The sequence below is a fragment of the Acidobacteriota bacterium genome (assembly GCA_040752915.1).
GTDB lineage: Bacteria > Acidobacteriota > UBA4820 > UBA4820 > DSQY01 > JBFLVU01.
In genome coordinates this window covers 1-57,044 of record JBFMHB010000010.1, presented here as the reverse complement: position 1 = coordinate 57,044, position 57,044 = coordinate 1, and the positions used below count along the sequence as shown (strand labels likewise).

Here is a 57,044-nt window from a genome sequence, read left to right as displayed (position 1 = left end):
TTTCCTTCGGAACGGGGGGACGGTGTGGACCTGCGGATACGGAGGGAGCGGCTCCCTGGGGAACGGCGCCTGGGAGAACCACGGCACGCCGGTGCAAGTCTCCGGCCTGACCTCCGCGGCGTCGGTGGCCGCCGGCTCCAGCCACGCCCTCGCCCTGCTTTCCGACGGAACCCTTCGGGCCTGGGGATCCAACTACTACGGCCAGGTGGGCGACGGAACGACGGATAACCGGAGCCAGCCTGTCGCCGTAATGGCCTCCGGGGTCTTCATCTCCATTGCGGCGGGGACCTCCCACTCCCTCGCCGTTCGGCAGGATGGAACCGTGTGGGCCTGGGGCCACAACGGCTTCGGCCAGCTGGGGGACGGCACCACGACCCACCGGTCCGCTCCCGTGCAAGTCCCCGGCGTGACGGGTGCCGTTTCCGTCGCCGCCGGCAACTTCCACAGCCTGTGCCGCCTGACGGACGGGACGGTTCTGGCGTGGGGATACAACGCCTATGGGCAGTTGGGAGACGGGACCACGGAGGACCGCCATTCGCCCGTGGCCGTCACCGGCCTCTCGAGCGTGGTGGGAATCGAAGGCGGCGGCTATTTCAGCCTCGCCCTCCGCTCCGACGGGACCGTGCGGGGGTGGGGGACCAACTCCTCGGGCCAGCTCGGGGACGGCTCCTACACCGCGCGGAAGACACCCGTTCAGACTGCTGGCCTGGGCGGAATCACGGCCCTGGCGGCGGGCACGTACAGCTCCTACGCATTGAAATCGGACGGGACCCTCTGGGCCTGGGGCGGCTCCAACGCGGGGCAACTCGGGTACGGGGGTTACGAAGGGAGAAACACGCCCGCCCAGATCCCGGCCCTGTCAGGGGTGGTCGCCGTAGGGGCGGGGGCGAACCACGTCTTGGCGGCCGCCGCCTGCGGGGTGATCTGCGAAGCCTCGGGTCCGGTTCACGTCCAACCCGCCGAGGCCGCCGCATTCACCGCGGACGCTTCCCTGGCCGGCGGCTGCACGGGGGCCCTCCTGTACGAGTGGGACTTTGGGGATGGGTCGGCGCACTCCTCCTTGCAGAACCCGACCCACGCCTATTCCGCCCCCGGCTCCTACGAGTGGTCCGTGGCGGCGAGCGGGGCCGGGGTCTCCACCACCCGGCGAGGGAGCCTCTCGGTCTGCGGACCGGTCTGCGACGCCGTGGCGAACGTCAGTGAGGGCTCCGCGCCGCTGCAGGTTCTCTTCTCGACCCAGAACCCCTTCCCAGGAGGGTGTGCGGGCGCCCATTCCATCGACTGGGACTTCGGCGACGGAAGCCCCCATTCCGACGCGCTGAACCCGACCCACACCTACACGACGGGCGGCACCTTCACGTGGACCTGCACGGTGACCCTGGGGACGCAGACCTGCACCCGCTCGGGCCAGGTCACGGTCTGCGCGGTTTCCTGTTCGGTCACGCCCTCGACCACGACGGGCTTCGCGCCCCTTCCGGTCACGTTTGCGGGGGCGGCCACCGCCACGGGTTGCACGTACGAGCCTTACTTCGTGTGGGACTTCGGGGACGGTTCGGGGACCAACTGGGAGACGAGTCCCACGCACGTCTACGCCCAGGCCGGGACGTACACGTGGACCCTCACGGTCTACGCGGACAACGCCACCTGCACGCAGACGGGAACCATCACCGTCTGTTCCCTCGATGTCACGGCGACGGCGTCCGCCGAATCGGGAGCGGCGCCCCTCACCGTTTCCTTCGCGGGAAGCGCCACACTTTCGGGAGGGTGTTCCGGAGGGGTCTCCTACGAGTGGGACTTCGGAGACGGCTCCGCCCGCACCCCCGTGCAAAATCCTTCGCACACCTACGCTCAGACAGGGGAGTACCGATGGGTGTTGCGAGTTTCCGCGGCCGGACGCACGGCCGTTCGATTAGGGTCCGTGCGGGTTTGCGCGGGCGCCTGCTCGGCCGCGGGCCAGGTCTTCGCGTGGGGGATCGACGATTACGGCGAGCTGGGGCGGGGAAGCGTTATTGAGCGTGCGACCCCGACGGCCCTGTCGGGCGTCCCCGCATTCGCCACGATCTCCTCGGGAGGCAACTTCACGGTCGCCGTGGAGCCCGACGGCACCGTGTGGACCTGGGGGGACAACGGAAACGGCCAGCTGGGCGACGGCACAAACCTCAGCCGCTCCACGCCCGCCGAGGTGGCCGGCGTCTGGCACATTCGCGCGGTGGCCTGCGGGTACAGCCATGTTCTCGCGCTGAGAAGCGACGGCACCCTCTGGGCCTGGGGACGGAACTCGCGCGGTCAGCTGGGGGACGGCACCACGACCGCCCGAAGGACGCCGGTGCAGGTTTCGGGGCTCACCGGAGTGGTGGCGGTCGGCGCGGGGGGGTACAGCAGCTTCGCCGTCACCGCCGATGGCTCCCTCTGGTCCTGGGGGTACAACTCATACGGCCAGCTTGGGGACGGAACGACCACCAGCCGTTCCACACCGGCCCAGGTGGCGGGACTTTCGGGCATGGTCGCCGTGGCGCCCGGCTTCTATTCCGTCCAGGCCCTCCGGTCCGACGGGACGGTCTGGACCTGGGGGTACAACTTTTACGGCCAACTAGGGGACGGAACCAACACGGACCGGGGAACTCCCGCCCAGGTGGCGGGGCTATCGGGAGTGGCGGCCATCGCCTCGGGGTATTTCCATTGCCTGGCGAGCCGCACCGATGGGACCCTCTGGGCCTGGGGCTACGGTGGATCTGGCCAGCTCGGGCTCGGCAGCTCCGCGTCCAAGAATACTCCTCAGCAGGTTCCTTCTCTGGCCTCCGTTTCCAGGCCCGCCGCCAGCCATTATGCGAGTTTCGCCCTTCAGAGTGACGGGTCTCTCTGGGTGTGCGGGGACAACTACAGCGGAGAACTGGGAGACGGCACGACCACCGATCGCTGGACATTCCAGGCCTACACCGTTCCCGGGCCTTTCGCGGCGGTAGCGGGCGGCGGCGATCACGTTCACGCGCTCCGGGCGGATGGTGCTCTCTACGCCACGGGGGCCGATGATTACGGCCAATCGGGTACGGGCCGGGCCCTGCTCGCGCCCCTGCCCGCCGCCGTCGCCGGGATGGCCGATGCGCGGCGCGTCGATGGAGGCTCCGGCCATTCTGCTTTTATCCGGACGGCGGGAGAATTGAAGACCACGGGATACAACGGCGATGGACAATTGGGAGACGGGTCCCACCGGCACCGCTCCACGCCCACAAGCGTCTCGGGCCTTGGACCCGTGGCGGCGGTATCCTTGGGGGCTTCGCATACCCTTGCGCTGGGCGTGGACGGAGCCGTCTGGGCCTGGGGCGGGGGATGGGCGGGCCAGATCGGCGACGGGACCAATTATGGCCATTCGAGTCCGGTTCGGACCAACCTTCCCCTGGCCGCCGTGGCCGTCGCGGCGGGAGGAGCGCACAGCCTGGCCATAGCGCAGGACGGGACCGTGTGGGCCTGGGGAGGCAACGATTACGGCCAGCTCGGGGACGGGACCGTGAACGCGCGGCTCAATCCGGTGCAGGTGCCCGGGCTCGCTGGGGCCGTGCAAGTGGCCGCCGGAGAGTCCTTCAGCGCGGCGCTCCTGGCCGGCGGCACGGTGTGGACCTGGGGGGCCAACTGGGCGGGGCAGCTGGGCGACGGAACGCAGACCAACCGCCACTCCCCGGTTCTCGCATCCATCACCGGCGTGACCTCCCTGGCGTGTGGGGGGGCCCACGTTCTGGCTCGGAAATCCGACGGAACGGTCTGGGCGTGGGGGTACAACGGCAACGGCCAGCTGGGCGACGGGACGTACACCTGGCGCGCCACGCCGGTGCAGGTGCCCGCCCTCACTTCCGTGGCAGATGTGGCGGCCGGACTGTACCACAGCGCGGTCCTGCGCTCCGACGGAACCCTGTGGACCTGGGGCTACAACTACTACGGTCAATTGGGGGACGGCGGCGCCACGGACCGCTCCACTCCAAATCGGGTCACGGCCCTGCAAGGCGTCTCGACCGTCGAGGCGGGCTACTACCACACCCTGGCGGTGGCCGAGTGCGGACTCTCCCTCGAGGCGGCCGGGCCCCGGAGGGCCGTCGTGGGCGAGACGGCCGCCTTCACCTCGACCCCCACTCTCTCGGGCTGCTCGGGGACCTTCACCTACGACTGGGACTTCGGAGACGGGACGGCCCACGGGGCGAGCCAGAACCCGACCCACGCTTACTCCGCCGCGGGTTCCTACGCCTGGAGGCTCACGGTCACATCGGGGACTTTGAGCGCGGCCTTCCAAGGGAGCGTGGCCGTCGGGGTCGTCCCTCCCCAGGTCGCCTCCCTGGCGAAAACCCCTAACCCCTTCAAAATCAAGGTGACCGGCTCCAACTTCCAGACCGGCATCCGGGTCTTCATCGAGGGAGCCGAGTGGACCACCCTCACACGGAAGTCCGACACCTCACTGGTCCTCAAGGGGTCCACCTTGAAGACTGCCGTTCCCAAAAACACTCCACGCCGGTTCCGGTTCCTCAACCCCGACGGAGGAGAGACGGTTCTCGTCTGGCAGTGGCCTTGAGGACGAAGGCGTTTGAATCGGCAGGGAATCTTCGGGACCGCCGCGTCGCTCGGTGGAGGCAATGACTCTCCCGCCGGTGTTGGCAAAGATTGCGAAGAAAGGTGAACGGACCTCTCATCGGGAATTCGTTCGCCGTATTTCCGGGTCTTCGCCCTACCCGACGGCCGGCTTGAGCCACGCGTCGTAAACGAGCTTGGCGAGGACGACGACGACCATGACGAGGAGAGCGGGGCGGACCAGCCGCGCCCCTCGGGTGAGGACCATTTTGGCCCCGAGCCGGCCCCCGATGACCTGGCCCGCCGCCATGGCGACGGCGGGGGCGACGAGGACGTGCCCTCCCAGGGCGAAGAAGAGCAGGGAGGCCGCGTTGCTGGTGAAGTTCATCACCTTCGTGGTGGCCGTGGCCTTCTTCATGTCCTGGCCCAGCCCGAGCATCAGCGCGACGACCCAGAAAGACCCCGTGCCGGGGCCGAAGAACCCGTCGTAGAAACCCAGACCGAGGCCCGCGAGGAGGTAGAAGGGCAGGCGCTCCAGGCGGGGCCGGGTGGGCGTTCGCCCGAATTCGGGGTTGACGAAGACGTACAGGGCCACGGCCGCCAGCAGGAAGGGGATGAGGCGCCTCAATAGATCCGGGTCGAGGCGCTGGACGGCGAGGGTGCCCAGGGCGGAGCCGGCGAAGGTGAGAACGACCCCGAGGGCGCACTCCCTCCAGGTGACGGCGCCGGCCCTCAGGAAGTGGAAGGTGGCGCTGCCGGAGCCGAAGGAGGCCTGGAGCTTGTTGGTCCCCAGGGCGTAGGCGGGAGGGACGCCGATGCCCAACAGAACGGGGATGGTGATGAGGCCGCCACCCCCGGCGATGGTGTCCACCAGGCCGGCGAAGAGGCCGGTGGCGAACAGGACGGGGATCAGCCAGAGGGACAGGTCCATGGGCCCGGCCATCGCGTTTCAGGGGCGGGCGGGCGGCGCATTCTCATCGGCCAGGCCCGCGGTGGCGGCCCTCCAGCGGTCGAGGGTGGCCGGCCCGTATTCTCGCAGCCACGTGGCGAGCATGTCCGCAAGCGGAATGTGCGGCAGGGCCCCACGGTCCTGTACGTATTCGATGTGGGGCCTTCCGCTCAGGTCGAGGGCGTGCAGGACGGCGTCCTTCGTGCCGTCGAACTCCACGAGGCGCCAGCCCATCTTCTCGCAGAGGGACTTTTCGAAGGAGGGCGTGGCCTTGAGCCACCGGCCGTCCAGGAAGATCTCGACGTAGGTGTGGTAGATCATGCGGTCCGATCCGAGCACCCAGCCCAGCCGCCCGGGAAGGTTGTGGTTGACGAGGTCCGCGTAGCGGAATCGCGCCGGGATGCCGGCGGCGCGGCAGAGGCCCACGAGCAGGGAGGACTTTTGCGTGCAGAAGCCGTAGCCCCGTTCGAGGGCCGCCCGCCCGTGGTAGTCCTCGATGGCCAGGAAGGGGGCGAAGGGGATGTATCGGATCCCGTCCCTCACGAACGCGAACAGGCGGACGGCGGCCTCCCCGGCGTCCCGGGCCCCGTCCGTGACCCTCGCCGCCAGGGCTTTGATCTCCGGTTCGTCGCAATCCACGCCGGGCGTCGGCCTGAGACACCCTTCGATTCCGTTCGCGTCCATCGTCAACCCCCTTCGCCATGATGCCAGAAATCGGCATTCCCGGGCCAGCGCCACCAAGAACCGGTTGACGGCCCCCGGGCCGAGACCGTCTAATGGGGCCTGGGCTCCGAAGGATGGGGAGGTCTCTCGATGCGCCGTTTCACCGCCGTTTCGATTCTTGCGCTCGCCATCGCGTGGACGAACCATCTCCCCGCTCAAGTCCTCCCCTTCGAGCGCTTCGGGACGACGGAGGGGGTGCCCCAGTCCCAGGTCTCCTGCGTCGCGCAGGACGCGGAGGGGTACCTGTGGGTGGGCACCTGGGGCGGGCTGGCCCGGTACAACGGCGGGGGCTTTACGGCCTTCTACATCGAGGACGGCCTGCCCAGCAACCGGATCCACGAGATCCTCCCGTCCCGGGGGGGAGCGCTCTTCGTGGCCACGACGAACGGCCTGGCCCGCACGGAGGGCCGCCGGATCGTCCCCGTCCCGGACCCCGCCGTGGCGAATGTTCGCTGCAGGGCCCTGGCGGAGGACGCCGCGGGGCGCGTGTGGGTGGGCACCGACCGCGGCGCGGCGGTCTGGAGCGGCGGGCGCTTCGAAATGGCGGGAGGGCAGGGGACTTTGGGTGCTCGAATCTACGACCTCCTCGCCCTGCCGGAGGGGATGCTGGCTGTCACGTCGCGGGGCCTGTTGATTTTCGGGGGCGCAGGTCCCCGGGAGGAGGAGGGCCCTCCCGTCCCCCACGAGTTGCTCCGGTGCGCGGGACGGACGGCGGACGCGCTCTGGGTGGGCACGCAGGGGCGCGGCCTTTGGAGGAAGAGCGGGGGGGCCTGGTCCAGCGTGGAGGCCACGGCCGCCATGGACGTGTGGCGGGTGAGTTCGGGAGGCTCCGGCACCCTGTACGCCTCGTGCAACAACGGGGGGCTGTTCTTCCGGCGTCCCGGAGCCGTGGATTTCCAGAGGTGGAAGAAGGAGAACGGCCTTCCCTCCGACGTGGTCAGCGACGCCTTCGAGGACCGGGAGGGCAACCTCTGGGTGGGCACGGACATCGGCGGCCTCGGCCGTCTCGGAAGCCTCGCCACGCTGAATTTCTCGGAGGCCGCGGGTTTTCCCAGCGCGTGCGTGCTGGGAATCTCCCCGGCGGGAAAGCCCGGGGAGATCTGGGCGGGAACCCTGGAGGGCGGGGTTCGCTTCCGCGGCCATCCCGATTTCGAGATCCTCGAGGTGGTCACGACGGCTCAGGGTCTGCCGAACAACTACGTCTGGGAGGTGACCGAGACTCCCGGCGGGGAGACCTGGGTCCTCACCGACTCGGGGTGGCGCGTTCGGAGCCGGCCGGGCGGCCGGTTCGAGGAGCCGAAGGGGATCGAGTTCGCCGACGGGGCCGGCGTGGACATGTGCCTGGACGGGGCGGGCCGCCTGTGGCTGACGGGAGACGACGCCCGCGGAGGGCTCTGCCTGAAGGAGCCCGCCGGGACCTGGCGACGGTGGAACCGCACCGCCGAAGGGGAGACCCTGGCCAACTGCCGGGCCCTTACCCCGCGCAGGGCGGGCGGCGTCTGGGTGGGATTCGAGGGAGGGGTCGCCGTGTGCGACGGCGCGACGGCCTCCTCCCTGCCGGGCCCGATTCCACTGAAGGGCTTCGTGAGCGCGCTGCTCGAGGACCGGCGGGGACGGCTCTGGGCCGGGAACGACGGCGGTCTCGCCGTGCGGGAAACGGACGGCCGGTGGCGGCTCCTCAACGGGGAGGCCGGATTCACCAACCATCACGTCTACTTTCTCGGCGAGGACGCCGGGGGGGCCGTGTGGGTCGGCACCGCGCGGGGCGTTTTCTGCTTCCGGGAGGGCCTGCCGGTCCAGGCGCTCACTCCCGAGGACGGGCTGGCGGGGCTGGAGGCCAACCAGGGGGCCTTTTTCGCCGAGCCTTCCGGCGCGGTCTGGATCGGGACCGTCTCGGGCCTGTCCCGCTTCGAGGCGCGGCTCCAGCCGGCGAACACCGCTCCACCCCGTCTGGTCGTCGAAGGAGCGGAACGCTCGGGCGGAAAACTGATCCCCTTCCCGGACGAGGTCCGGATGCGGTGGCCCGAGCGCGGGGTGACCTTCCGGGTGGCGGTTCTCTCCTTCAAGAGCCCCCAGCGGTGCGCCTATCGGGCGCGCATGGAGGGAATCGAGGAGGATTGGCTTCCCTTGAGGAGGGCCGGAGACCTGCGCTACACGAACCTCCCCCCGGGAAAGAGGAACCTCCTTCTTCAGGCGGTGAACGAATCGGGCGTGTGGGGCGAGGTGGTGAGGGTGCCCGTGGAGGTGGTTCCCTCCTTCTGGATGACGGGCTGGTTCCGGGTGGGACTCCTGATTCTGCTTGCGGGGACGCTCGCGGCCGGGCACCGGTGGCGCACCAGCCTCCTGAGGCGCCGCGCGGAAGAGCTGGAGAAGGTGGTCGCCGACCGGACGAGGGCGCTGGCCCGGGCCAACCTGGATCTGGAGCAACTGGCCACCTACGAGTCCCTCACGGGCCTCTTCAACCGGCGGGCCATCCTCAAGTCCCTGCGGGAGCACCTGGAAGTCCGGAGCGGGATCGTCCGCCGCTTCGGAGTCCTTCTCGTGGACCTGGACCGCTTCAAGCAGATCAACGACACCATGGGCCACGCGGCGGGCGATCAGGTCCTCCAAGTCCTCGCGAACCGGATCAAGGGCGCGCTTCGGGAGGGGGACCACATGGGGCGGTTCGGCGGCGACGAATTCCTGCTGGTCCTTCCCGGGGCCGACCTTTCCGCCGTCGAATCCGTTGCGAGGCGGGTCAGCTCCCTGTCCGAGAGCTTCACTTCCCACGGGCGCACCTTGACGGTGACCGCGTCGTGCGGCGGGGTGGCCGTGGCGGGGGGCATGCCGCCCGAGGAGGCCGTCCTTCTCGCCGAGGCGGACCGGCTCCTGTACGAAGTGAAGAAGGCGGGCGGGGGAGGATTCAAAGTGGTGGAGCGTCGCTAGCGGAGGCTTCCGACCGGGCCCGCAGGAGGGACAGGACGGAAGGCCGAACGCGCCGGAGGGTCGCGAGGAACACGAGGGCCGCGCCGAAGGTCAGAACGCCTCCCGAAAAGAGCGCCTCCCGGACGCCGAACCACGCCGAGAGCCGGCCCATGGCCAGGCTTCCCACCGGGGCCATCCCCACGAAGGTCACCACGTACAGGCTCATGAGCCGGCCGCGGAGCGCCTCGGGCACGAGGCTCTGGAGAAGCGTGTTCACGGCGGCCATCTGGCTCATGAAGCAGAAGCCCAGGACCGCCAGGAGCGCCGCGGAAAGGGCGAAGCCCTCCGAAAGGGCGAAGAGGGCGAGGGCGGTCCCGAAGAGGCCGGCCATGAGGCCCGCGTGGCGCCCGAGGCCTTTGAGCGAGGTCCGGCTCGCCATGGAGAGCGCCCCGGCCAGAGAGCCGATTCCGGCGCAGCTCATCAACAGGCCCAGGCCGCGGGCGTCGGTTCCGAGGACGCCCCCCGCGAAGGCGGGCAACAGGACCGAATAGGGGAGTCCCAGGAGGCTCGTGGCGGTCACCAGCCCCAGGAGGGCTCGCGTGTGAGGCGTCCTCCACGCGTAGGCCAGGCCCTCCCGGATCTGGCGCCAGGCCCCGGGGCCGGGGGGACGCCGCTCCCGTTCGAGGCGCATGGCCGCCAGGCCGGCGAGGACCGCGCCGAAAGAAAGCGCGTTGAGGGCGAAGCAGACCCCCTCCCCCCACAGGCCCGTGACGAGGCCCGCCACGGCGGGGCCGACGATCCGGGCGCCGTTGAAGATGGAGGAGTTGAGCGCGATGGCGTTCCCGAGGTCCTCCCGGCCCACCATGCGGACCAGGAAGGCCTGCCTCGCGGGCATGTCGAAGGCGTTCACCGCCCCGAGGAAAGCGGCCAGGACGATCACGTGCCACACCTGGACGGCCCCCGAGAGGGTCAGGGCGGCGAGGACGACGGACTGAACGAGGGAGGCCGTCTGCGTGAGCGTCACCAGCCGGCGGCGGTCGAATCGGTCCGCCGCCCACCCGCCGAGGAGTCCGAGCAAAAGAACGGGGCTGAACTGGGCGAATCCAACGAGGCCGAGGAGCCAGGGCGATCCGCTCAGGCGCCAGACGAGCCACCCCTGGGCGAGGGTCTGCATCCAGCTTCCGGCCAGGGACACCAGCTGGCCGAAAAAAAAGAGGCGGAAATTCCGGTGGCGAAGGCCCCTCAGCGTCGCCGAAAGGGAGTCCGCCAAAGCGCCCACGGAGGCGGGCCCTCCCTCACCGGGTCCACGTGGCCACCGCGATGCCCGAGAGCCCCGCGATGACGCACCAGAAGGCCCAGCGGTGGGGGCCGTGTCGGATGACGGAGCGGCGCCAGAGCCAGAGGGCGAAACAGCCCACCGAGAACGAAATCGAAGCTCCCAGGAGGTCGTCCAGGAGGTGGGGATTGGAGGAGGAGAACGCCTGCCGGGCCTCCAGCACGAAGGCCCCCCCGATGGCCGGAAGGGAGGCCAGGAACGAGTACCGGAAGGCCGACTCCCGGTCCAGGCCGAGGGCGAGGCCGGAGCTGATGGACGCGCCGGAGCGGGACACGCCGGGGATCACCGCCAGGCCCTGGGCCAGCCCCACGAGGGCCGCGTCCCGCCACCGCATGGTGTCGAAGGTCTTCTGGCCCTTCGGGAGGTACTGGGTGCACCAGAGGTAGAGGGCCGTGAAGAGAAGGACCGAGCCGGCGATTCCCGGGGACGTGAGGAGACGCTCCGTCACGGGCTTGAGCCCGAAGCCCAGGGCGCCCGTGAAGGCCGTCGTGACGGCCACGAGGCCCGCGAAGCGCCAGGCCTTCGGATCGCCGCGGAGGGCCCCGAGAAGAAGACCCCACAGGTCCTTGCGAAAGAAGACGAGGGTGGCCGCGAGGGTCCCGAAGTGCAGGACCAGGAAGAAGACCAGCGCGTCTTCTTCGCGGACGCCCGCGAGGGCTCCGAGGATGGTGAGGTGGGCGGACGAGGACACGGGGAAGAACTCGGCCAGGCCCTGGGCGATGGCGAGGAGGATCGTCCAGAAGAGACTCAAGCGCCCTCCGGGAGGGGCGGGCTGGAGCGGGAGCCCGCGTTAGATCCCCATGACCACGGGGATGATGAGGGGGATGCCCGCTTCGTTGCGCTTGAGCACGCGCTTCACGGCGGACTTGACCTTGGCCTTGAGAACGGCGTCATCCCGGATCTCCTCCTGGGAGAGCCCCCGGAACAGGCCCGCGATCTCTCTCCGGATCTCCTCCGCCCCTCCGTTCTCTCCGTCGAGGAAGGAGTAGCCGCGGCTGATGATCTCGGGGTCCGTTTCCATCCGGCAGGTCTGCCGGTTGACCACGACGATGGGGACCACGACGCCTCCCGTGGAGATGTGGCGGCGGTCGCGGACGACGAGCCGGTCCACGGGGTCCGCCGAGTCCCCGTCGATGAGCACGCTCCCCGCCGGGACCTCCTCCCGGCCCGCAAAGGCGCCCTTCTCGAACTTCAGCGCGTCCCCCGTCCCCGCCAGCAGGATTCTGTGGCGTTCGTAGCCCATCTCCTCCGCGAGCTTGGCGTTCCCCTTGAGCTGGCGGAACTCGCCGTGGACGGGGATGTAGTAGGTCGGCCTGACCCACGAGGTCATGAGCCGGATTTCCTCCTGGGCCGCGTGGCCGGAGACGTGGACCCGATCGTCGCGGGAGGTGACCACCTCGCCGCCGTTTCGGTAAACCTGGTTCACGACCCGGGCCACCCGCTTCTCGTTGCCCGGGATGATGCGCGCGGAGAGGATGAGGAGGTCCCCCTCCTCCACGAAGAGGTTCTTGTTCTCGTCGAAGGCGATGCGGCTGAGCGCCGAGAAGGGCTCCGCCTGGGAACCCGAGGTCAGGACGATGACGCTCTCCCTGGGGAGGTCCGGCACGTCCTCCGGGGATACCAGGACGCCCTCGGGAACCCGGAGGTACCCCACATCCTGGCCCACCCGGACGTTCTCGGAGAGGGACCGGCCGAAGAGGGCGACCTTCCGGCCGTACCGGGCGGCGAGATCGAGCAGAACCTGGACGCGCATGAGGTTCGTCGAGAACAGCGCCACGAAGAGCTTGGCCGTCTGGCCCGCCACGTAGCGCTCCAGGGCCTGGCGCACGCGGGTCTCGGAGCCCACCATGCCTTCCAATTCCACGTTCGTGCTGTCGATGAGCATCGCCGTGACGCCGGCCCGGCCGGCCTCCTGGAATCGGTGGTAATGGGAGAGCCGGCCGTCGAGGGGGGCCTGGTCGAACTTGAAGTCGCCCGTGTGGAGGAGCGTGGCGTCCGGAGCGTGGATCAGGAGGGAGACGGCGTCGGGAACCGAATGGGTGACGGGAATTCCCTCGAATCGAAAGGGGCCCGCCGAAAGGGGCTTTCCCGGATCGAGGAGGGTGACCCGGGGCGCTTCGGCGCCGAGTTCGCGCATCTTCCGCCCCGCGAGCCCCAGCGTGATCGCCGTTCCGAAGAGGGGAGCCGGACAGGCCCGGAGCAGGAAGCCCACGGCGCCGATGTGGTCCTCGTGTCCGTGGGTGAGAACGATGCCGCGCAGACGCTCGGCCCTTTCCGCGATGTACGAGAAGTCGGGGATGACGAGATCCACTCCCGGGAAGTCGGACTCGGGAAACTGGCTCCCGCAATCCACCACCAGCAGGTCCCCGTCCTGGTCGAGGACCGTGAGGTTCTTCCCGAAATCCCCGAGCCCCCCGAGAAACGCGATCTTGAGCATGTCAGGGGAGCCTCTGGGTGGGGGAAACGGTGACCTTGATCACCGATTCCCTCCGGCGGATGAGCCCGAGAATGTAGAGGGCGTAGAGGATCTTGGCCGTCTTGCCCGAATCCGCGGCGGCGGACCGGATCACCTCGAGGAGCGTGCGCTGGCCGTCCACGAGCCGGAAGACGTGGCGGTCCTCGGCCGTGAGCGGGAGGCTGGGAAGCAGGAGAAGGGCGTTGTCGCTGGTCTCGAACACGTCCTCCTTCCGGCCAAGCCACTTCACCACCCTCTTGGGGTCCGTGATGCCCTTGATCCCGCGGAGGATGGCCGCCCGCGTGTCGAGGCTCAACTTGATGACCTCGTCGTCCTTGAATTTGCCGACCTTGAAGGTGACCTCGCCCTCGACCCAGTCGAACAGGGACCAGACGATGGCCATGACCTGTTCCTTGACGGCCTCGAAGAGGTCCTGGGGGGTCAGGATGCCGGCCTCGACCAGCACCGTCCCCTGCCGCTTTCCCGTCGCGCGCATGCGCTCCACCGAGAGGTCGTACTGGGCCTGGGTGATCCGGGCCCTGTCCAGCAGGAACTCTCCCAGGCGGTCCGGGCTGAAGGACGACGTGGCGAAGATGATCTCCCCCCCGGAAATGAAGATCTGCTTGTGGCCATCGTCCCGGCTCACCTTGAGGACACCGGGGACCTTGTAGTAATGGATCTTCTGCAGGACCTCGGGCAGGGGATTGTCCGCCAGCGGCCCCTGGAAGATGAACTCGGCCATGCGTCTCCCTTCAAACCCTTAGTATATCTTGGAGTAAGCGGGGGTTCAACCTGCCTCCGGAGAGCGCCGGAGGCAGGCCGGAAGGCTCCGGGTGGACAGGGGAACGAACGCGGCGGCGCCCGCCTCGTCCCTCGACGGGGCAAGGCGATTGCACTACACTGGGATGGGAGGCCGTTTCCATGCCGTTGGACAAGGACTTTTTGGAGATCCTCGCCTGTCCCCTCTGCAAGGCGCCCTTCGAGTACCGGGAAAAGGGCGGGAAGGAACAGCTCGTCTGCACCGAGTGCCGGAGGGTCTATCCCATCGAGGAGGGGATCCCCATTCTCTTGCCTGATTCGGGAGTGCTGGAAGAAGGGTGAGGGGCCGGGGCGGAAGCCGCGGAACCTCTCCTCCCTTCCGTCTCCGTCCTGGATCCGTGCCCACCCGCGCTACTTCCCTCCGCCCTCACCGGTCTCGACCAGCCTGTCCTTGAAGAGTTTCTGCAACTTCGCCAGTTTGGGAGAAATGACCATCTGGCAGTAGGGCTGGAAGGGGTTCTGCCGGTAGTAGTTCTGGTGGTAGGCCTCGGCGCGGTAGAAGGCGCGGAAAGGCGCCAATTCGGTCACGATGGGGCCCGCGTAGGCCTTCCCTTCCGTCAGGTTCCGGATCGCCTTTTCGGCGGCGGCTCTCTGCCCGGGGTTCCGGTAGAAGATCGCCGACCGGTACTGGGTGCCCGTGTCCGCCCCCTGTCGGTTGAGGGTCGTGGGGTCGTGCAGGGCGAAGAAGACCTCCAGAAGGTCGTCCAGGCTCACGACGGCGGGGTCGAAGGTGATCTGGACCGCCTCGGCATGGCCCGTCGTACCCGAGCAAACGTCCTTGTACGAGGGGTTTTCCACGTGGCCTCCCGAGTATCCGGACTCCACCGAGACGACGCCCTTGAGGTCCTGAAAGACGGCCTCGAGGCACCAGAAGCACCCCCCCGCAAGGGTGACGACTTCGCGATCCATGGGTCCGCTCCTTGCCGTCCCCGGAACCCGAGCCTGCGCTCGGCAGAAGGGGAGGGCGATCGTGGCGAAGACGGCGGCTGCGATGAAAGTTCTGGATGGGCGCATCCGGTCCTCCGACAGCATAACGCTGGGTAGGGCGGGGTATATTCTCAGGAGAGGCACGAGGGCCGTGTGGGCTCGCCGGGTTTGGGAGCCCTGAAAGAAAGGGCCCGTCCGATGAAGGACGGGCCCTGCTTCAACGGGTGGAAGGTTCGTCAGGAGCAGCCGAGGCTGTTCCCGCAATTGAGGCATTTGTAACAGGAGCCGTTGCGGACGGTGATGTGGCCGCAGATGTTGCAGAAGGGGGCGTCACCCATCATGCTCGACAGGTGGGAGGAAAGGGACCCGCCCGAGGCCTTGTACACCGGAACCTGAGGAGCGGGCGCCTTGAGGGTCTTCTCGGCGGCCTGAACCTCCTGGTTGCTGGCCGTCGGGGAAGCCAGCGTCTTTTGCGCCTCGATCTTCTCCAGCTCCTCCGGCTTCACCTGGACGAAGTCCGTCCGTCCCAGATACTCCATGCCGAGCACCCGGAAGAGATAATCGATGACCGACGTGGCGTATTTGATGTTGGGGTGGTCGCTGACGGGGCCCTGGGGTTCGAAGCGCGTGAAGGTGAAGCAGTCCACGTATTCCTCCAGGGGCACGCCGTACTGGAGGCCCAGGGACACGGCGATGGCGAAGCAGTTCATGAGGGACCGGAAGGCGGCTCCCTCCTTGTGCATGTCGATGAAGAGCTCTCCCAGGCGGCCGTCTTCGTATTCGCCCGTCCTCAGGTAGACCTTCTGCCCCCCGACGCGGGCCTCCTGCGTGAATCCGTGGCGCTTCTTGGGCAGGCGCTTGCGCTGGAGGGGCGTCCACCTCAAATCCGCGGTGGTGGCGGGAGCCGACGGCTCGGCGGAGGCGCTCTTCTGGGTGGAACCGTCCGAGAGGGGCTGGGTCACCTTGGATCCGTCCCGGTACACGGCCAGGGCCTTCAATCCCCGCTTCCAGGCTTCGACGTAGATCCGCTCGATCTCCTCGGGGGTGATGGAGGCCGGGAGGTTCACCGTCTTGCTGATGGCGCCCGAGATGAAGGGCTGCGCGGCGGCCATCATCTTCACGTGGCCGAGGGGGGCGATGAACCGTCGGCCCAGCTTTCCGCAGCGGTTCGCGCAATCGAAGACGGGGAGGTGCTCGTCCTTGAGATAGGGCGCCCCCTCGATGGTCATGTGGCCGCAGGCAACCAGCGAGGCTTCCTCGATCTGGGCCTGGGTGAAGCCCAGCGCGGCCAGGAGATTGAAGGAGGGCTTGCGCGCCTCATCCGGCGAGAAACCGAGTCGCTTGAGGGTCTCCTCGCCGAGCACGTGAATGGAAAAGGCCTGGGGAAGGTCCATGATCCTGGGGATCTGGCTTTCCACCCGGGCCGTCTCCTCCTCCGTGAGCCCCTTGGCCTGCAGGGACGCGGGGTGAATGTGGGGGGTACCCTCCAGGCGGCCCGTCCCCAGGATGTAGGTCAGGATCTCCTGGACCTGCGCGGGAGGGTATCCCAGGGCGTCCAGGGCCCTCTCCACGGACTGGTTGACGATCTTGAAGTAGCCCCCCCCCGCGAGCTTCTTGAACTTCACCAGGGAGAAGTCCGGCTCGATGCCCGTCGTGTCGCAATCCATGAGGAGGCCGATGGTCCCCGTGGGGGCCAGGACGGTGGCCTGGGCGTTCCGGAAGCCGTACTGGCGGCCGAAGACGAGGGCGTCGTCCCAGACCTGCCGGCTGGCCAGGGCGAGGGGCTCCGGGAGGAGGTCCGTCTCCAGCTTGAGGCTCGCGTCCCGGTGCATGTTGATGACTTCCAGCATGTGTTCTCGGTTGGGGCCGTAGCCCGGGAAAGGCCCCTTCCGCCGCGCGAGAAGCGCCGAAACGGAGTAGGCCTGCCCCGTCATGAGGCTCGTGATGGCTCCGCACCAGGCGAACCCCTTGGGGCTGTCGTAGGGGATCCCCTTGACCATCAGGAGGGTGCCCAGGTTGGCATACCCGAGGCCCAGGGGGCGGTAATCGTGGCTGTTTTGGGCGATCCGGTCCGTGGGGTAGGAGGAGAGATCCACGAGGATCTCCTGGGCGGTGATGAAAATCCCCACGGCGTGCTTGAACCCCTCCACGTCGAAGGACCCGTTCTCGGCGAGGAATTTCATGAGGTTCAGGCTGGCCAGGTTGCAGGCCGAGTCGTCGAGGAACATGTACTCGGAGCAGGGGTTGCTGGCGTGGATCCGGTCCGTCGCCTTGCACGTGTGCCACCGGTTGATGGTGGTGTCGAACTGGAGGCCGGGATCGCCGCACTCCCAGGCGGCCTCGGCCACCTGCCTCATGATGTGGCGAGCCTTGTGGGTGTGCGCCTTCTGATCCACGGTGCGGTAGGTGGTCGTCCACTCCCCGTCTTTCTCGTAGGCCTCCATGAAGGCGTCGGTGGCGCGCACGGAGTTGTTGGCGTTCTGGCCGGCCACCGTGTGGACGGCGTCATCGATGTCCACCCCCAGCGCGGCGAGCTTCTTGGCCTTGGCCTCCTCGCGGCGCTTCCAGTTGATGAAATCGAGGATCTCGGGATGGTCCATGTCCAGGATGACCATCTTGGCGGCCCGGCGGGTGGTCCCCCCGGATTTGGTGGCGCCCGCGGCGCGGTCGAGAACCTCGAGGAAGGACATGAGCCCCGAGGAGGTCCCCCCGCCCGAGAGCTTCTCCTCCCTGGAGCGAAGGCGGGAGAAGTTGGTGCCGGTGCCCGATCCATACTTGAAGAGGCGCGCTTCGTTCTTCACGAGCTGGAAGATGCTCATGAGGTCGTCGTCCACGCTCTGGATGAAGCAGGCGGAGCATTGGGGGTGCTGGTAGGCGTTGGCGGTCTCCTCGACCTTCCCCGTGTCGGGGTTCCAGTAATAGGACCCGCCGGACCCCTCGATCCCGTACTCGTGCCAGAGGCCGAGGTTGAACCAGACGGGGGAATTGAAGGCGCCCTTCTGGGTCACCAGCAGGTGGCTCAGCTCCGCCTCAAAGGCGTCTCCCTCCTCCCGGCTCTCGAAGTAGCCGCCGAAGCGGTCTCCCTCCGCGCGAAGGGTGTGGGCGATCCGGCGGATCACCTGGCGCACGGAGGTTTCATGCCCCGCCCCCGGCACGCCCGCCTTTCGAAAATACTTGCTGATGACGATGTCCGAGGCGAGCTGGGACCAGTCCTCGGGCACCTCGGCGTTCTCCATGGAGAAGACCACCGAGCCGTCCACGTTCACGATCTTGGACGTGCGGCGGCTGTAGCGGACCTCGTCCAGCGGATCCAATTCGGGGCGCGTGAAGTGGCGGCTCAGGCGGAACGGCAAGAGGGCCTCCACGTTCAGGCCGGGCGGGGAACCGGGCTTGTCGGTCTGCGGCGGGCCTGCGGCGGGCTCGCTCGAAGGGTTCTTGCGATGGGGGGTCGGCCCGGGAGGGTTCGCCGCGGTTTTCGTCGAGTCCATTTCTCCGTTCTCCTCGTCTGCCGAAGGGGGGCCTGCCCCTAAGGTCCAGCATTGGAAGGGGTTATTCGCCGCCGAATACCCCAATATGTTCAGGCGCGGCCAAAATATAGCGCAACATCTTGTGGTTGTCAAGGGGCGATGGGCCCCAAAGCGAGGCCCCATCCGGGTCTCGGCCCGGCCGGCCATCCAAAACTCCCTTAAAATGAGAGGTGAAGGGGCCCGTTGCCTGTGAAAATCTCTATCCTGAGAGGTCCTCGCGCCCGGCCTCGGAGGCCTCCACGAGGTGGGCCAGGGCCTGGTCCCGCTCCCCGTCCATGATCACCTCGAGGCGGCAACCCGGTGCCACGTGGTCCAGGTCGATCACCCGGAGGACCTCTTCCAGATAGGTGTATTCCGGAAGGAGCACCGGGAGGACGTTGGGAGCGCCCGCCAGGAACCCTTCGTTGTAGATTACTCCCTCGTCGTCCGGGTAAAGCGCCAAGTATCGGATGCGTGACTCCACGAGGTCCTGGAAGAAGTGGGTCCCGAAGGAGAGATCGGGCACGTACGAGCCCTTCCGCCGGGCGACCTCCACGAGCATGGCGCTGTTGCTGATGTCCGAGTAAGTCACGCGGACCCCGAGGAGAATGTCTCCCCGGCTCCCCCAGCGTCCCGGACCCATGAGGATGAAAGAACGGTGCGGCAGGAGGGCGTTCAGCCGCCCCACGGCCTCGCCGACGGCCATCATGTCCGTTTCGGAAGCCATGGCCGCGTAGGCCGCCCCGTCCACGTACACGATGTACCGGATGCCCCGAACCTGGGCCGTCGTGACGTACTTGTTCGCCGTGAACAGGCGGCGCTCCGGGGGAACGTCCTCCGGCACGGGAAGGCGCCGTTCGTCGCCCGCCCGGCTCTGGGGCCTGCACTGGACCATGTACAGGTTTCGACCGTCGTGGGCGAACTCCACGTCCACCGGCCCCCCCATGGCCTGTTCGAGGAGGGTCATCATGGCCCGCATCTGCTTGAGAAAAAGGGTTCCCTCGAAGAGGCCCGCGAAGGTGATGACGAGGTCCTCCGGGCGGAAATCCAGCAGCCGGCCGGCGGGCTTGCGGAGGGTGCCGTCCTCGGAGAAGGAGACGACCTTCTCCAGAAGGGGATACGCGTCGCCCACTTCCCGGAGCAGATCCTGAAAGTCGACGGACTCGAAGCGTCCGGATTCGAGGTTGATGACGTCCACCTTTTTTTGGGCGTACCGGATGGCCTGGCTCACGTCGGCGTTTACGCGGAGGCCGGGCTGTCCGGGGCTGATCAGGGTGGGGTAGTCGTCGCCCACGCGGTCCACGGCCCGGGTTCCCAGGCCCGCCACGATGCGGAGGATGCCGTCTTCCCGCTTGAGGCGCGGGGACCATCGGAACTCGTTGTGGCTGAAGGCGACGCCCGCGAAGGCGGGAAGGTAGTACTTCCCACAGGGCACGCCGACCACCCGCTGGATCAGGATTCCCATCTCCTCCATGAAGTCCAACAGGCCGCGCTCCCGCCTGTACTGGATCGGGTCCGGGCCGAGGACCGAGGCGTACACCTCGGCGATGGCGTCCTGGAGGGCCGAGAGCCTCTGCTCGGGGCTCCCGATGTTCGCCAGGAACAGGCTCCGGTACTTCCCCGAAAACGCCGTGCCCTCGCTGTCTTCGAGGAGGCTCGAGGATCGGACGATGAGGGGGCCTTCCCCGAGTTCGTCCAACGCCACCTTGAGCTGGGTCGTGAGTTCGGGAGGAAAGAAGGAGTGCTTGAAGACCTGCTCGAGGTAGGGGTAGCTTCGGCGGACCTCGGCGGGGGGGCTGTACTTGAAGGATTGGGTATCCTCCAGGGAGTTGTGCTTGACGAACTCGAAGAGCCCGTCCGAGGCCAGGAACCAGGCCCTCGGGAACCGGATGCTCTCCACGAGCGGATCCCCCGCGCCTTTCTGGCGCAGGATCTGTTCGGCCAGCAGGAGCCCCGAGGCCTTTCCGCCCAATTTCCCCGTGCTTCGGGCCGGGCCGATCACCCTCCGGAGGAGGCGGGCGAACATGGAAATGCCCAGGTACTCCTTCGCCACCCGGATGAAGGGCAGCCTCTCCGTGAGAAAGCGCCTCGTCAGGGCCACTCGGACGTTGAGGGCGTCGGTGGCCGAGAGGGCCTCTTCGCCCTCTCGGGAGGCTTCGTCGATCCGCTCCACGATGTCCGCGATCTGGGGCAGGGTCAGGTCTTTCTGTTCCGTCGCGAGAGCGAGAAACCCGACGTGGTCCTGCCGGATCCACTTCTTGACCAAAGCCGTGATCTCGTCGTGGGACAGGATGACGCTGGCCACCGCGAGCAGGTCGTCGAAAACGCCCTCGAAGGCCGAAACGTCACGCTTCTGGAGGGGCTGGTTGGAGCCCCAGGACTCGCGGTCCCTCTCCACTCCCGAACCCGGGTCGAAGCGCGCGATGAGTTCGTTGACGGCGGGGGCTCCCACGTTGGACAGGTAGTTCAGGAATTTCCTCAGGAGCCTCTTCCAGAGGTTGGGATCCGTTTCCCGGAGGAGATCGAGGATGATCTGCCATTCGGGACGGGGCCCCGCCGCCGGCACGCTGGAAGGCGTTTCCTGCGAAAGGGTGGAGAAAGCCTTGGCGATCTTGAGCGCCGCGACGCGGACCAGCTTCTTCTCCTCCAGGTGGAAGGCCCGGTCCCGGTGGACCTCATCCGGAACGGACAGGTAGGCCACCTCCAAGGTCCCGTGGCCCACTCCCTCGATGGGAAGGGGCTCCCGGAGGACCCAGGCGGTCTGACGGAACCCGGGGGAGGAGAAGGTCTCTCCCCGGTAGGAAATTCTCACTTCCACGGACTCCGGAAAGCGGAATCCGGCCGGCAGGATCTCGTGGACGCGGGCCGCCAGGCGGGCGACGTCGAGGCCGGGCTCCCCGAGGGCCCGGGACAGGGCGAACAGGCATCGCAGTTCCTTGCTTCTCGCCACAACCTCGGGTAGGGGACCCTCGCCGTTGACATACGACCGGTCGGACATGGAACCTCCCACGGAACGATCCTCGGGTCCCATGATGCCATACCCGCGGGCCGGATCGGGCGGGACCATGAGAAAAGGCGGCCCGGCTATGCCGCCGGGCCGCCTGTCTAGCCTAACTCCGGATTCCGGAATTCGAAATCCGAAATTCGAAATTCGAAATTCGAAATCCCGTTACACCCAGCCGCGGAGCTTGCAGGCCTGGGCCACGCGCTGGATGGCGATCATGTAGGCCGCGTCGCGCATGAACTCCTTCTTGTCGCGCGCCAGCTTGGAGACGGCCTTGAAGGCCGAGGTCATCTTCTGGTCGAGCTTGGAGAGGACCTCTTCCTTTTCCCAGAAGTAGTTCATGTTGCACTGGACCTGCTCGAAATAGGAGCAGGTCACGCCGCCGGCGTTGGCCAGGAAGTCGGGGATCACGAAGATGCCCCGCTTCTTGATGACGGCGTCGGCCTCGGGGGTCGTGGGCCCGTTGGCGCCTTCGGCGATGATCTTGACCGAGTCCTTGATGCGGTTCACGTTGTCGCCGTTGATCATGTTCTCCTGGGCCGCAGGGACGAGAACGGTGACCTCCTGGTCGATCCAGGCGTCCCCGGGGAGCTGTTCCCAGCCGTAGGACTTGGCCTTGGCCTGGTCGATGGTGCCGAACTTGTCCACGGCGGCCATGAGCTTGTCAAAGGCGATCCCGTCCTTGCACTTGTAGGTGTAGGCCTTCTTCTCTTTCTGGTCCCAGCAGGAGATGGCGATGACCTTACCGCCGTACTGGCTGAAGAGGTCGAGGGTGTACTGGGCCACGTTGCCGGAGCCCTGGATGGACGCCGTGGCGCCCTTGATGTCGATTCCGAGTTCCTTCATGGCCTCGCGGATGCAGTAGACCACGCCGTATCCGGTGGCCTCGGTGCGGCCCAGGGACCCGCCCATGCCCACGGGCTTGCCGGTGATGAAGCCGGGCAGCTTCTCCCCCCGGATCTTCTCGAGTTCGTCCATCATCCAGAGCATGTGCTGGCCGTGGGTCATGACGTCCGGCGCCGGCACGTCCTGAACGGGGCCCACGTTTCGGGCGACCTGGCGGACCCATCCGCGGCAGATCCCTTCCTGCTCGCGATCGGAAAGGTCCGGCGGGTTGCAGATGACGCCGCCCTTGCCGCCGCCGAGAGGGATGTCCACCACCGCGCACTTCCACGTCATCCAGGTGGCGAGGGCCCGCACCGTGTCCACGGTCTCGTGGGGGTGAAAGCGGATGCCGCCCTTGCACGGGCCCCTCGCGTCGCTGTGCTGGACGCGGAACCCGCGGAAGACTTTGTACGATCCGTCATCCATGCGGACGGGGATCAGGAAGTGATACTCGCGGAGGGGATTCCGCAGGAGGTCGCGCGTGCCCTGGTCCAGGCCGAGTTTCTCCGCCACCGCGTCGAACTGCTGCTGGGCCATCTCAAAGGGATTGAAAGGCTTCTTTTCCATCAGAACTCACCTCGCTCGTCGAGGGCGCCGGCTCACGTCGGCCCGCCCAAAGACAGGGACTCTAGCAGGGGGGGCTGCGGAGTGTCAACGCGGGAGGGCCTGTCCGCCGGGCCTGGGGCCTTTTCCCGCACCTTATCGGCCCAGGCCTCCCGCGGGGTGTACAATGCCTCCGTCACGGAGGGCCTCATGGCGGCGGTCGTCTATTTTCTGACCTCACGCTCCGTCGGGAACCGTTCGGTTCTGGAGGGCATTCCCCGCCTGTACGCGGAAGCGGGGGAGGGGACCGTGAGGGAGGGAGACCTGGTGGCCATCAAGGTGCATGTGGGCCAACCGGGCACGACGCGCTTCCTTCGTCCCCAGTTCGTCCGGGCCGTGGTGGAGGAGGTCCGCCGGCGAGGAGGGCGGCCCTTCCTCACGGATTCGAACACCCTTTACCGGGGCCCGCGGGACAACGCCGTGGACCACGCCCTCGCCGCCCACGCCCACGGATACGACATTCATGGAACGGGGGCCCCCTTCCTGGCGGCCGACGGGCTCACGTCCAAGGAATTCGTGGAAGTTCCCGTACACCTGAAGCATTTCCGGTCCGTTCGATACGGGGCCGCGGCCCACCACGCCGACTCCCTCGTGGTCCTGACGCACTTCAAGGGGCACATGGCGTCCGGGTACGGCGGCGCCGTGAAGAACGTCGGCATGGGACTCGGCAGCCGGGCCGCCAAGCAGCAGATGCACGGAAACGTCAAGCCGTCCTACGAGGAACCCGAAAAGTGCACCTTGTGCGGGACCTGCGCGTCCGTCTGCCCCGCCGGGGCGGTGGAGGCGGAGGAGGCCCTCATGCGCTTCGACTGGCACCTTTGCCAGGGGTGCGGGGACTGCATCGTCCACTGCCCTCAGGGGGCCCTCCGAATCCAGTGGGACTCGGCTCCGGAGATCCTGGGCGAGAAGATGGCCGAGGTGGCCTTCGGCGTGCTGAGGGCCAAGACGGGCAAGGCCCTCTTCCTGAACTTCCTCCTGGAGATGACCCCCGACTGCGATTGCCTTCCGTGGTCCGACCACCCGCTGGTTCCGGACGTGGGCATCCTGGCGTCCACGGACCCCGTGGCCATCGACCAGGCCTCGGCGGATCTCGTGGAGGCGGCGCCCGGACTCCCCAACACGAGGCTGAGGAGGGCCTACGAGCCGGGGTCCGACAAGTTCCGGGATCTCCACCCGTCGGTGGACTGGCAGGCCCAGCTCGCCTACGCCGAGTCCCTCGGATTGGGCACGCGGGAGTACCGCCTCATGGATGTGCTGAGGGGATGCCCGCTGTCTCCCGAGGAGGCCCTTCTGTCTCCCGCGGGCCGGAAGGGGGAAGAGGCGTGACGCGGGACCGCCTGGACCTCCTTCGGCGCCTCTACCGCCATGCCAAGGCCACGGGCTTCGGCCAGGATTCGGAGGCGAGCCGCCGGGAATTCGAGGACCTCTTCTCCACCCTCGCTGCGTCCCTGAAAAGGGAGAACGCGGTGGGGTCCGGTTCCACGGGCGAATTGATCCTGCACACGGATGGGGGGAGCCGGGGCAATCCGGGGCCCGCCGGCGCGGGGGGCGTCCTCCTCGATGCGGAGGGAGGCCGCGTGGAGGACTTCGCCCTCCCCCTGGGCGTGGCCACCAACAACGAGGCCGAGTACCACGCCCTCATCGAAGGCCTCAAGCGGGCCAAGGCGAGGCGGCCCTCCCGCCTCGTGGTGCGCGCCGACAGCCTCCTCGTGATCCAGCAGATGCGAGGGGCATGGCGCATCAAGGACCGGAAGCTGGTGAAGCTCCACCTCGAGGCGAGGCGCCACCTCCCGAGCTGTCCCGTCGTCTTCGAGCACGTGCCCCGCGAAAAGAACGTGGAGGCCGACCGCCTCGCCAACCTCGCCATGGACCAGCAGGCCGGGAGCGAGGGGAGCGAGAGCGCCTGATCAGTCAGGGCGCGCCTGGCCCGGGTTCCGACAGCCGAATCACCACGGGAGCGCTGGGCACCTCGAAAGAAAGGGACAGGTCGTAAGTCGCCGTTCGGCCATCGGCCGTCCGCGCAGAAAGCACGATCGCGCCTTCTCCCAGCCCGGCCAATTCGAAACGCCCGGATGCATCGGTTCGGGTCGTGAAACCGGGGAAGGTGCCTTGTCCTGAGTACCCGGCGTGGATTACGGCGGAGGACACTGGGGCCCCCTCCGAATCGACCACGCTTCCCGTGACGGTTCTGCCTTGGAAATTCCACTGAGCGGCGGCCGGGGAGCCCTCGGGGACCACGACGTTTTGCAGATACCGCATTCCTCCCAGGGATAGGAGGGCTTGGGCCGGCCCCGGCCTTACTCCTTGAAGCACGAGGCGGCCGGCCTGATCCGCGTTCCCTCGGACTTGACCCGGCGGCAAACCCAGCGTAACGCTCCCCCCTTCTCCGAAAACCTGCAGGATTCCTTGAAAGGGGAAGGGACTGGATGGCCTGATTACCAGATACCCTTCCGAGGCGGGCACTCCCTCAATGCTGAGCAGAAGTTCGAGTGTGGTGCCTTCGAGGGGAATTTGGATCTCTTTTTCTTCGCCCTCCGCCAGAGAAACAGGGAGGCTCGTTTTGGGTGTCGCATGGAGAGGTTCGAAGACGGAGATCAAGAGGACGCCTGGCGTCACTTGGTCAAAGCGAAAGGTGCCATCCTCCGCGAGCCAAGCCACTTTGGGCTTTATGTCGAAGGGTCCGTCGCTGAGGGAGACCCGATAGCCCTCAAGAGGAAAGGACCCGGTCGAAAGCACAACCCCTCCCAATGCGGCGGGACGCCGAAGAACGATGTCCCCAAGGTGAATGTCCTCTCGGCCGACGGTAATCGGACCATGTCGAAGAGTCCAACCCGCCCAATGCGCCTCCAGAAAGAACGAACCCTTGCCGATGCCCGCAAAGCGGAAGATCCCCTTGTCGCCCGTGGAAGTTTGACGGGATTTCCACGGACGCTCCGCGAGCGCATCCTTGAAGTCCTGTGCGAGCCGGAGAGTCAAGGGCACCCCCGGAGGCACCGTGTCGCCCTCCGGGAAGACCAGCCGTCCCTCCAACACGGGATTTTCCCTTAAGAGGAGGGTCCCCACGTCCGCGACTTGCCGATCGAGCAAATGAACGTCCACGGCATCCGCGATCCCTTCGGAGGAAGCGAAGGTCAGCCGGTAATCCCCCCCTTCCAGTCCGGATACGCGAAATGTGCCGTCGTCCTGAGTGGAAATCGTCATGATGGGGCCTTGTGAGCTGTCCCCGGACAAGGCCTCGCAGACCCCACGAGTCCCGCCGACGGGTTGAAGATCCTCTTCCCGCGCCACTCGCCCCGAAATCTGAGCTCCCTGACTGAGCCGCACATGAACGAGAGGCGTCCTCCGGGGGTCAATGGGGGGGGTGTCCTCCTCGAGAAAACCGTCCTTGTGGACGGTGAAACGGTACGGAACGCGCGCGGGAGAAAGATCCTTCAGGGAAACCGATCCGTCGTTTTCTGCTGCCAATCGAATCCGCCTTCCGTCCTCCTTCCAGGTCAGGATCGCTCCGGGAAGGGCGCGGTCGGTCTCGTCTGTGACACGAACAAGAAGAGAGATGGCCTTTTCCAAAGCGATTTGCAGCGTCTCCGGTTCGGGATGTCGCTCCAGGTAGACGCTCTGCGTGGCGTAGCCAGGACAACGGACTTCCAGCCGGCAAGGGTAAACGGGCGGGGCGACCTCCGCGGCATGGCGAGAAAAGCGCACCTCGAATTGTTGCACTGAGGAAGGAAACCCCGGCAAAGCGAAGACACAGTCACCCTGAACTTCGACGGCTTGGGTGGAGGGGGTCCATCCCGCTAGTTTGACGGAGAACGCCTGGGTCGGAGAAAGACGGACGCGGCTTCCCGAGGGGCGAACCGCGACCGTTCCGAGAGCCAGGCCTGGCGCCCATACAAAGACCGCGTTCGGGCGTGCGCCATTGGGAAGGAGAAGAAGACCCGTGTTGTCCGTGGCCCAGCCCGAGACCTCCTTTGCGCCGGGCTTCAGAAGGGCAAAGGGGTCACTCTCCAGGGCCGAGGTGGGCACGACGACCCTTGCCCCGCTGACGTCCCTGCCCCAGGTGTCCTGGACCTTGATCCAGTACCCCTGGGTGCGGCGAGTCTTCAGGACGATTTCCCATTCGCCGGGTGAGGCGGTTCGCTTCGCGGGCAACCAAGTCGGGTCTTCAATCCACACATCAAGCGACTGTCCGGGAAGGCGCCACAGGACAGCCGACCCATCCGCGCTCGTGAACACACGTCCCATGGGCTCTGGCAGATTCGGCGAGTCGGATGGCCTGAACTCGATCAGAAGATTCGAAAGGGGCGCCAGATCCTCCCCGACCACCCGCACTTCAAGAGGGAGCGAATCCCTTGCCAGGGCTTCGGGCACCGAGCCCTTCCCGACCGACAGAAAAGGCCGGCCTTCCCTCCAGAGAAGGGCGTCGAAGGCCTGGGGCTTATGAAGATCCCCAGGTGCCGCCAGGATGGCTGGTCCTCCCCCGTTGGCGGGAGCGATCCACCAAGAAGCCGCGTCTTCGGCGTTCGCATTGATAAGAGCAAGGGGGAGAAGCAAGCCCGCAAAGATCCACAAGACAGCCTTTCTCATGCCCGACCCGTCCTCAAAAGGCGTGGAGAGAGGCCACCAGGGCCCCGGCCATCTCCTGGTCGCGAGCGACCGGGGAAATTCGGATCTGGAGCACCCGCCGCGGGGGGAACCCGCCCGCCTTGTCCCAGACGGCGAGCATCGGAAGCTGATCACGGCTAAGTTCGTGAAGTGTCGAGAAGGCGGCTTCAGGATCCTGAAACCCGCACCCGTTCAAAATACTGTGGGTCTTGAAAAACGAGCTGGCATCCGGGTGCTGTCCTTCCAGGACCACCCCCAGGAAGCACGGCAGGTTTTCCCTTCTGATGGCCGAGGATGCGGCGCGGTAGGCTCCCGTCCAGGAACACGCGCAATCGCCCGCATCCACAATGAGGAGTGCGTAGAAGCGTTGGTCCGAAGCGCCGAACACTTCACGCACCACATCTTTATCCCAAGGGGACGCCGTACTATGCCTGCACCCGATGGCGAAGGCAAATGACCACAAGATTGCGAAGGAAAGGACCGATGAGATCACGATCCCATTCGAACGTCGGACACCCATAGTTTCCATGACCTCGTTTCTCCCGCCACCCGCACCAAGAGCCACCAAATACGGCCCTGGTCGTCGCTGGCTGTCACGATCGTGTCGTCCTGGGTGATGCCCCAAGGAAGGGTAACCGGACTCTCTCCGGCGGAACGAAGATCGGTGTCCAGCCAGCGGACGACCAGCTGTGGGCCGCCGGGTCTTGGTAAGAACCAAACGATGCCCAGGTAGTCCTTCCATGGAGTCAGCCCGACAATATGAGGGGTCTTCGCGCAAAGGGCCGCCCTGGCCGCGGGGCTCATGGAAGAAAGGGCGGGCGCGGACAGATCGGGCAATTCCAAAGTGCCGACACCATGGATTCTTCGTCTCTTGAATCCTTCATCCAAGATAGAAACGCGGCCGTCCACGGCGCTGAGCACTGCATAGCCGTGTCCCTTCCAGTACGTCGAGAAACCTGAACCGAAGGGAAGAAGCGAGAGCGCACCGCGCTTGGAACCCGGAACGGCGATTCGGTCCAAGATCTCGGGGGTGGGATCGCTCCAGGTCCTGCTGAAGAGGATCAATGCCTCGACGGGCTCCTCCGCAGGGGGAGGCTGCCTCTCAAACCCATGGCCAATAAACAAAATCCTGGACTTGGAGATCTGAAAACCGAAGAAAGGGTTGCAGAGATACACGTCCGGAATGCGGGCCACAAACTTCCCCGTTTGTTCTTGAAATACTTGAACTTCTCGGTTTTGGTCGGCCACGGCCAACAGGCCGTCGCCAACGGAAATGGTCCCCGGCTGGGAGAACTTGCCGTCTCCCCTGCCAGGTCCACCGATGCGTCCCAACACCTTTCCCGAAGCGTCGATTCGAAGCGCCGAGCAGCCCAGGGCGTCCAGCATCCAAATCCCTCCACTACCGGAAGGAACCAAGGAAACGGGAAACTCTGGCGGAGGGTGTACCTCCACGGCGCGAGGGCTCGAAATCGACGGAGTCTTCGGTCTCGCGTAGCCGGGGACCAAAGCGATGCCCACCAGGAAAGTGCTCAGAGCGACCTCGCGAATCATCCTTCATCACCCCCTGAAAAAGGGAGGAGCGGAGGAGACATCGTGAATCGTTCCCCTCCGCCCCTCCTGCAACACTACGGGAAGACCTGCGCGCAATCCGATGGAACGTCGGCTGCGCACCAACCGCCGTAGATTGTGCCTTCGTACCAAGTGCCGATGTACGTGTCTCTGGGTCTCATGGCCCACAGCCAGATCGAGCAGCAGACCCACAATGCCACGCTTATGGATACCCTGCGGATCGTCTTCTTGCTCACGGCACTCACCCTCCTGGCGTCCCTGAAGGTCTTATGGAGACACACACTCCCGGTTCGCCACGCCTCCAAAGCCGGGGAGGAGGGGCCTCTCCCGAGGGCCTACCCGGCCATCCTCCTGAAGCCACGCCCCGGATGACCCCGAGGGAACCGCTTCTCCTGCCCTTTTCAGGGCAAGAATTTACCCCCCACCCCCTCCTGTCAAGAGGGTGCTGGGCGCGGCACGAGGGTGCGCCTACGGCCTGGAAAAAGAAAGGCGATCGTAGTAGCCTTGCCTCGGAGTACACCAGGTGCCGGGCGAGAGCGACTTTCCGAAGGACATGGCCCGCATGCAGCGCCTCTTCGAGGTGGTGCGGCACCAGTACGATCTGTTCTTCGCGGGCGGGGCCAAGGACCCGCCCACGGCGGAGCACCGCGAGCTCGACCGCCTGACCCGCGCCTACGCGGCATCGGGCCTGAGCAAGATCGCCCAGCAATTCCTCTTCCAGAGCTTCATGAACAAGTACATCCTCCACAACGAGCAATGGAACAAATGGCTGAGGGCCAGGGAGGACGGGCTGGTGAAGGATCCGCGGCTGGCGGGCTCCATCAGCCGGGCCAAGAAGGACTTGCAGGATCTGGAGCTGGCGCGCCCCCAACCCGCCCCACGGAAGGCCCCGCCCGCGGCGGCCCCCAAGGCGGCCCCTCCGGCCGACCCCCTCCGGAGTCTGTTCGAGGAATTCATTCGGGCCAGGATCGACGCGGGGGAGCTCCCCCAGACCGATTTCAAGGCCTTCGAGGCCCACATCCGAAAGCAGAAGGAAGCCATCGCGTCCAAGTACGGCGCCAAGGACGTGGTCTTCACGGTCTCCTCCAAGGAAGGCAAGGTCACGCTGAAGGCGAAAATCGTGAAGTGACCCCGCCGCCCCGGACCTTGACCGGCCCGCCGCCCGGGTGCTATAAAGCCCGCTGATTTTCAGCCTTTCGAAAGGGAACAGAAAGCCATGCAGCGAGAGTTCCTCTTCACCTCCGAATCGGTTACCGAGGGCCACCCCGACAAGATCGCCGACCAGATCAGCGACGGCATTCTCGACGCCATTCTCGAGAAGGACAAACAGTGCCGGGTCGCCGTGGAGACCCTCCTGAAGACCGGCTTTTGCGTGGTGGCGGGCGAGGTGACCACGTCGTGCTACGTGGAGATCCCCAAGATCGTCCGGAATACCGTGACCGGCATCGGGTACGTGGACAGCTCCATGGGCTTCGACGGCAACACGTGCGGGGTCCTGGTGGCCCTTGAGAATCAATCCCAGGACATCGCCCGGGGAGTGGACCGGAGGAGGAACCGGCGGGGCGAGCAGGGGGCCGGCGACCAGGGGATGATGTTCGGCTTCGCCTGCGACGAGACCCCCGAGCTCATGCCCGCGCCCATCACCTTCGCCCATGCGTTGACCCGCCGTTTGGCCGAGGTCCGGAAGGCGGGCGTCCTTCCGTTCCTGAGGCCCGACGGCAAGAGCCAGGTCACCGTGCGCTACGAGGGGTGGAGGCCGGTGGGCGTGGACGCCATCGTGATCTCCACGCAGCACGCCCCCGAAGCGTCCCAGAAGGACATCCGGGAGGGCGTCACGGAGGAGGTGATCCGCAAGGTCTTTCCGAAGAAACTGCTCCCGGGCGCGGACCGATTCTTCATCAACCCAACGGGGCGTTTTGTCATCGGCGGCCCCATGGGCGATTCCGGCGTGACGGGCCGCAAGATCATCGTGGACACCTACGGCGGCATGGGGCGCCACGGCGGCGGGGCCTTCTCCGGAAAGGACCCCTCCAAGGTGGACCGCTCGGCGGCCTACATGGGCCGCCACATCGCGAAGAACATCGTGGCGGCGGGCCTGGCGCGCCGGTGCGAGGTGCAGATCGCCTACGCCATCGGCATGCCGCATCCCGTCAGCGTGCTCGTGGAGACGTTCGGCACGGCCGTCGTGGCCGAGGAGCGCATCGTCGCCGCCGTGAAGGCCGTCTTCGACCTGCGTCCCGGCGAGATCATCCACTACCTCAAACTGCTCCGGCCCATCTATCGGAAGACGGCGGCTTACGGCCACTTCGGTAGGCGGGAGAAGGAATTCACCTGGGAGCGGACCGGCAAGGCCGCCGAGTTGAGGTCGCGGTGCGGCCTCCGTGGCGAGCCGAAGGGGGGAGCATGAAAGGCGACGTGAAAGACCGGGCCCTGGCGGCGAAGGGCCGCGTCCGGATCGAGTGGGCGGACCGGAACATGCCGGTGCTTGCGAAGATTCGCGAGCGGTTCGCGAAGGAAAAACCCCTGGAGGGAATCCGGGTAGGCGCCTGCCTCCATGTGACGACCGAGACCGCCAACCTGATGCGGACCCTGGCCGAGGGGGGCGCCTCCGTGGCCCTCTGCGCGAGCAACCCCCTCTCCACGCAGGACGACGTGGCCGCGAGCCTCTTGGAGGACTTCGGCGTTTCCGTCTTCGCGGTCAAGGGGGAGGACAACGCCACGTACTACCGCCACCTCGGCTCCGTCCTCGACACACGCCCCGCCATCACGATGGACGACGGAGCGGACCTCGTCTCCCTGGCCCACGGCGAGCGGCGTGAGGCCCTCGAGCACGTGGTCGCGGGCACCGAGGAGACGACCACGGGTGTCATCCGGCTGAAGAGCATGGCCAAGGCCGGGGTCCTGGGATACCCGATCATCGCGGTGAACGAGGCGATGACCAAGCACCTGTTCGACAACCGCTACGGGACGGGCCAGTCCACGATTGACGGGGTGATCCGCGCCACGAACATCCTCCTGGCGGGCTCCACCGTCGTGGTGGCGGGGTACGGGTGGTGCGGGAAGGGCGTATCCATGCGGGCCAAGGGGCTGGGCGCCCACGTGATCGTCACGGAAGTGGATCCCGTGAAGGCCCTGGAGGCCATCATGGACGGATTCACCGTGCTTCCCATGGCCGAGGCGGCGCCTCTCGGCGACCTCTTCATCACCGTGACGGGGAACAAGCACGTGATCCGGACCGAACACTTCCTCGCCATGAAGAACGGGGCCATCGTATGCAACTCGGGCCATTTCAACGTGGAGCTCCAGCTCGAGGGCGGACTCTACGAGATCGCCACGGGGCGCAGGACGCTCAGGGATTTCGTGGAGGAGTTCGACCTGCCCAACGGGCGGAGGGTCTGCGTCCTCGCCGAAGGGCGGCTCGTGAACCTGTCGGCGGCCGAGGGCCACCCCGCCGTGGTCATGGACATGTCCTTCGCCAACCAGGCCCTCTCCGCGGAGTGGATCCTCCGTCACCGCGGCGGCCTGGCCAAGGCCGTCCACGTGATCCCCGAGGAGATCGACCTGGAGATCGCCCGGATCAAACTGGGCACCCTCGGCTACCGGATGGACGTCCTCACGCCGGAGCAGGTGAAGTACCTCGCGTCCTGGCAGGAAGGGACCTAGGCCGAACGAGGGGTCCCGATGGGGGGCGCTCGGGTGCGCCCCGACCAGGACTTGCGCCGCCCGGCGGGGGACCTATACTGAGACAAAAGGGCCCGATGGGCCCGCGAGAAGGACCGCGACGGGGGGAGCGCGCACGCTCCCCCGTCCCATTTCAGGGAGGCCGGATCGAAGAGGAAGCCGGTGCGATGGGCGGGATCTTTTCGGGGTTGCGAATCGAGCGCCCGAGGAGGTGAATGCCATGGCCAGGAAAGTCGTGCACGTCGTCGGTACGGGGACCATCGGAGAGCCTCTCATCGGCCTCCTCTGCCGCATGAAAGAGCACTTCGGCTTCGAGGAGGTGACCTTCCACAAGCGGACGCCGCTTCTGGAGGACCGATCCAAGGTCACGGCCCTCCTCCAGGACGGGGCCCTGCTGGCGGCGGACCCGGAGGCCTATGAGGGCTTTCACAAGATGGGAATGGAGCCCTCCCTGACGGCCTCGGACGCCCTCCAGAGGGCCACCGTGGTCATCGATTGCACCCCGGTGGGGAACCAGAACAAGGAAAAGCTCTACCTCCCCTATGCAAAAGGCGTCAAGGGCTTTCTCGCCCAGGGCTCCGAATTCGGGTTCGGGAAGATGTACGCCCGCGGCATCAACGACAGGGCCCTGGTGCCGGGCGAGGACCGCTTCATCCAGATCGTCTCGTGCAACACCCACAACATCGCGGCGATCCTTCACGTCCTGGGCATGGAAAACGGCGAGAACCCGCAGAACCTCGGCGAGGGGAGGTTCTTGTGCATGAGGAGGGCCAACGACATCTCCCAGGAGGGTTCGTACATCCCCTCCCCCCAGGCGGGAAGGCACGAGGACGAGACCTTCGGAACCCATCACGCCCGCGACGCGTGGCACCTGTTCAAGACCCTGGGCCAGGAACTCGACATCTACTCTTCGGCCGTGAAGATCAACACCCAATACATGCACACGATCTGGTTCCAGCTCAGGGTTCGCAAACCCGTCACCCTCGAGGCTCTCATGGGGCACATCCACGCGAACCGCCGCGTCGCCGTGACCTACAAGAAATCCTCCGGGACGGTCTTCTCCTTCGGGCGGGACCACGGCTACTACGGACGGATCCTCAGCCAGACGGTCCTGCCCGTGCGATCCCTCGCCGTCTCCCGGGGGGGGACGCAGATCACGGGCTTTTGCTACACGCCGCAGGACGGGAACTCCATCCTGTCCAGCGTGGCCGCGGCCACCTGGATGATCCACCCGGAGGACGTGGAATCCCGGCTGGAGTGCCTGCGGCCGTTCATGTTCCAGGAGGTCTGAGGGGGCGCATGCCGGGTCTTTCGGAAAGCGACGAGAGGGCGTATACTGATTTCACTGGGAAGGGAGGTGGCCATGAGTGACCCCGGTATGGTCGGCGGCGCGAAGCCGTACGCGGACGAAGACAAGATCCATCTGTTCCTGGCGTATTTCGGAATCCTCGCGCTGGTTCCGTTCTTCATGTTCAAGGACAAGCGCAGCGACCCCCAGAAGGAATACGTGTACTGGCACGGCCGGGAGGGTCTGGCCTTTGCCGCGGTGGTCCTGGTTCTCTGGGTCATCGGCGTTTTCGTCTCCATCGTTCTGGGCATGGTCCTCGGGGCCGTCACCATGGGCATCGGCGGTTTCCTCACGCCCTGCATCATGTGCGGGCTCTTCATCTTCATGCTGGTCGTGAACATCATGGCCTGGATGAAGGCCTTCAAGGGCGAAAAGTGGGAGATCCCCCTGGTCCACAAGATCGCCGAGATGTTCGGTTGATCCGGGCCGCAGGGACGCGGTCCTGAGCGAGGGGCCCGCGGCGCGGGCCCCTCTTCTCGTCGGAGGACGGCATTTGTCCGGCGCGCTCGTTCTGGGTCTGGATACGTGCACGAGGTGGCTCCACGTGGCCCTCGTGGGGGGGGACGGCCGGTTGCTGGCCAGCCACGGGGAGGAGGTGCGCACCCACACGACGAGGGTCCTGGCCTCGATGGATCGGGTATTGCGCCAGGCGGGGAGGGACAGGGGCGAGCTGGCGGGCCTCGGGATCGTCACGGGGCCCGGCTCCTTCACGGGGCTCCGGGTGGGGATCTCCACGGCCCTCGGGCTCCAGTCGGCCCTGGCTTTGCCGGTTTTCGGGATGGGGAGCCTGGAGGCCCTAGCCCGCGCCGTCGCCTGGGAGGGAGACGGGCTGGCTCTCCTGGATGCGCGGCGGAGCGAGGTCTACGTTCAGGGGTTCCGGCGCGCGGGCGCCGCCGTGAGCGCCCTGGGACCCCCGCTGGCCCTATCGCCCGCCGATGCGGCGGAGAGGGCGGCCAGCGCCGCCTGGGCCGTGGGGGACGGGGTACCTCTCGTGGGGGGCTGGAAGGCCTCCTGCCGCCTCCTCGCCGAGGTTCCCAACCTGGCCGTCCCGGCCGCCGTCCATGCCTGGGAAGCCCTTCTGGAGGGTCGTAGGAGAGAGCCCCTGGCGCCCCTGTACGTGCGGGCCCCGGACGTTCGATCTCCAGGGTAGGGGATCGGAGCGGCGGGCACCGGGCCCCGTGCAAGGCTTCGGCGATTGGCCTATACTGGTGGTCCGAGGCCTGATGCGCTACGTCGAACCCGTCTTCCGCCCGCCATCCGAAGCCGAAAGCCTCATCCTCCAGGTGACCGTGGGGTGCAGCCACAACGCCTGTACCTTCTGCGCCATGTACCGGAACAAGGCGTACCGAGTCCGAGACCTGGCTGAAATCAGGGAGGAGGTTCGGGAGGCCGCCGCTGATTGGCCGGACTGTCCGAGGGTTTTCCTGGGCGACGGCGACGCCCTGGCCGCTCCGACGGAGCTCCTGGTGGAGGTCCTGGGGGAGCTGCGGACCGCCTTTCCCCGCCTTCGCCGGACCTCGCTCTACGCCACGCCCATGAACCTGCTCGACAAGGCGGGGAGCGAACTCCAGGTTCTGAGGGAAGCGGGCCTGGACCTCTTCTACCTGGGCATGGAATCGGGCTCCGACGACGTGCTCAGGACCGTGGGGAAGGGCGCCACGGCGGAGGAGATCGTGGACGCCGTGCGGAAGGGACGCGCCGCCGGCCTTGCGGCCTCGGTCATGGTCCTCCTGGGGCTCGGGGGAGTCGAGGGATCCGAAGCCCACGCCCGCGCCAGCGCCGAGGTGGTTTCCCTCATGCAGCCCGAGTACCTCTCGGCCCTCACGTGGTATCCGGTCCCGGAAGCCCCCCTTTTCAGGAAACTCGCCGCCGGCCGCTTCTCCCTTCCCGACGACCTCGGGATCCTGCGGGAACTGGAGATCCTCCTGCGGCACTCGGAGCTTCGAGACACGGTCTTTCGGGCCAATCACGCCTCCAACCCCTTGCCCATCGGAGGGCGCCTGTCCAGGGACCGGGACCGGCTCCTCGCCGCCGTGGCGGCGGCCAGGGCCGGGATCGTCCCCCTCCGTCCGTCCTTCTTGAGAGGAACTTGATGCCATACCGAGCGATCCTGCGAGCCGCCCTTCTTCTCGCCGCAATCCTTCCGGCGGGTGCCTGGGCGGATTCCTTTTCGGATCTCCAGTCCGCCTGCATCCGTTCCATGAAAGAACACCGCGCCGGTCCCCGGGCGATCTGCGCGTTGTATCGGGCCGAGTCCTTCGCCCACGCGGTGGACGGGGATCGGGAGTTGGAGGACGGGCTGAGGGCCCTGCTCTCGGCCTCCGATTCGGCCCCCGAGGTCAAGGCCCACGCCGCCTCGGTTCTTTCCGCCATGTTGCGGGCGCGCGGGGACTTCGAGGAGGCGGAAGCGCTGGACGCCTCGCTTGCCTTCGTCCGCGCCTGGAGCCTGCTGGGCCCCTTCGAGGACGAATCCAAGTCGGGCTTCGATGCCGCCTACCCCCCCGAGAACGACCTGCAAATGGACGTCGTGTACATGGGCAAGGTCCATCCCATCTCCTGGAGGGTTCTGCCCGTGCCGGCGCCGGGGGGCGTAGTCCCCCTGGACCAGGTCCTCGACCCCGCCGAGAAGGTCACCGGCTACGCGCTCTCCTTCGTGCGCGTCGCCTCGGACACCCCGTGCGTCCTCCGGGGCGGCTACAACGAGGCGCACAAGGTTTGGGTGGATGGGGAACTCGTGGGCTCCCGTCGGACCTACTCGGGCCGGGCCTTTGACCAGTACGCCTACGGCTGCACGCTCCGGAGGGGCTGGAACACGATCCTCGTGAAACTCTGCAACCAGGAGTCGGGGTGGAACTTCACCCTCCGCCTCACGGATCCCGATGGAAACCCCCTGGGCGGATGGGAGGCCGTTGGAGATCCTCGGCTGGTCAAGGAGAAACGCGAGGCCATTCTGGCGAAGAACGGCGCTCCGGCCGAGGGGTTCGTCTTTCGCGACCCCGAGAAGCTCCTGAAGGAGCAGGCCGACGCGGGGGATCCGGGAGCCCTGGGTGACTATGGGTACTATCTTCATCGTCTCCGCTGGCACGACCGCTCGGACCCGCGCCACATCGAGTACCTGAGGAAGGCCGCCGAGGCCCGTCCCGGAGATCCTTTGGCGTGGTTGGCCCTCGCGGACGCGGAGGAGGACCACAACGCGCGCCGCGCCGCCCTGGAGAAGGGGGTCGAGGCCAACCCCGAGCACCCCGCGCTCCTGGCGGGTCTCGCCGCCCACTACATGGACCGGAACATGCCTTTTCCGGCCCTGGAATGGCTGAGAAGGGCCCGATCCGCCGATCCGGCCAGCCCCTCCCTGGAGGCCGCGGAGGCCAGGGTCCGAATGCAGTTCGCCTCGGACGGCGCCGCGGCGGCCACGCTTCGCCGCCTTCTGAAGGACCACCCGAACTGCGCCGACGTGAGGTCGGCGGCGCTGGCGGCTCTGCGGAGGTTCGGGCCCAGGTCCGAGGAGGAGGCGCTCTCGGACCTCTTCCTGAAGGCGAGACAGGACGATCCCGGGGTCTGGGCTTCGGAGGCCGAGAGAGCCATGAACCGTGGCCGCGTGGAGGAAGGGCGCCGGCTTTTCGAGCGGGCCATGGCCCTCCATCCCCTCGACCGGGAACTTCCCGCCGCCTACGCCGCCAGGCTCCTGGAGCTGGACCTCCCGGGCGAGGCCAGGGCCCTCCTGGAACGGCTTCTGGGCTGGTGCCCCGATTGGTCCCAGGGCCACGACCTCCTGGGAGACGTCCTCGAGACCTTGGGAGACCGGGAAGGGGCCCTCGCCGCGTACAGGCAGGCCCTGATTCTGATGCCCCAGAACGAGGCGCTTAAGCGCAAGGTGGCCTTTCTGAGCCCTCGCCAGGAGGAGTTCTGGGCCTCCTATAGGGTGTCCCCGGAGGATCTTTCCCGGGATCTCGGGCCCTTCGCGGGCCAGCCCGCCGCCGTTCTCCTGGATTCGGAGGTCGTGAAGGTTCAATCCACGGGGCTGGCCTCCCGATATGTGCAACGTGTGGTGAAGATCCTCGACTCGGCCTCCGCCGAGCGGTTCCAGTCCGTGTCCGTGACTTTCGATCCCGACCGGGAGGAGGTCCAGGTCCTGGAGGCGTCCATTCAGAAAGCCGACGGGACGAGGGTCCACTCGGAAGTGATGGTGACCGATGCCCTCTCGGATCCTCAGGTCCGGCTCTATTACCGCAACCGGAACCTCGTCCTGACCTTTCCCTCCATCCAGCCCGGGGACCTGCTCTGGGTGGAATACCGGATTTCCGACGTGGGCCAGGGAAACGAGTTCGGCCAGTATTTCGGGGACTTCGTGCCCTTCGGGGAATCCCTCCCCGTTCTCACCAAGCAGTACACCCTGCTCCTTCCGTCCGGGTTCCCCCTGTATCTGCACCAGGAGCGTCTGGACGTCGCCCCCATGGTCGTTTCCGGAAGAGAGGAGAAGGTCTACCGCTGGAACGTCCGCGACCTGCCCCCCGTGGAGCGGGAGCCCGGCTCCCCCGAGTTTACGGAAACGGCCTCCTACCTCCATGTATCCACCTTCGAGGACCGGGATGCCATGGGGATCTGGTACGCGCGCTTCACCCAGGACCAGTGGGAGCCCGACGCGGAGATGCGGGCGAAGGCGGCGGAAATCATCGCGGGGCTGGATTCCGACGAGGCCAAGGTCCGGGCCGTTCACCGCTGGGTGGTCCAGCAGACGCGGTACGTGGGGCTGGAATTCGGAGTCCACGGCTACCTGCCCTACAAGGTGCGCCAGGTCTACGCGCGGCGCTTCGGAGATTGCAAGGACAAGGCCCTGCTCATGGCCGTCCTGCTCCGGCAGGCCGGCTTCGACGCGGCCATGGTGCTGGTGAGGACGCGCGACAACGGGGAGATCGCGGAAAAGCCGGCCTCCCTGGCCGTGTTCAACCACGCCATATGTTACGTCCCTGAACTGGACCTCTACCTGGACGGGACGGCCGAATATTCGGCCATGGACGAACTCCCGGACATGGACCAGGGAGTCCGGGTGCAGATCGTCTGGCCCGACGGGAGGACCCGATCGGCGCGCACCCCCGTCGCAGGTCCCGAGGCCAATACGTATCGGGCGGTCTACCGGCTGGAGATGGACCCGGCCTCGGCCGACGCCGTGGGAAGCGTCGAGGTCATGGTCCGGGGCCAGGAGTGCGCCTGGATCCGGAGCCGGTACGAAGACCCCGGGACCCTCCGGGAAGTGCTGGAACGGGACCTTTCGGGGACGTTCCCCGGCTCCAGGCTGACAGCGGCCGAATCCAGCGACATGCGGAGCCTCACTTCCCCGCTCCGGATCAAAATGGTGGGCCGGTTCGGCCAGGCCGCGCGGCCGGACGGCGCAGGAATCGTGAGCCTCCCCCTTTGGATGGGCAGGCTGGACCTCTCTTCCCGGCTGGCCACCCTCGAGCGCCGCTCCCTGCCTCTCCAGCTCGACCACGGTTGGCACCAGACGTACGACGTCACGTACGCCCTTCCCGGAGGCGCCGAGGCGATTCCCCCGCCGCCCGTGCGGCTGGAAACGGCCTTCGGGAAGGTGGAGCGGACGATCACCCGCGAGGCGGAAGGCGTCCGGGTGGTGACCACGGTGGCGGTGGCGGCGGAGCGGATCGAACCTCAGGATTACCCGGCCTTTCGGGACTTCTGCCAGCAGGTGGATCGGGTCATTCCGGAGAGGCTTCGTGTTCGCCCGAAGGGAGGCACCCCATGAGAAAAGGAGCCTTTCTTCGAAGATGGACGATCCTCGTGGCCGCCGGCTTGTGGAGTGCCGCCTTCCTGGCGGCGGAGGCCGGGGAAGGTTGGCGGATCCTCCTGGAGGGGGGGGATTTCCGAAAGGCCGAGAAGGCCTTTCGCTCCTGCGTTGAACAGGATCCTCGCGACGCCTCCTCCGCCTTCGGCCTTGCCTTCGTCCTGAGGTCCGTGGGGGAGCCCGAGAAGGCCCTCTTGGCGGCGGCGGAAGGGCTCAAGAGCGCCCCGGACCATCCCCTCGCCTTTCTCCTGGAAGACCTCTTGAGCGAGGGAGCCGCCTTCAACGAGGTCACGACCCGGCTGGTGGAGGACTCCCTTCCCGCCCTATCCTCGGCCCGATCCATGGACCCCATGGTGCGAATCAACCTCCGCTGGCTCGCCCTCAACCTGGCCTCCCGGAGGGGGGAGCCTTCGCAGAGGGCCTCGGCTCTCCGGGCGGCGGGGTTCCTGCCCGGCGCGTTCTTCACCGGTCCCCTGACGGACCGGCCCCGCACCGCCTTCACCGAAGGCCCGGCCGCCGAGCCCGACTGGAACGCCCTCGGGGGTTGGACCTACTCGTCCCTGGACAGCCCCCTGGTGCGTCCCCCCCTTCATGCCATGGCTCAGGAAAGGGATTCCCGCTACTACGCCTGCGTGCCCTTCCGGGTGTCCGCCTCGGGTAAAGCCCTATTGATGTTCAACGCGGCCCGCTCCTTCCGGGTCTTCTTGGACGGCCGGCCGCTCCTGGTCAAGGACTTCCTGAAGAGGCAGGAGAACCCCACCAACGTCCTGCGGGTGGCCCTGAAGGAGGGGCGACACCGGCTCACCCTGGAAGTGTTGGCCTCCGGCCCCGGCGACGGGGTATACGCGGCCCTTCTTGACCCCGAGGGGAATCCCCTGCCCGTGGAGTTTCTCAAGGAGCCCGGCGACCTCCCGTCCCCCGTAACCGGCTTTGTCCCGGAAGGCGAATTCGTGGATGCCTTCACCTCCGGTTTCTCCGCCTCGGATCCGAGGCGGCCGGGGTTCGCGGCCCTGTGGCACCGCTGGCGGGGAGACGTGGCGGGGGGCCGGATCCTCATGGAGAACGCCGCGGAGGATGCCGGAGGGGCCCCGATCTGGAACCTCCTCGCCGCCGAAATGTACCTCTTCGAGGCCGACGACCTGCCGCGAAAGATCGCCGAGAGCCGGGCCGAGAGGGCCGTGGACCGCGCCCTCGCCGGCGCGCCCGGCTGTCCCTCCGCCCGCTTCTTCAAGGCGCTCCTTTTGGGGGAAAGCTCCGAAGGGGACGAGGACCTGGATGTGCTGAGGGACCTGATGAAGGAGGCTCCGTCCGATCCGCGGTGGGGGCTGGCCCTCGCCCAGAAGCTCCACGCGAGAGGCTGGGACACCATGGCCCGCCGCGTGCTCGAGGAAGTGGCGGCGGGGCATCCGCAGTGCGAAAGCGTGGAATCGGCGTGGGTCTCCTTCTTTCACGACCTGGGCGACCGGGCCAGACAGAGGGAAGCCATCAAGAGGTTGGAGAAGTTGCGCCGGGCCGATCCCGAACGGGAGTCCTACCTCGAGGCAACCGGCGACCTGGCCGGGTTGCGCGCTCTCCTCGTGGAGGAGCGGGACCGGTGGGGGGATCGCGACCTGTCCTTCGCCCTTCGGATCGCGGGTGTGGACATGGAAATAGGCGATTACCCCGCCGCGCGGGCCGCGCTGGAGAAGCTCGCGGCCGACAACCCGGCGAGCGTGGGCATCGCCCTGGATCTGGCCCGGTGCGCCTTCCTGCAAGAGGACGAGGCCGGCGGGCGACAGGCCTGGAGCAACCTGAAGAAGGCCCGTCCCGAGGCCTTTCAGGTGGATCTGGCCCGCATGGCCCTGGGAGAACCCTTGCCCTTCCAGGACCGTCACCTGGACCTCGAGACGGTGCTGGCGGAAGACCGAGGCGAGGCGCCGGATCAAGCGCCTTCGTCGCTGATTCTGGACCAGCTTCTGAGCCGGATCGAGCCCGACGGGTCCTCGGTGGAGAGATACCACGGAATCTTGAGGATCAATGACAAGGAGGGGGTGGACCGGGAGGGCGAACAGCAGATCCCCGGCCAGATCCTCCTCTCCCTCCGGACCGTGAAGCCGGACGGCCGGGTCCTTGAACCGGAGCAGATTCCTGAAAAGGACACGGTGAGCCTGCAGGGGCTCGAGCCCGGGGACCTCGTGGAGTTCGAGTACATCACCCTCCGTCCGCCCAACCGGGTCAAGGAGGGGAGCTACATCACGTCCCAGGTCTTCCTCTTCCAGGACATCGAGAAGCCTTTCCACCGCACGGAGTGGACGGTCGAGTACCCCCCCGGACTCGCCATGGAGTTTCTGGAGAAGAACCTCCCGGGCCCCGGCGAGAGGGGGCTTCGCGGTCCGAACGCCTACAGCCGCTGGGCCTACCGCGACATGCCCAGGATCCCGCCCGAGCCGGACACCCCCAACAAACTCCTGTTCGTGCCGATGGTGGAGGCCGCCGGGGCCATCACCTGGAAGGACGTGGCCCTGTTCATGCGGGAGAGCATCCTCGGGACGTACCAGGTGACGCCGGAAATCGAGAGGCGCTTTCGGCAAACGACCGGCGGCCTGGAATCGAGGGAAGAGGTCTTGAAGGCGCTCTGGAAATCCTGTCTGCAGGACGTGGACGGAGAAGACGACGGGTCCTGGCAGGACCCCACCCAGACGCTCCTGACGCGCCAGGGAGGGCGGTTGCCCCTTCTTTGCGCCTACTTGACCCTGGCGGGCCTCCCCTTCGAGGTTCTTCTCGCCGAGCCGGTCCCCGACCGGGTGTCCCGAGAGAGCCTCCCCCGTTTGGGGCAGTTCAGGGTTCCGGTGGTCAAGGTCGGGCTTCCCTCGGGGGCGAAGTACCTGACCCTTTCCGGGCCCCGCCGGGATCCCTCGGTCCTCCCCTGGTTCCTTCAAGGCGCCGAGGCGTTTCCCGTAACGTCCAGGGAGCCCTGGAAGGTCGAGTCCATCCCCGCCGATTTCGGACCCTGGGAGAGGGCCTACGAACGGGAAACGCGGGAAATCCGTCCCGACGGTGATTTCCGCGTGACCTATCGGGCGGAGCTCGATCCGGACGCGAGCGAGGGAATGCGCTCGGCGCTGGCGCAGGTCCCCAAGGACCAGTGGCGAAGGGCCATCCAGATGGCGGTCTCCCATCGGTACGGGAGCGTGGACCTGGAGGACTATCACCTGGAGAACCTGGAATCCCCGGAGGGGCCCGTGGTCTGGTCCTACACGGCGGTGATTCACGGGAGCGCGGTCAAGGACGGGAACCGTCTCACGGCGGCGGACCCCCTGCCCGCGTTCCACCTGGGCAGAGCCCTTGGAAGTCTCAAGGAGAGGCAGCTTCCCCTCGCCACCGGAGGGCCGATCTTCCTTCGGCAGGAGATTGCCTTCCGCCTGCCCGAGGGGGCCGAGGCTTCTTTTCGGCCGACGGACAAGGACGTTCGCGGTCCCTTTGGAGAATACGTGTTGAGGGTTTCCAGGGAGACGAACGAGATCCGCGTCCAGAGGAGGCTCGCCGTTCCGAGCCAGGTGGTCTGGCCCGGACGCTACGCCGACCTTCTGGCGTTCCTGAAGGCCGTGGACGACGCCGAATCGGGACAACTCTCGGTCACGCTTCCGCCATGACGGGCTTTTCGCGGGGGCGGCCCTTGCATTAAACTGAGCCCACGCGTGAGGTGGACGGGGATGGGCCATCCGCTGAAGGATTTTGTCGTGCCCTTCCAGAAGGGCGACGTGGTGTTCAAAGAGGGCGATCCCGGCTCGGAGATGTTCATCGTCCAGTCCGGCATCGTCGAGATCTACCGCACCATCAATGGGGAGAAGTGCTTCCGGAGGCTCTTCGAGAAGGGCGACTTCTTCGGGGAGATGAGCCTTCTGGAGCAGGTGCCCCGCTCCGCCACCGCTGAGGTGGTGGAGGACGCCGAGATCATCGTCATCAACGGAAGCACCTTCCATCAAATGGTGCAGAGCAACATCGAGATCGCCGTCCGAATGCTCAGAAAACTCTCCGGGAGGCTCAGGGAGACCACGGACGAACTCGAGAACGCGCTGCTTCTGCAGGGCCTGACGCACGTGCCGAAACCGGCCGAACTCCCCGCGGGGGGCCCGCCGCAGGAGGACGCCGAGGCCAAGCCGCCGGTGCTGGCCCAGTTCCTCGTGGAGGGGACCCTCCGGGTCTTCAGCATTTTCAAGGACGTCTCCCTCATCGGGCGCAGGGACCCGGTCACGGGCATCGTCCCGGACGTGGACCTGACGGAGGAGGACGTGAAGCGGAGCGTGTCGCGCCGCCACGCCAAGGTCATCCACAGCAACGGCCAGTTCTACCTCGTGGAGGAGGTCGGCACCCTCAACGGCACCTTCATCGGAGGCAAGCGAATCCCGACGGGGGTGCTCACGCCCATCAAGTCGGGCATCCAGGTGGGCTTCGGGACGCTCCGGCTCAAGTTCGTCGAACGCACGGCAAAGGGGGGGATGGAATGACGGATCGACTGGTCATCGTCGGGGGCGCGCGGACGCCCATGGCGGAGTACAACGGCCACCTGGCGCACCTTTCCGCCGTGGACCTCGGGGTCCACGCTTCCAAGGCCGCCTTGGAGAAGGCTGGAGTCGGCCCCGCCGACGTGGATCACGTGATTTTCGGGAACGTCCTCCAGACGGGGAACGACGCCATCTACCTGACGCGCCACATCGGGCTCAAATCGGGGGTGCCCATCGAGGTCCCCGCACTCACCGTGAACCGCCTGTGCGGGTCCGGATTCCAATCCCTCGTGAGCGGGGCGCACCTCATCCGGATGGGGGAGGCCGCCACGGTCCTGTGCGGGGGCACCGAGAGCATGAGCAACGCGCCCTTCGTCGTGAGGGGCCTCCGGCAAGGATTGAGGCTCGGCCATGCCCCGCTGGTGGACACCCTCATGGAATCCCTCCGAGACCCTTACTGCGACCTGCCCATGGCGGTGACGGCCGAAAACCTGGCCCAGCGGTACGGGATCACGCGCGAGGAGCAGGACGAACTCGCCCTCCGGTCCCAGCAGGCGGCGGAAGCCGCCTTCCGAGCGGGACGCTTCGCCGACGAGGTGGCCCCGATCCGGCTGGAGGATCGGAAGCGGGGCGCCTACGAATTCTCGGAGGACACCCACCGGAAGCCCGACACCACCCTCGAGGCCCTGGCCAAGCTCCGGCCGGTCTTCCGCAAGGACGGCACGGTGACGGGTGGAAACGCCTCGGGAATCGTGGACGGGGCCGCGGCCGTCATCCTGTGCAAGGAGTCGACGGCCCGAGAAAAGGGCTGGCACGCGCTGGGATACCTTCGGGCGTGGTCCTACGCGGCTGTCCCTCCCGAAATCATGGGTTTCGGTCCCGTTCCGGCCATCGAGAAGCTCCTTTCGGCCCAGGGCCTGATGGCCAAGGACATCGACCTGTTCGAAGTGAACGAAGCCTTCGCCGCCCAGTACCTCGCCTGTGAGAAGGCGCTGGGACTGGACCGGGAGCGCACGAACGTGAACGGAGGCGCCATCGCGCTCGGACACCCCCTCGGGGCGACCGGGACGCGCCTCACCCTCACCCTTCTGTACGAGATGAGGCGGCGAGGGGCTCGCCTCGGCGTCGCCTCGGCCTGCATCGGAGGCGGGCAGGGGATGGCCCTGCTTCTGGAATCGCCCGAAGCCTGAACGAGGAGTCCTGAATGGAACTGACGAACCTGTCCTACGAAGCCTCCGACCACATCGCCGTGGTCACGGTGAACCGCCCCGACAAGCTGAACGCCCTCAACCGGGAGACGCTGAAGGAGCTGGCCCTGGTGCTCGCCCAGGCGGAGGAGGACGCCTCGGTGAAAGCCCTCATCGTGACGGGCGCGGGGGAAAAGGCCTTCGTGGCCGGCGCGGACATCGCCGAAATCGCCTCCCTCGACGCCCAGGCGGGGAGGAACTTCGCCCTCTTCGGGCAGAACCTCTTCCGCTCCATCGAGATCTTTCCGAAGCCGGTGATCGCGGCGGTGAACGGGTTCGCCCTCGGAGGAGGGTGCGAGCTGGCCATGGCCTGCCACCTGCGGGTGGCCTCGGAGAACGCCCGGTTCGGCCAGCCCGAGGTGAACCTTGGCGTGATCCCGGGATACGGAGGGACCCAGCGGCTTCCCCGGCTCATCGGCAAGGGGCCCGCCCTGGAGCTCCTTCTCACGGGGGACATGATCACGGCCCAGAGGGCCTTCGAACTGGGCCTGGTGAACGCCGTGGTGCCGCCGGGGCAGTCCGTGGGAAAGGCCCGCGAAATGGCCTCCAAGATGATCCAGAAGGGCCCCCTCGCCCTTCGGGCCTGCCTGGAAGCGGTCCAGACGGGGCTCGACATGCCCGTGGAGGAGGGCTGCTACCTGGAGGCCACCCTCTTCGGGTTGTGCTGCGCTTCCGAGGACATGAAGGAGGGGACCTCGGCGTTTCTTCAAAAGAGGAAGGCCGAGTTCAAGGGCCGATGAGGCGCGGCCGGATCCAGGGGATGGCATGACGGCTTCCGATGCGGATTGGATCCACGACTGGAACGCGCCGGAATCGGGGACCGCGAAGGGGCCGCCGAGGACGGTCGAACTCAACGACGAGACCCTTCGGGACGGCCTCCAGAGCCCGTCCGCGAAAGCGCCTCCCCTTCAGGCCAAGCGTGACTTCCTCCACATCCTGTGCGACCTCGGGGTGACCTCGGTGGACATCGGGATGCCCGCCTCGGGCGTCCAGGCCCTGGGCGACGCGGTGCTCCTCGCCAAGGAGATCGTTCGCCACAGGCTTCCCCTCCGGCCCAACTGCGCGGCCCGGACGGTTTCAAAGGACATCCGGCCCATCATCGAGATCTCCCAGCGGGCCGGCACCGCCGTGGAGGTGGCCGCCTTCCTCGGATGCAGCGCGGCGAGGCGCCGCGTGGAAGGATGGGACATCGCCCATCTCCTGAAGCTCACGCGGGATTCCGTTTCCCTGGCCGTTCGGGCGGGGCTTCCGGTCATGTTCGTCACGGAGGATACGACGCGGACCCATCCGGACATCTTGAGCGAACTCTACCGCGCCGCCATCGAGAGCGGGGCGAGGAGGATCTGCGCCGCAGACACCGTCGGCCACGCCACGCCTCAGGGTGCGGAACGTCTGCTGGCGTTTCTTCGAGCCCTGGCCCGATCGAGCGGCGAGGACGTCGCCGTGGACTGGCACGGCCACATGGACCGCGGGCTCGGCCTCGTGTGCACCCTGGCCGCGTGGAGCGCAGGCGCCGACCGCCTTCACGGCTCCGCCTTGGGTCTGGGCGAGCGCGTCGGGAACGCGCCCCTGGACCTCGTGATCCTGAACCTCAAGCTCATGGGCGGGTGGCCGCGGGACGTGGCCCGGCTCACCGATTACGTGGCGTGGACCTCCCGGTGGACGGGCATTCCCATTCCCTGGAATTACCCCGTATTCGGCCAGGACGCTTTCCGGACCGGGACGGGCGTGCACGCCTCCGCGCTCCTCAAGGCTCGCCAGATGGGGGACGCCCGCCTCGAGGACCTCATGTATTCCGCGGTCCCCGCCTCGTGGGTGGGCCGCCGGCAGACCATCGAAGTGGGCCCCATGTCGGGCGACGCCAACATCGTGGCGTGGCTCCAGGACCACCGGGAGGAGGTCAACCAGGAGCGGGTGGCGGCGATCCGCCGGCTCGCCAAGGAGTCGGACACGATGCTTTCGGACGACGATATCTTCGACCTCCTCCAGCGCCTCGAAGAGCCATGACGCCGCGGCGGACGAAGAAGGAATGGGAGTCTTTCTTGGAGGAGCTCAAGGTGGGCCTCTCCAAGATGGGCATCGATTTCCGGGAGACGACCCGCATCCGGAGCGCGGGAGCCTTGTGCCGGGTCCGGGGCCGGCGGGTGCTCATCGTCAACCGGACCCTGGAGGCGGAGGAGAAGGCGGAACTGGTTCGAAAGGAGATTCGGGGCGTGGACCTGGAGGGGCTCTTCCTGAAGCCCGAGGTGAGGGAATTCCTTGGCGGGTGATGCCCTAACGGCCATCCACATCGGGGACCTTCGGGCCGAAGCCGGAACCGCGACGCTCGTCGTGTACGGGCTGGGATCCTGCGTGGCCCTGGTTCTCTACGACCCGAAGGCGAGGGTCGGCGGCCTCGCCCACGTGCTCCTTCCCGGTCCTCGGCCGCCGCAGGACCTCCTGACGGATCTTCCCGCCAAATACGCCACCGAGGCCCTCGGGGCCCTCGTGAGCCGCATCGAAGCCCTGGGGGGCAGGCGGAGGGCGCTCCGAGCGGCCTTGGTGGGGGGGGCCAGGCTCTTCCAGGCCGAGGAGGACGTGGACAGCAACATCGGGCCCCGGAACGCGTCGGCCGCCCGCCAGGGCCTCCAGGAGGCCGCCATCCCCATCGCCGCCGAGGAAGTGGGCGGCACCCAGGGCCGCACCGTGTACTTTCACCTGCCCGACCTTCGCCTGGAGGTGAAGACCCTCCGCGGAGGCCGCTTCGAAATCCCCCTCGCTCCATGAAACGGAGGACGGGCGAGTCCGCCCAGCGCGGAGCCGCCCTCCGCGGCGCGGAGACCTTTCCCTGGAAGGCGGCCGTCGGAAGGCTTCTGGCCTGGTACCGGTCGAGCGCGCGGGACCTTCCCTGGAGGCGCGATCGGGATCCGTACCGGGTCTGGATCAGCGAGGTCATGCTCCAGCAGACCCGCGTCTCCACGGCCGGACCCTACTTCGAGCGATTTCTCCGGAGGTTTCCCACCCTAGAACACCTGGCCGAGGCGGAGACCGACGAGGTCCTGAAGGCTTGGGAGGGGCTGGGATACTACGCCCGTGCGAGGCGCCTGCCCGAGGCGGCGCGCGCGATCCGCGCGGCGGGCGGATTCCCCCGGGACGCAAAAGCCCTCTTGAGTCTCCCGGGATTCGGCCCCTACACCGCGGGCGCCGTGGCCTCCATTGCCTTCGGACTCCCCGAGCCGGTCCTGGACGGAAACGTCCGGAGGGTCTGGTGCCGCCTCTTCGCCCTCGGCGAACCCGACGGAGGGGATCTCCGGCGGAGGCTCTGGGACCTCTCGCGGCTCGCCGTCCAATCCGGACCTCCGGGCGATGTGAACCAGGCGCTCATGGAACTGGGGGCGACGGTCTGCGGGCCTCGCCGGCCGGCCTGTCCGACCTGCCCCCTCCGGAGGGAATGCGCCGCCGCGGGCGAGGGCCGCCCCGAGTCCTACCCCGTGCCGCGGGCGAGGAAGGCCCATCCCGAGTGGGCCGTGGCGGTGGCCCTGCTCTGGAGGGGGGACCGCTTTCTCGTGACCAAGCGGCCGCCCGGCGGACTCCTCGGGGGCCTCTGGGAACTTCCAGGGGGGAAGGTGGAGGAGGGTGAAAGCCCCGAGGGGGCGTTGGCGCGGGAGATCCGCGAGGAGGTGGGAGCGGACTGCGAAATCCTGGCTGGCCTTCCGGTGGTGCGCCACGCCTACAGCCACTTCAAGGTGGTCCTGCACCCCTTCGACTGCCGTCTCGCCCCCGGATCGCCCCCCCCGGCTCCTGCTGTTCCACACCGCTGGATCCTGCCGGAGGAAAGAGGGTCCCTCGCCTTTCCGGCCGCCACGAACCGGATCTTCGAGCGCCGATTCGCCGCGGAGGACCTCCGCGCGGCCGAAGAGCCGGCGTCGTTCGGGGAAGGGGAAAGGGAATGAGACCCCGGGGGACAGGCCTGGATGCACGCCCTCCGAAAAACATGCAACCTTGTTGACTTTGAAGCAAGGCGGGACGGGCGCCGCGCCGTTGGCGCGGCACGGGAGGCCTGGACTTGACCCTTCCGCGCAAGCGCGTCCGCGCTTCGGTCCCGGGCCTCCCTGGGCCCTGGGATGGCTCTGAACGCCAGGGGCCCGGAGGCTGTTCGGGTTCTCGCCCGAAGGGGTAGACTTTCGCGTGGAGGGTCCGATCCCATGAAGCCGCTAACTCTCGATGCTCCGTCCAGGGCCGCCGCCCTCGGGGCGAGCCCCCTCCTCCAGGGCCTGGCCCCGCAGGACCTGGAGTGCCTGGCCCGCATCGCCTCCGCCCGGCGCTACGAGGCGGGCGAGGTGCTCTTTCTGGCGGGGGACGAAGCCGCCGGATTCTTCCTGGTTCTGACCGGGCAGGTGAAGGTGAGCCGGTTCGGGGCGGACGGCCGGGAGCAGGTGATCCACCTCCTGGGCCCCGGCCAGCCCTGCGGCGAAGTCCCGGTCTTCGAGGGGGGGGCCTATCCGGCGACGGCATCGGCCCTCGGCCGCGTGGACAGCCTCTTCCTTGCCAGGGCGGCGTTTCTCGAACTGGCGGGCCGGCGTCCCCAGATCCTTCTCGGCATGCTGGCCATCCTTTCGCGCCGCCTTCGGGCCCTGGTGGACCTCGTGGACGACCTGTCCCTCAAGGAGGTCGCCGCCCGCCTGGCCAGGCACCTTCTGGCCCTCCAGCGGGAAGCCGGCGGCGACCGCGTCGAGCTGGAAACGGCCAAGGGCACCCTCGCGAGCCGGCTGGGCATGAGCCCCGAGACCCTCAGCCGGACCCTCGCGAAGCTCCAGCGCCAGAGGCTCATCTCCGTCGAGGGCCGCACCGTGCGCATCTTGGACCGGCCCGGGCTGGAAGGCCTGTAACGCCTCCCGCGCCGGATTGACCTGGGTCAAGGCGCCGCGCGCTCCACGGGCCTATGCTCTCCATCTTCATAGGAGAGACGGCCATGGCGGTGCGCAAGGTGGTCCATATTGACGAGGAGAAGTGCGACGGGTGCGGCGTCTGCGTGCCGTCCTGCGCGGAAGGTGCGATCCGCGTGGTGGACGGAAAGGCGCGGCTCGTGGCGGACGTCCTGTGCGACGGGCTGGGCGCGTGCCTCGGGGAGTGCCCCCGCGGAGCGATCACCGTGGAGGAGCGCGAGGCGGAAGCCTTCGACGAAAGGGCCGTGGCGGCGCACCTGGGCCGCACGGGTCCCGTCGCCGCGACATCCTTCGCGACGCCCCTTCCCCTCCATGCCCCACCGGTCCACGCGGGGGGAGGGGGATGTCCCGGTTCCCGCACGCTCTCCTTCGGAGGGCCTTCCCCCTCGGCGGCCGAGGCGCTCTCCGGCCCCGCCCCGTCGGCCCTCCGCCAGTGGCCCGTCCAGCTCCACCTCGTTTCCCCGGGGGCCCCGTACTTTCGGGAGGCCGACGTGCTCCTCGCGGCGGACTGCACGGCCTTCGCCATGGGCGACTTCCACTCCCGCTGGCTGGCCGGAAAGGCCCTGGCCGTGGCCTGTCCCAAGCTCGACCACGGCCAGGAGATCTACCTGAAAAAGCTGGTGTCCCTCATCGACGAGGCGCGGATCAACACCCTCACCGTCCTCGTGATGGAGGTCCCCTGTTGCGGCGGGCTCGTGCACCTCGCCTCCGAGGCCCTTCGGCTGGCCCGGCGCAAGGTTCCCGTGAAGCGCGTTGTGGTGGGCCTTCGGGGTGATATCCTCGATCAGGAGTGGATGTGAAGGGCAGGGCCCGTTGAGCGGAACATCCAGGGACCGGCGAATTCGGAGAGAGAATCTGGGGCGGCGGGCTTGACGGAAAACACGCAATCGGAGCTGGCGAGTCGGGCGGGAGGGGCGGCCTCGGGCGGATGGGCCGGGAGCGCGGCCCTCGTCCCCGCCGTCCTGTCCGCCTGGCTCGTGGCGGCCCACTTTCTGCGGGGGGGAAGGCTGGGGATCGCGGCGGCCTGCGCTCTCTTCCCCCTCCTGTTCCTCCTCCGGGAAGCCTGGGTGCGCCGGGTGGCGGTCGTCTTCCTCTTCCACGGGGCGGGCCTGTGGCTCTTGACGGGCCTCCGGATCGCCCACGCGCGGCAGGCGGCGGGGGAGCCCTTCCTCCGGATGGTCCTGATCCTGGGAGCCGTTTCCCTCCTGGCCGCGGGAGCGGCGGGCCTATTCTGGGTCCCCTCGCTGCGCACGCGGTTCTCCCGCGGCGCCGATTCGGCCTCCCTCTCGTCGGGGGCATTCTTTTTGACCTCTGGGCTTCTCCTCCTCCTCCACGCCAAGGCGCCCGCCGGGATGCTCCTCCTGGACCGGTTCTTTCCCGGAGGCGGCGCGCCGGAGGCGCTCCTTCTCGGGACCTACGCGGCCTTCGTGGCCGGCCGGATGAACGACCGGAAGGCCCAGCCCGTGTGGCGCAAGCGCGTCTGGACGCTCCTGTCCGTCGTGGTCCTCGGGCAGTTCGCCCTCGGCCTCGCGGGATGGGACCGCTTCTTGTTGAACGCCGAAAAGATCCACCCGCCCGTGCCGGCCCTCATCGTCGCGGCGCCGCTCTTCCGGGGGGAGGGCCTCTTCATGCCCGTTCTCTTCGGGGCGACCCTCCTCCTCGTGGGCCCCGCCTGGTGCAGTCACCTCTGTTACATCGGGGCTTGGGATTTGAGGGCCTCGACGGCGCGCAAGCGCCCCCTCGAACTCCCCGCGTGGACGAAGGGCCTGCGGTGGGGCCTCCTGGGCGCCGTGGCGGGCGCGGCCCTCCTCCTGCGCCACCTCGGCGTTCCGGGCTGGGTCGCGGCGTCGGCGGGCGTGGCCTTCGGGGCCCTGGGGGTGGTCCTCATGGTTCTCTGGTCGCGGAAAACGGGGACCATGGCCCACTGCACCGTCTTCTGCCCCATCGGCCTCCTGGCGAATCTGGGGGGACGAATCTCTCCCTTCCGGCTGAAGATCGGAGAGATGTGCACCGACTGCAACGCCTGCATGCCCGTGTGCCGGTACGGCGCCCTCACGCTCCAGGACATCGCGGCGCGTCGCGCGGGCTTTTCGTGCACCCTTTGCGGGGACTGCCTCAGCCGCTGCAAGGACGGCCAGATCGGCTATCGGTTTCCCGGCCTGTCCGCCCCGCGCGCCCGGAGCCTCTTCCTCCTCCTCGCCGTCTCCACCCACGCCGTCTTCCTCGGCGTGACCATGCTGTAAATCCCGTGATTCGCCCCTCACGCGAATTCGCGCGCCTCGAAGGACAGGGCAGCCCGCCCAAGCGCCCGCGTACCGTGGCTTCCGCCGGGGGGCCTTCGGCGGTCTACTCTCCGGCGGGAGGCTCCTGAATGGGGACTCCCAGCCCAGCGAGGACGTCCCGGGCGTTGGTGTTTCCCGGGTTCAGCCGGAGGGACTTCCTGTAGTTCAGAATGCCCTCTTCCCGCTGTCCGTCCGCGAGCAGGACTTCGCCGAGGCTGTCGTAGGCATTCCAAGAGTCGGGATACAGGTCGGCGCCGATCCGCATGGCGGCCACGGCCTGTTTCACCCTCCCCTGGCCGAGGAGCTGGTACCCCTCCAGGTTGAGTTCCGCCTCCTCCAGCGGGAGGATCCCCGGGACGCGCTTCCTCAGGTCCCGGTAGTAGGATAAGGCCTCCTCGGCGTCCCGCGTCCGGAGGAGGTGGAAGAGCCTTCCCGTCTCGAAGAAATCGCGCACGGCCTGGTTGAAGACGGCGGGCTGTTCCATGTGGACGAGGTGCCCCGAGTGCGGGACGACGAGCCTCCGCGCTCCCGGAATCTCCCGCTCCAGGACGCCCGCCTGGGCGTGGACGTCCGCGATGTCGAACTCTCCCGTCAGGATCAGGACCGGCAGGTCCAGCTCTCGAAGGTTCGGATAGGCGGTCCGGCGCGGCGGCCTCTCGAAGCGGTTCTTCTCGGGACGCCAGTTCTGGGGGTTGGCGAGGAGGAGGTCGCGGGCCTGGGCCCGCGCGTCCACGCTCTCGGGCGCGAGGAAGAAGGGGTCCGTGCCGGTCCAGTACGCCGTGGCCTCCTCGGGGCTCTGGGTTGCCCCGTAGTCCCGGCGGCCGCCGCGCAGGACGAGGTTCAGGGCGAGGGGGGCGCCGCTCACCACGACGCCTTCGAGGAGGAGGGCACGCACCTTTTCCGGGTGCTCCAGGGCGAAATCGACGGCCAGCTGGCCTCCCGAGGAGCACCCCACGAGAATGGCCCGATCGATCTCTAGCGCGTTCATGAGGGCGAAGAGGTCCGCCACGCTCGAGTAGGGGGCGGCGGGCGGGTCGGACCGCCCGAACCCCCGGCGGTCGTACCGGACGACCCGGTAGTGGGCCGCCAGTTGGGGAAACTGCCCGCACCAGCTTTCCCGGTGGAGAATCCCGTCGTGGAGGAGCAGGAGGGGCTCTCCCCGGCCGGCCGCCTCGTAGAACAGGCGGCCGTTCTCCACGGGCACGAAGCCCGATTGCACGGGCGGTTCGTCCTGAGGCGCCGGGCTCTGCGCCCGAGCCCCCGAACCCGACAGGAGCGCAAGACCCGCAAGGACGGCACACAGCGTTGACCATCGCACCATGGCAGACCCCCTCGATGAGGCCGCGGGTCCCTGCCGGCGGCGGGAGCGCGGAGGCGCGCTCGCCGCCCACCTGGACTGGCTCCGGACGGAGGGGACCCGTCTCTTTGGGCTCTTACGAGAAGGGGGAGGGCGGGGTTGCGGTCGGGGGGCGCCGGCTCCTCTTCGGGGGATCGCCGGCCTCCCCCCGCCCGAGCCTGAATCAGCGGCCGGGCCTGGGACGGACCCGCATGGAGCCGTCCTGGGCGGTGAGGACCTCGACTTCCTCTCCGGGCGTGAAGGTCTCGCCTGGAGCCTGTTCCTGGACGATGGCGTACAGGGGGCCCGAATCGAGGCGCACCACGATTTCGAGGCCCTGGCGGGTGGTGGCGTCCTGCTCGATGGCGGAGCCCGCGAGGCCGCCGAGAATGGCCCCCGCCACCGTCGCCATGGCCTGGCCCGCGCCGCCGCCCACGCCGGACCCGACGGTGGCGCCCGCCACCGCGCCGGCGAGACCGCCGAGCCCCGAGCGGGTCCCTTCGATCTTCACCAGGCGGACGCTGTCCACGACCCCGCGCTGGACGGTCATGGGAAGACGGGCGTCCGAGCGCCCGTAAGCCTGTCCCGACAGGCTGGCCACGCAGGCGGCGGTGGAGGCAAGCAGAGCGAGTAATCCCAAGACGGCTGTCGTGCGACGCATCGGGTCACCTCCGGGAACCGAGAACGCCCGATTGCTTCCCGGCGCGCGGTTCCATCGCTTTAACTATAACGCCGGAGCGGACCGGAAAAACGTGAGCCGGGCCACACGCCGATGGGTCAGGGCCTGTCAAGGCGCGGAGATCACGCGCACGTCGCCCGATCCCGTGTCCACGCGCAGGTCCGCGGAGCCCGCCCCTCCGGACAAGGCGAAGGACTTTCCCTGCTCGTCGGCCGTTCCCGGAAAGTCGCACCGCACTTTCCCCGAGCTCGTTTCGATTTCGCCGCCGAGGCGGGAGTTCTTCGGAAAGGTCAGGAAGACGTCGCCCGACCCCGTGTCGGCCACGATTCGAACGGCCCCGGGGACCTTGCTCCAGACGGCTTCCACGTCGCCGGAGCCGGTGTCGAAGGTGGCCCGGCCCACGAGGCCCTCGGCGCGGATGGAGCCGGAGCCGGTGTCGCCGCGGAATTCCGAGGCCTCTCCATGGAATTCCACGTCCCCAGAGCCCGTGTCGACGGCCACCCGGCCCGCCGGAGCGGACAAGCGGACCACCACGCGGCCCGAGCCCACGTCGGCCTCCAGGTTCTTGCACGAGCCCTCGACCCGCACGTCCCCGGAGCCCGTGTCCACGGTGAGGTCCCGGTCCGGGTTCTCGCCCTTGAGGGTGATCTCGCCCGAACCCGTGTCCAGGTTCAGGTCCATTCCGGGGGGCAGGACCACCACCACCGAACCGGACCCGTTGAAAAAGCCCACGTGCATGGAGGACTTGGGGCGGCACCGGACGAGGAGCGTGTCGCCCGACTCCTGGAAGACCGGCGCGTAGGCCGCCAGGGCCTCCTCCGCGTCCGAGGGCCAGGAGGTCAGCTCGGCGTCCACCACGACGGCCACCTCCGTTGCGCCCTCCTTGATCGTGACGGAGACGTCGTGGAAGGAGGCCTCCACCTTGAAGGCGCCCCCGGGCTTGGGAGCGAAGCGGTGCTCCTTGTGAAGCTTGGCCGTTCCGGCCAGCGTGGAGAGGGCCATCAGGAATCCCGAAATGGCGACGAGTAGCGCGCGCGTTTTCATGGACGTTGTCTCCCTCGCGCGAAGCGCCGCCAGGTCCATCGCCCGGCGGCCTTCGGATGTTGCATTAGACGCAGGTGCGGCGGAGCGAGTTTCAACCCAGGGCGGGCGGAATCCTTCCGAGCAAACGAACCGCCGCGAAACCCGGCGGATTGAAACGCCGTAGGGCTCCTGGAGCCGGAGGGGGATGAGGGCGGATCGTCCGCCTGGCCCTTGGGGTCCCACGAATTCAGGGGGCTGTTGCGCCTTTCGGACTTAAGGTATCCTGATCACGAAGCTAGTCCCGGTCCCGCGGGCCGCAGGGGGCCGTTGGAGTCGCGAGTCGGCTTGGAGGAATCCCTATGAAGGTTCAGCTTCGACGAAACAGGACTGCGGCGGTGTGCCTTGTCTGTGCGGCCCTTTGCGTGGGTCTATCGGTGGGAGCGGGAGGGAGGCTCGTGAAGGGGTGCGATGCGGCCCAGTGGCCCTCCCTTCTCCAGGAGCTCAAGGACCTCAACCTGGACGCCAAGCCCTACTATTTCAGCAAGCGGTCACGCAATTTCGACCATGAAATTCGGCTCATGACGCCCTTCGCGCAGACGGCGGGCTTCGTCCAGAGGAACGAGAAGGACGAGGCGGCCATGACCCTGGAGCGGTCCCTGCCCTTCCTGACCTCCGGCGTGGTCACCCTGGAGGTTTCGTCCATGGCGCGGGGGCGGGAGCAGGCCGAAGCGGTCCAGGCGGCGCTGAAAACGGACGCCAAGTCCCTGACGCCCATCGCCAGCCAGCACGTGACCACGAGGCTCCGCCAGGTGGGCTTCTACGCCGAACCTTACTACCAGGCGCTCAAGACCTTCTCCTTCGACGCCGAGGACCTTGCCGGCGCGACCTTCCTCTCCATCGTCGTCACCGAACCCGAGGGGAAGACCCTCGAGATTGAGGTGGATCTCAAGAAGCTGAGGTAGCCGCCCGCGCCCGCCTCTGTGGGAGGCGTCGCCAGACGCCGATCTTTCGTAGGGGCGGCCCTGCGCGGCCGCCCGCTTTGAAGGCCTCCCTGCGCGGTCTCCGCCGTCGGCGTCTTCCGTCTCGCTTATTGCGGCACGTGTCACGAGACGCCGTGGATCGCGCCGTCTTCATTCCCAATTCCCAAATCCCAAGTCCCAAATCCGAAATCCCAAATCCCAAATCTTAAATGTCCTCGCCCTCTCCGGCCCGGCGCCTTCGGCGCCTCCTCCGGGGCTCGGCCCGTTCCGTCGAAGCGCACGCGCTTCTCCGTCCCGACCCTTCGCCCCGTCCGCCCTGCGGGCGGGCCGGATTCTTCGGAGGCGACCTCCACACCGGGACCGAGGGGGGGGGGGGGGGGGGGGGGGGGGGGGGGGGGGGGGGGGGGGGGGGGGGGGGGGGGGGGGGGGGGG

42 protein-coding genes are annotated in these 57,044 nt (G+C 67.6%); 26 read left to right on the top strand and 16 right to left on the bottom strand.

What is annotated here, in order from left to right; all coding sequences use genetic code 11:
* The first annotated feature begins 22 nt into the window (after positions 1-22).
* Entirely contained in the window at positions 23-4,555 is a 4,533-nt protein-coding gene (locus tag AB1824_03445) for a PKD domain-containing protein (protein ID MEW5764010.1), read from the top strand.
* A 153-nt stretch (positions 4,556-4,708) separates the two neighbouring features.
* Here the strand turns inward: AB1824_03445 and AB1824_03440 are convergent, their stop codons facing one another.
* Positions 4,709-5,482, bottom strand: coding sequence for a TSUP family transporter (locus AB1824_03440; GenBank protein MEW5764009.1), 774 nt, complete (start codon positions 5,480-5,482; stop codon positions 4,709-4,711).
* Between the two features lie 18 nt (positions 5,483-5,500).
* Positions 5,501-6,184 carry a transglutaminase-like domain-containing protein gene (locus AB1824_03435; GenBank protein MEW5764008.1) on the bottom strand — a complete coding sequence of 228 codons (684 nt, stop codon included), beginning with the start codon at positions 6,182-6,184 and terminating at the stop codon, positions 5,501-5,503.
* A gap of 129 nt (positions 6,185-6,313) precedes the next feature.
* Between AB1824_03435 and AB1824_03430 the strand changes: the two genes are divergently transcribed.
* Entirely contained in the window at positions 6,314-9,148 is a 2,835-nt protein-coding gene (locus tag AB1824_03430) for a diguanylate cyclase (protein ID MEW5764007.1), read from the top strand.
* Here AB1824_03430 and AB1824_03425 read toward each other — a convergent pair.
* The 4 genes from AB1824_03425 to AB1824_03410 are packed head-to-tail and all read right to left on the bottom strand — an operon-like array spanning position 9,126 to position 13,660.
* A complete protein-coding gene (locus AB1824_03425) occupies positions 9,126-10,406 on the bottom strand; it encodes an MFS transporter (protein ID MEW5764006.1) in 1,281 nt (426 codons plus the stop codon). The genes AB1824_03430 and AB1824_03425 overlap by 23 nt on opposite strands.
* Positions 10,407-10,422: 16 nt before the next feature.
* Positions 10,423-11,214 (bottom strand): undecaprenyl-diphosphate phosphatase, encoded by a 792-nt coding sequence (locus AB1824_03420; GenBank protein ID MEW5764005.1) that lies wholly within the window; start codon positions 11,212-11,214, stop codon positions 10,423-10,425.
* 39 nt (positions 11,215-11,253) lie between these two features.
* Positions 11,254-12,900: a ribonuclease J gene (locus AB1824_03415; protein ID MEW5764004.1), complete on the bottom strand. Its 1,647-nt coding sequence runs from the start codon at positions 12,898-12,900 to the stop codon at positions 11,254-11,256.
* A 1-nt stretch (position 12,901) separates the two neighbouring features.
* Entirely contained in the window at positions 12,902-13,660 is a 759-nt protein-coding gene (locus AB1824_03410; protein ID MEW5764003.1) for a DUF4388 domain-containing protein, read from the bottom strand.
* Positions 13,661-13,839: 179 nt separating this feature from the next.
* On the opposite strand from AB1824_03410, the gene AB1824_03405 reads away from it, so the two are divergent.
* Positions 13,840-14,019 carry a Trm112 family protein gene (locus tag AB1824_03405; GenBank protein MEW5764002.1) on the top strand — a complete coding sequence of 60 codons (180 nt, stop codon included), beginning with the start codon at positions 13,840-13,842 and terminating at the stop codon, positions 14,017-14,019.
* A gap of 69 nt (positions 14,020-14,088) precedes the next feature.
* Here the strand turns inward: AB1824_03405 and msrA are convergent, their stop codons facing one another.
* The 4 genes from msrA to AB1824_03385 form a co-directional block, all read right to left on the bottom strand.
* Entirely contained in the window at positions 14,089-14,646 is a 558-nt protein-coding gene (msrA, locus tag AB1824_03400) for a peptide-methionine (S)-S-oxide reductase MsrA (protein ID MEW5764001.1), read from the bottom strand.
* Positions 14,647-14,900: 254 nt separating this feature from the next.
* Positions 14,901-18,152: a vitamin B12-dependent ribonucleotide reductase gene (locus AB1824_03395; GenBank protein ID MEW5764000.1), complete on the bottom strand. Its 3,252-nt coding sequence runs from the start codon at positions 18,150-18,152 to the stop codon at positions 14,901-14,903.
* A 238-nt stretch (positions 18,153-18,390) separates the two neighbouring features.
* Complete coding sequence (locus AB1824_03390) at positions 18,391-21,168, bottom strand: PEP/pyruvate-binding domain-containing protein (GenBank protein MEW5763999.1); 2,778 nt, start codon at positions 21,166-21,168, stop codon at positions 18,391-18,393.
* A 171-nt stretch (positions 21,169-21,339) separates the two neighbouring features.
* On the bottom strand, positions 21,340-22,626 hold the full coding sequence (locus tag AB1824_03385; GenBank protein MEW5763998.1) for a Glu/Leu/Phe/Val dehydrogenase: 1,287 nt from the start codon (positions 22,624-22,626) through the stop codon (positions 21,340-21,342).
* Positions 22,627-22,812: 186 nt separating this feature from the next.
* On the opposite strand from AB1824_03385, the gene AB1824_03380 reads away from it, so the two are divergent.
* Both AB1824_03380 and AB1824_03375 read left to right on the top strand, forming a co-directional pair.
* Positions 22,813-23,988: a DUF362 domain-containing protein gene (locus tag AB1824_03380; GenBank protein ID MEW5763997.1), complete on the top strand. Its 1,176-nt coding sequence runs from the start codon at positions 22,813-22,815 to the stop codon at positions 23,986-23,988.
* Positions 23,985-24,569, top strand: coding sequence for a ribonuclease HI family protein (locus AB1824_03375; protein MEW5763996.1), 585 nt, complete (start codon positions 23,985-23,987; stop codon positions 24,567-24,569). The genes AB1824_03380 and AB1824_03375 overlap by 4 nt, the downstream gene beginning before the upstream one ends.
* Before the next feature lie 4 nt (positions 24,570-24,573).
* Here the strand turns inward: AB1824_03375 and AB1824_03370 are convergent, their stop codons facing one another.
* From AB1824_03370 to AB1824_03360, 3 genes are all read right to left on the bottom strand, one after another.
* Positions 24,574-24,921, bottom strand: coding sequence for a carboxypeptidase-like regulatory domain-containing protein (locus AB1824_03370; protein MEW5763995.1), 348 nt, complete (start codon positions 24,919-24,921; stop codon positions 24,574-24,576).
* 2,338 nt (positions 24,922-27,259) lie between these two features.
* Positions 27,260-27,664 (bottom strand): hypothetical protein, encoded by a 405-nt coding sequence (locus AB1824_03365; GenBank protein ID MEW5763994.1) that lies wholly within the window; start codon positions 27,662-27,664, stop codon positions 27,260-27,262.
* Positions 27,665-27,753: 89 nt separating this feature from the next.
* Positions 27,754-28,650: a hypothetical protein gene (locus AB1824_03360; protein ID MEW5763993.1), complete on the bottom strand. Its 897-nt coding sequence runs from the start codon at positions 28,648-28,650 to the stop codon at positions 27,754-27,756.
* Positions 28,651-28,971: 321 nt separating this feature from the next.
* On the opposite strand from AB1824_03360, the gene AB1824_03355 reads away from it, so the two are divergent.
* From AB1824_03355 to AB1824_03260, 20 genes are all read left to right on the top strand, one after another.
* Positions 28,972-29,205 (top strand): hypothetical protein, encoded by a 234-nt coding sequence (locus tag AB1824_03355; protein ID MEW5763992.1) that lies wholly within the window; start codon positions 28,972-28,974, stop codon positions 29,203-29,205.
* Between the two features lie 151 nt (positions 29,206-29,356).
* Entirely contained in the window at positions 29,357-29,962 is a 606-nt protein-coding gene (locus tag AB1824_03350; GenBank protein MEW5763991.1) for an MXAN_5187 C-terminal domain-containing protein, read from the top strand.
* Positions 29,963-30,049: 87 nt separating this feature from the next.
* Complete coding sequence (gene metK / locus AB1824_03345; GenBank protein MEW5763990.1) at positions 30,050-31,240, top strand: methionine adenosyltransferase; 1,191 nt, start codon at positions 30,050-30,052, stop codon at positions 31,238-31,240.
* On the top strand, positions 31,237-32,496 hold the full coding sequence (gene ahcY / locus AB1824_03340) for an adenosylhomocysteinase (protein MEW5763989.1): 1,260 nt from the start codon (positions 31,237-31,239) through the stop codon (positions 32,494-32,496). The genes metK and ahcY overlap by 4 nt, the downstream gene beginning before the upstream one ends.
* 238 nt (positions 32,497-32,734) lie before the next feature.
* Positions 32,735-33,805, top strand: coding sequence for a hypothetical protein (locus tag AB1824_03335; protein ID MEW5763988.1), 1,071 nt, complete (start codon positions 32,735-32,737; stop codon positions 33,803-33,805).
* A gap of 72 nt (positions 33,806-33,877) precedes the next feature.
* A complete protein-coding gene (locus tag AB1824_03330; protein MEW5763987.1) occupies positions 33,878-34,282 on the top strand; it encodes a DUF4870 domain-containing protein in 405 nt (134 codons plus the stop codon).
* Between the two features lie 73 nt (positions 34,283-34,355).
* Complete coding sequence (gene tsaB / locus AB1824_03325; GenBank protein ID MEW5763986.1) at positions 34,356-35,012, top strand: tRNA (adenosine(37)-N6)-threonylcarbamoyltransferase complex dimerization subunit type 1 TsaB; 657 nt, start codon at positions 34,356-34,358, stop codon at positions 35,010-35,012.
* A gap of 73 nt (positions 35,013-35,085) precedes the next feature.
* Positions 35,086-35,955, top strand: a complete 870-nt coding sequence (locus AB1824_03320) for a radical SAM protein (protein ID MEW5763985.1) — start codon at positions 35,086-35,088, stop codon at positions 35,953-35,955.
* Positions 35,955-39,617 carry a DUF3857 domain-containing protein gene (locus AB1824_03315; GenBank protein ID MEW5763984.1) on the top strand — a complete coding sequence of 1,221 codons (3,663 nt, stop codon included), beginning with the start codon at positions 35,955-35,957 and terminating at the stop codon, positions 39,615-39,617. Before AB1824_03320 ends, AB1824_03315 begins: the two co-directional genes overlap by 1 nt.
* Positions 39,614-43,288: a tetratricopeptide repeat protein gene (locus AB1824_03310; protein ID MEW5763983.1), complete on the top strand. Its 3,675-nt coding sequence runs from the start codon at positions 39,614-39,616 to the stop codon at positions 43,286-43,288. The genes AB1824_03315 and AB1824_03310 overlap by 4 nt, the downstream gene beginning before the upstream one ends.
* A 60-nt stretch (positions 43,289-43,348) precedes the next feature.
* Complete coding sequence (locus tag AB1824_03305; protein MEW5763982.1) at positions 43,349-44,143, top strand: cyclic nucleotide-binding domain-containing protein; 795 nt, start codon at positions 43,349-43,351, stop codon at positions 44,141-44,143.
* On the top strand, positions 44,140-45,330 hold the full coding sequence (locus AB1824_03300; protein MEW5763981.1) for an acetyl-CoA C-acetyltransferase: 1,191 nt from the start codon (positions 44,140-44,142) through the stop codon (positions 45,328-45,330). Before AB1824_03305 ends, AB1824_03300 begins: the two co-directional genes overlap by 4 nt.
* 14 nt (positions 45,331-45,344) lie before the next feature.
* Positions 45,345-46,127: an enoyl-CoA hydratase-related protein gene (locus AB1824_03295; GenBank protein MEW5763980.1), complete on the top strand. Its 783-nt coding sequence runs from the start codon at positions 45,345-45,347 to the stop codon at positions 46,125-46,127.
* Between the two features lie 25 nt (positions 46,128-46,152).
* Positions 46,153-47,394 (top strand): LeuA family protein, encoded by a 1,242-nt coding sequence (locus AB1824_03290; protein ID MEW5763979.1) that lies wholly within the window; start codon positions 46,153-46,155, stop codon positions 47,392-47,394.
* Between the two features lie 35 nt (positions 47,395-47,429).
* Positions 47,430-47,657 (top strand): hypothetical protein, encoded by a 228-nt coding sequence (locus AB1824_03285; protein MEW5763978.1) that lies wholly within the window; start codon positions 47,430-47,432, stop codon positions 47,655-47,657.
* The gene (locus AB1824_03280) at positions 47,647-48,153 is read left to right on the top strand and encodes a chemotaxis protein CheD (GenBank protein MEW5763977.1); all 507 of its coding nucleotides are present in this window, start codon (positions 47,647-47,649) and stop codon (positions 48,151-48,153) included. The genes AB1824_03285 and AB1824_03280 overlap by 11 nt, the downstream gene beginning before the upstream one ends.
* The gene (mutY, locus tag AB1824_03275; protein ID MEW5763976.1) at positions 48,150-49,319 is read left to right on the top strand and encodes an A/G-specific adenine glycosylase; all 1,170 of its coding nucleotides are present in this window, start codon (positions 48,150-48,152) and stop codon (positions 49,317-49,319) included. Before AB1824_03280 ends, mutY begins: the two co-directional genes overlap by 4 nt.
* A 252-nt stretch (positions 49,320-49,571) precedes the next feature.
* Positions 49,572-50,255: a Crp/Fnr family transcriptional regulator gene (locus tag AB1824_03270; GenBank protein MEW5763975.1), complete on the top strand. Its 684-nt coding sequence runs from the start codon at positions 49,572-49,574 to the stop codon at positions 50,253-50,255.
* Between the two features lie 83 nt (positions 50,256-50,338).
* Positions 50,339-51,112, top strand: coding sequence for a 4Fe-4S binding protein (locus AB1824_03265; protein ID MEW5763974.1), 774 nt, complete (start codon positions 50,339-50,341; stop codon positions 51,110-51,112).
* Between the two features lie 69 nt (positions 51,113-51,181).
* Positions 51,182-52,555 (top strand): 4Fe-4S binding protein, encoded by a 1,374-nt coding sequence (locus tag AB1824_03260; GenBank protein MEW5763973.1) that lies wholly within the window; start codon positions 51,182-51,184, stop codon positions 52,553-52,555.
* Between the two features lie 103 nt (positions 52,556-52,658).
* Here AB1824_03260 and AB1824_03255 read toward each other — a convergent pair whose 3' ends face one another.
* The 3 genes from AB1824_03255 to AB1824_03245 all read right to left on the bottom strand — a co-directional run bounded on the left by AB1824_03255 (position 52,659) and on the right by AB1824_03245 (position 55,653).
* Positions 52,659-53,915 carry an alpha/beta fold hydrolase gene (locus AB1824_03255; protein MEW5763972.1) on the bottom strand — a complete coding sequence of 419 codons (1,257 nt, stop codon included), beginning with the start codon at positions 53,913-53,915 and terminating at the stop codon, positions 52,659-52,661.
* Between the two features lie 199 nt (positions 53,916-54,114).
* Positions 54,115-54,591, bottom strand: a complete 477-nt coding sequence (locus AB1824_03250) for a glycine zipper 2TM domain-containing protein (protein ID MEW5763971.1) — start codon at positions 54,589-54,591, stop codon at positions 54,115-54,117.
* 126 nt (positions 54,592-54,717) lie between these two features.
* Positions 54,718-55,653, bottom strand: coding sequence for a DUF4097 family beta strand repeat-containing protein (locus AB1824_03245; protein MEW5763970.1), 936 nt, complete (start codon positions 55,651-55,653; stop codon positions 54,718-54,720).
* A gap of 434 nt (positions 55,654-56,087) precedes the next feature.
* Between AB1824_03245 and AB1824_03240 the strand changes: the two genes are divergently transcribed.
* Positions 56,088-56,594: a hypothetical protein gene (locus tag AB1824_03240; GenBank protein MEW5763969.1), complete on the top strand. Its 507-nt coding sequence runs from the start codon at positions 56,088-56,090 to the stop codon at positions 56,592-56,594.
* Positions 56,595-57,044 lie beyond the last annotated feature (450 nt).

Excerpts from the sequence above, each read along its gene's own strand:
- AB1824_03440 (MEW5764009.1), bottom strand. The coding sequence starts at position 5,482 with ATGGACCTGTCCCTCTGGCTGATCCCCGTCCTGTTCGCCACCGGCCTC.
- AB1824_03435 (MEW5764008.1), bottom strand. The coding sequence starts at position 6,184 with ATGGACGCGAACGGAATCGAAGGGTGTCTCAGGCCGACGCCCGGCGTG.
- AB1824_03430 (MEW5764007.1), top strand. The coding sequence starts at position 6,314 with ATGCGCCGTTTCACCGCCGTTTCGATTCTTGCGCTCGCCATCGCGTGG.
- AB1824_03415 (MEW5764004.1), bottom strand. The coding sequence starts at position 12,900 with ATGCTCAAGATCGCGTTTCTCGGGGGGCTCGGGGATTTCGGGAAGAAC.
- AB1824_03410 (MEW5764003.1), bottom strand. The coding sequence starts at position 13,660 with ATGGCCGAGTTCATCTTCCAGGGGCCGCTGGCGGACAATCCCCTGCCC.
- AB1824_03405 (MEW5764002.1), top strand. The coding sequence starts at position 13,840 with ATGCCGTTGGACAAGGACTTTTTGGAGATCCTCGCCTGTCCCCTCTGC.
- msrA (MEW5764001.1), bottom strand. The coding sequence starts at position 14,646 with ATGGATCGCGAAGTCGTCACCCTTGCGGGGGGGTGCTTCTGGTGCCTC.
- AB1824_03395 (MEW5764000.1), bottom strand. The coding sequence starts at position 18,152 with ATGGACTCGACGAAAACCGCGGCGAACCCTCCCGGGCCGACCCCCCAT.
- AB1824_03390 (MEW5763999.1), bottom strand. The coding sequence starts at position 21,168 with ATGTCCGACCGGTCGTATGTCAACGGCGAGGGTCCCCTACCCGAGGTT.
- AB1824_03385 (MEW5763998.1), bottom strand. The coding sequence starts at position 22,626 with ATGGAAAAGAAGCCTTTCAATCCCTTTGAGATGGCCCAGCAGCAGTTC.
- AB1824_03380 (MEW5763997.1), top strand. The coding sequence starts at position 22,813 with ATGGCGGCGGTCGTCTATTTTCTGACCTCACGCTCCGTCGGGAACCGT.
- AB1824_03370 (MEW5763995.1), bottom strand. The coding sequence starts at position 24,921 with ATGCGGTATCTGCAAAACGTCGTGGTCCCCGAGGGCTCCCCGGCCGCC.
- AB1824_03360 (MEW5763993.1), bottom strand. The coding sequence starts at position 28,650 with ATGCTGGACGCCCTGGGCTGCTCGGCGCTTCGAATCGACGCTTCGGGA.
- AB1824_03355 (MEW5763992.1), top strand. The coding sequence starts at position 28,972 with ATGTACGTGTCTCTGGGTCTCATGGCCCACAGCCAGATCGAGCAGCAG.
- metK (MEW5763990.1), top strand. The coding sequence starts at position 30,050 with ATGCAGCGAGAGTTCCTCTTCACCTCCGAATCGGTTACCGAGGGCCAC.
- ahcY (MEW5763989.1), top strand. The coding sequence starts at position 31,237 with ATGAAAGGCGACGTGAAAGACCGGGCCCTGGCGGCGAAGGGCCGCGTC.
- AB1824_03335 (MEW5763988.1), top strand. The coding sequence starts at position 32,735 with ATGGCCAGGAAAGTCGTGCACGTCGTCGGTACGGGGACCATCGGAGAG.
- AB1824_03330 (MEW5763987.1), top strand. The coding sequence starts at position 33,878 with ATGAGTGACCCCGGTATGGTCGGCGGCGCGAAGCCGTACGCGGACGAA.
- AB1824_03320 (MEW5763985.1), top strand. The coding sequence starts at position 35,086 with ATGCGCTACGTCGAACCCGTCTTCCGCCCGCCATCCGAAGCCGAAAGC.
- AB1824_03315 (MEW5763984.1), top strand. The coding sequence starts at position 35,955 with ATGCCATACCGAGCGATCCTGCGAGCCGCCCTTCTTCTCGCCGCAATC.
- AB1824_03310 (MEW5763983.1), top strand. The coding sequence starts at position 39,614 with ATGAGAAAAGGAGCCTTTCTTCGAAGATGGACGATCCTCGTGGCCGCC.
- AB1824_03305 (MEW5763982.1), top strand. The coding sequence starts at position 43,349 with ATGGGCCATCCGCTGAAGGATTTTGTCGTGCCCTTCCAGAAGGGCGAC.
- AB1824_03300 (MEW5763981.1), top strand. The coding sequence starts at position 44,140 with ATGACGGATCGACTGGTCATCGTCGGGGGCGCGCGGACGCCCATGGCG.
- AB1824_03295 (MEW5763980.1), top strand. The coding sequence starts at position 45,345 with ATGGAACTGACGAACCTGTCCTACGAAGCCTCCGACCACATCGCCGTG.
- AB1824_03290 (MEW5763979.1), top strand. The coding sequence starts at position 46,153 with ATGACGGCTTCCGATGCGGATTGGATCCACGACTGGAACGCGCCGGAA.
- mutY (MEW5763976.1), top strand. The coding sequence starts at position 48,150 with ATGAAACGGAGGACGGGCGAGTCCGCCCAGCGCGGAGCCGCCCTCCGC.
- AB1824_03270 (MEW5763975.1), top strand. The coding sequence starts at position 49,572 with ATGAAGCCGCTAACTCTCGATGCTCCGTCCAGGGCCGCCGCCCTCGGG.
- AB1824_03265 (MEW5763974.1), top strand. The coding sequence starts at position 50,339 with ATGGCGGTGCGCAAGGTGGTCCATATTGACGAGGAGAAGTGCGACGGG.
- AB1824_03255 (MEW5763972.1), bottom strand. The coding sequence starts at position 53,915 with ATGGTGCGATGGTCAACGCTGTGTGCCGTCCTTGCGGGTCTTGCGCTC.
- AB1824_03250 (MEW5763971.1), bottom strand. The coding sequence starts at position 54,591 with ATGCGTCGCACGACAGCCGTCTTGGGATTACTCGCTCTGCTTGCCTCC.
- AB1824_03245 (MEW5763970.1), bottom strand. The coding sequence starts at position 55,653 with ATGAAAACGCGCGCGCTACTCGTCGCCATTTCGGGATTCCTGATGGCC.